Annotated in this window: 49 protein-coding genes (1 of these 49 running past the window's edge); 29 read left to right on the top strand and 20 right to left on the bottom strand. The window is 39.0% G+C overall.

Annotated features, from left to right (window positions below; translation table 11 throughout):
• Positions 1–174 precede the first annotated feature (174 nt).
• A complete protein-coding gene (locus TEL01S_RS10630; protein WP_012004089.1) occupies positions 175–357 on the bottom strand; it encodes a ferredoxin in 183 nt (60 codons plus the stop codon).
• Positions 358–406: 49 nt separating this feature from the next.
• Positions 407–1,738 (bottom strand): type I glutamate--ammonia ligase, encoded by a 1,332-nt coding sequence (gene glnA / locus TEL01S_RS10625; protein ID WP_012004088.1) that lies wholly within the window; start codon positions 1,736–1,738, stop codon positions 407–409.
• A 59-nt stretch (positions 1,739–1,797) separates the two neighbouring features.
• On the opposite strand from glnA, the gene TEL01S_RS10620 reads away from it, so the two are divergent.
• Positions 1,798–2,469: a lipid-binding SYLF domain-containing protein gene (locus TEL01S_RS10620; RefSeq protein WP_012004087.1), complete on the top strand. Its 672-nt coding sequence runs from the start codon at positions 1,798–1,800 to the stop codon at positions 2,467–2,469.
• 5 nt (positions 2,470–2,474) lie between these two features.
• Here the strand turns inward: TEL01S_RS10620 and TEL01S_RS10615 are convergent, their stop codons facing one another.
• The 7 genes from TEL01S_RS10615 to TEL01S_RS10585 are packed head-to-tail and all read right to left on the bottom strand — an operon-like array spanning position 2,475 to position 6,429.
• On the bottom strand, positions 2,475–3,131 hold the full coding sequence (locus TEL01S_RS10615; protein WP_012004086.1) for an MnhB domain-containing protein: 657 nt from the start codon (positions 3,129–3,131) through the stop codon (positions 2,475–2,477).
• A 1-nt stretch (position 3,132) separates the two neighbouring features.
• Entirely contained in the window at positions 3,133–3,825 is a 693-nt protein-coding gene (locus TEL01S_RS10795) for a hydrogenase subunit MbhD domain-containing protein (protein ID WP_012004085.1), read from the bottom strand.
• The gene (locus TEL01S_RS11070) at positions 3,822–4,091 is read right to left on the bottom strand and encodes a cation:proton antiporter (protein WP_012004084.1); all 270 of its coding nucleotides are present in this window, start codon (positions 4,089–4,091) and stop codon (positions 3,822–3,824) included. The genes TEL01S_RS10795 and TEL01S_RS11070 overlap by 4 nt, the downstream gene beginning before the upstream one ends.
• Positions 4,088–4,336, bottom strand: a complete 249-nt coding sequence (locus tag TEL01S_RS11065) for a hypothetical protein (RefSeq protein WP_012004083.1) — start codon at positions 4,334–4,336, stop codon at positions 4,088–4,090. The genes TEL01S_RS11070 and TEL01S_RS11065 overlap by 4 nt, the downstream gene beginning before the upstream one ends.
• On the bottom strand, positions 4,333–4,710 hold the full coding sequence (locus TEL01S_RS10595; protein WP_012004082.1) for a Na+/H+ antiporter subunit E: 378 nt from the start codon (positions 4,708–4,710) through the stop codon (positions 4,333–4,335). Before TEL01S_RS10595 ends, TEL01S_RS11065 begins: the two co-directional genes overlap by 4 nt.
• Positions 4,703–6,094, bottom strand: coding sequence for a cation:proton antiporter (locus TEL01S_RS10590; protein ID WP_012004081.1), 1,392 nt, complete (start codon positions 6,092–6,094; stop codon positions 4,703–4,705). The genes TEL01S_RS10595 and TEL01S_RS10590 overlap by 8 nt, the downstream gene beginning before the upstream one ends.
• Positions 6,091–6,429 carry a Na+/H+ antiporter subunit C gene (locus TEL01S_RS10585; protein ID WP_012004080.1) on the bottom strand — a complete coding sequence of 113 codons (339 nt, stop codon included), beginning with the start codon at positions 6,427–6,429 and terminating at the stop codon, positions 6,091–6,093. Before TEL01S_RS10585 ends, TEL01S_RS10590 begins: the two co-directional genes overlap by 4 nt.
• Positions 6,430–6,477: 48 nt before the next feature.
• Between TEL01S_RS10585 and uvrB the strand changes: the two genes are divergently transcribed.
• Genes uvrB through rny form a run of 12 tightly spaced genes read left to right on the top strand, consistent with a single transcriptional unit; the run spans position 6,478 to position 17,067 of the window.
• Positions 6,478–8,448: an excinuclease ABC subunit UvrB gene (gene uvrB, locus TEL01S_RS10580; protein WP_012004079.1), complete on the top strand. Its 1,971-nt coding sequence runs from the start codon at positions 6,478–6,480 to the stop codon at positions 8,446–8,448.
• The gene (locus TEL01S_RS10575; RefSeq protein WP_012004078.1) at positions 8,432–9,199 is read left to right on the top strand and encodes an inositol monophosphatase family protein; all 768 of its coding nucleotides are present in this window, start codon (positions 8,432–8,434) and stop codon (positions 9,197–9,199) included. The genes uvrB and TEL01S_RS10575 overlap by 17 nt, the downstream gene beginning before the upstream one ends.
• On the top strand, positions 9,196–9,858 hold the full coding sequence (locus TEL01S_RS10570; protein ID WP_012004077.1) for a deoxynucleoside kinase: 663 nt from the start codon (positions 9,196–9,198) through the stop codon (positions 9,856–9,858). The genes TEL01S_RS10575 and TEL01S_RS10570 overlap by 4 nt, the downstream gene beginning before the upstream one ends.
• Positions 9,851–10,510, top strand: coding sequence for a deoxynucleoside kinase (locus TEL01S_RS10565; RefSeq protein ID WP_012004076.1), 660 nt, complete (start codon positions 9,851–9,853; stop codon positions 10,508–10,510). Before TEL01S_RS10570 ends, TEL01S_RS10565 begins: the two co-directional genes overlap by 8 nt.
• Before the next feature lie 59 nt (positions 10,511–10,569).
• A complete protein-coding gene (locus TEL01S_RS10560) occupies positions 10,570–11,139 on the top strand; it encodes a helix-turn-helix domain-containing protein (protein ID WP_012004075.1) in 570 nt (189 codons plus the stop codon).
• On the top strand, positions 11,127–11,756 hold the full coding sequence (locus tag TEL01S_RS10555) for a DUF4416 family protein (RefSeq protein ID WP_012004074.1): 630 nt from the start codon (positions 11,127–11,129) through the stop codon (positions 11,754–11,756). The genes TEL01S_RS10560 and TEL01S_RS10555 overlap by 13 nt, the downstream gene beginning before the upstream one ends.
• Complete coding sequence (rimO, locus tag TEL01S_RS10550; protein WP_012004073.1) at positions 11,677–12,969, top strand: 30S ribosomal protein S12 methylthiotransferase RimO; 1,293 nt, start codon at positions 11,677–11,679, stop codon at positions 12,967–12,969. The genes TEL01S_RS10555 and rimO overlap by 80 nt, the downstream gene beginning before the upstream one ends.
• Entirely contained in the window at positions 12,966–13,484 is a 519-nt protein-coding gene (gene pgsA / locus TEL01S_RS10545; RefSeq protein ID WP_012004072.1) for a CDP-diacylglycerol--glycerol-3-phosphate 3-phosphatidyltransferase, read from the top strand. The genes rimO and pgsA overlap by 4 nt, the downstream gene beginning before the upstream one ends.
• 3 nt (positions 13,485–13,487) lie before the next feature.
• The gene (gene thpR, locus TEL01S_RS10540) at positions 13,488–14,051 is read left to right on the top strand and encodes an RNA 2',3'-cyclic phosphodiesterase (RefSeq protein ID WP_012004071.1); all 564 of its coding nucleotides are present in this window, start codon (positions 13,488–13,490) and stop codon (positions 14,049–14,051) included.
• Entirely contained in the window at positions 14,044–15,105 is a 1,062-nt protein-coding gene (gene recA / locus TEL01S_RS10535; protein ID WP_012004070.1) for a recombinase RecA, read from the top strand. The genes thpR and recA overlap by 8 nt, the downstream gene beginning before the upstream one ends.
• The gene (locus TEL01S_RS10530; RefSeq protein WP_012004069.1) at positions 15,089–15,541 is read left to right on the top strand and encodes a regulatory protein RecX; all 453 of its coding nucleotides are present in this window, start codon (positions 15,089–15,091) and stop codon (positions 15,539–15,541) included. The genes recA and TEL01S_RS10530 overlap by 17 nt, the downstream gene beginning before the upstream one ends.
• The gene (gene rny / locus TEL01S_RS10525; RefSeq protein WP_012004068.1) at positions 15,538–17,067 is read left to right on the top strand and encodes a ribonuclease Y; all 1,530 of its coding nucleotides are present in this window, start codon (positions 15,538–15,540) and stop codon (positions 17,065–17,067) included. The genes TEL01S_RS10530 and rny overlap by 4 nt, the downstream gene beginning before the upstream one ends.
• Positions 17,068–17,116: 49 nt before the next feature.
• Here rny and TEL01S_RS10520 read toward each other — a convergent pair whose 3' ends face one another.
• From TEL01S_RS10520 to TEL01S_RS10470, 11 genes are all read right to left on the bottom strand, one after another.
• Complete coding sequence (locus TEL01S_RS10520; protein WP_012004067.1) at positions 17,117–18,793, bottom strand: S8 family serine peptidase; 1,677 nt, start codon at positions 18,791–18,793, stop codon at positions 17,117–17,119.
• Between the two features lie 17 nt (positions 18,794–18,810).
• Positions 18,811–20,667, bottom strand: coding sequence for a fibronectin type III domain-containing protein (locus TEL01S_RS10515; protein WP_028843602.1), 1,857 nt, complete (start codon positions 20,665–20,667; stop codon positions 18,811–18,813).
• Between the two features lie 537 nt (positions 20,668–21,204).
• Positions 21,205–22,035 (bottom strand): carbohydrate ABC transporter permease, encoded by an 831-nt coding sequence (locus TEL01S_RS10510; protein ID WP_012004065.1) that lies wholly within the window; start codon positions 22,033–22,035, stop codon positions 21,205–21,207.
• A gap of 10 nt (positions 22,036–22,045) precedes the next feature.
• Positions 22,046–22,933 carry a carbohydrate ABC transporter permease gene (locus tag TEL01S_RS10505; protein WP_038051440.1) on the bottom strand — a complete coding sequence of 296 codons (888 nt, stop codon included), beginning with the start codon at positions 22,931–22,933 and terminating at the stop codon, positions 22,046–22,048.
• 37 nt (positions 22,934–22,970) lie between these two features.
• Positions 22,971–24,314 carry an ABC transporter substrate-binding protein gene (locus TEL01S_RS10500; RefSeq protein ID WP_012004063.1) on the bottom strand — a complete coding sequence of 448 codons (1,344 nt, stop codon included), beginning with the start codon at positions 24,312–24,314 and terminating at the stop codon, positions 22,971–22,973.
• A 16-nt stretch (positions 24,315–24,330) separates the two neighbouring features.
• On the bottom strand, positions 24,331–24,903 hold the full coding sequence (locus TEL01S_RS10495; protein ID WP_012004062.1) for an HAD family hydrolase: 573 nt from the start codon (positions 24,901–24,903) through the stop codon (positions 24,331–24,333).
• A gap of 65 nt (positions 24,904–24,968) precedes the next feature.
• Positions 24,969–26,543 carry a CTP synthase gene (locus TEL01S_RS10490; protein WP_028843603.1) on the bottom strand — a complete coding sequence of 525 codons (1,575 nt, stop codon included), beginning with the start codon at positions 26,541–26,543 and terminating at the stop codon, positions 24,969–24,971.
• Between the two features lie 17 nt (positions 26,544–26,560).
• Positions 26,561–27,484, bottom strand: a complete 924-nt coding sequence (locus TEL01S_RS10485) for a carbohydrate kinase family protein (protein ID WP_028843604.1) — start codon at positions 27,482–27,484, stop codon at positions 26,561–26,563.
• A 135-nt stretch (positions 27,485–27,619) separates the two neighbouring features.
• The gene (locus TEL01S_RS10480) at positions 27,620–28,354 is read right to left on the bottom strand and encodes an NAD-dependent protein deacylase (protein ID WP_028843605.1); all 735 of its coding nucleotides are present in this window, start codon (positions 28,352–28,354) and stop codon (positions 27,620–27,622) included.
• Positions 28,351–28,938, bottom strand: coding sequence for a DUF4897 domain-containing protein (locus TEL01S_RS10475; RefSeq protein WP_028843606.1), 588 nt, complete (start codon positions 28,936–28,938; stop codon positions 28,351–28,353). Before TEL01S_RS10475 ends, TEL01S_RS10480 begins: the two co-directional genes overlap by 4 nt.
• A 46-nt stretch (positions 28,939–28,984) precedes the next feature.
• Positions 28,985–29,359, bottom strand: a complete 375-nt coding sequence (locus tag TEL01S_RS10470; RefSeq protein ID WP_012004057.1) for a cyclophilin-like fold protein — start codon at positions 29,357–29,359, stop codon at positions 28,985–28,987.
• A gap of 132 nt (positions 29,360–29,491) precedes the next feature.
• Between TEL01S_RS10470 and TEL01S_RS10465 the strand changes: the two genes are divergently transcribed.
• The 16 genes from TEL01S_RS10465 to TEL01S_RS10390 form a co-directional block, all read left to right on the top strand.
• Entirely contained in the window at positions 29,492–31,069 is a 1,578-nt protein-coding gene (locus TEL01S_RS10465) for an ABC transporter substrate-binding protein (protein ID WP_012004056.1), read from the top strand.
• A 44-nt stretch (positions 31,070–31,113) separates the two neighbouring features.
• Positions 31,114–32,088, top strand: a complete 975-nt coding sequence (locus tag TEL01S_RS10460; protein ID WP_012004055.1) for an ABC transporter permease — start codon at positions 31,114–31,116, stop codon at positions 32,086–32,088.
• 4 nt (positions 32,089–32,092) lie between these two features.
• Positions 32,093–32,905: an ABC transporter permease gene (locus tag TEL01S_RS10455; RefSeq protein WP_012004054.1), complete on the top strand. Its 813-nt coding sequence runs from the start codon at positions 32,093–32,095 to the stop codon at positions 32,903–32,905.
• 11 nt (positions 32,906–32,916) lie between these two features.
• Entirely contained in the window at positions 32,917–33,861 is a 945-nt protein-coding gene (locus TEL01S_RS10450) for an ABC transporter ATP-binding protein (protein WP_012004053.1), read from the top strand.
• A complete protein-coding gene (locus tag TEL01S_RS10445; RefSeq protein ID WP_012004052.1) occupies positions 33,837–34,784 on the top strand; it encodes an ABC transporter ATP-binding protein in 948 nt (315 codons plus the stop codon). Before TEL01S_RS10450 ends, TEL01S_RS10445 begins: the two co-directional genes overlap by 25 nt.
• An 85-nt stretch (positions 34,785–34,869) precedes the next feature.
• Positions 34,870–36,093, top strand: a complete 1,224-nt coding sequence (locus TEL01S_RS10440; protein ID WP_012004051.1) for an ArsB/NhaD family transporter — start codon at positions 34,870–34,872, stop codon at positions 36,091–36,093.
• Between the two features lie 57 nt (positions 36,094–36,150).
• Complete coding sequence (locus TEL01S_RS10435; protein WP_012004050.1) at positions 36,151–36,792, top strand: winged helix-turn-helix transcriptional regulator; 642 nt, start codon at positions 36,151–36,153, stop codon at positions 36,790–36,792.
• 4 nt (positions 36,793–36,796) lie between these two features.
• Complete coding sequence (locus TEL01S_RS10430; RefSeq protein ID WP_012004049.1) at positions 36,797–37,951, top strand: DegT/DnrJ/EryC1/StrS family aminotransferase; 1,155 nt, start codon at positions 36,797–36,799, stop codon at positions 37,949–37,951.
• Positions 37,945–39,249: a nucleotide sugar dehydrogenase gene (locus TEL01S_RS10425; protein WP_012004048.1), complete on the top strand. Its 1,305-nt coding sequence runs from the start codon at positions 37,945–37,947 to the stop codon at positions 39,247–39,249. The genes TEL01S_RS10430 and TEL01S_RS10425 overlap by 7 nt, the downstream gene beginning before the upstream one ends.
• A gap of 27 nt (positions 39,250–39,276) precedes the next feature.
• The gene (locus TEL01S_RS10420; protein WP_028843608.1) at positions 39,277–41,325 is read left to right on the top strand and encodes a sodium-translocating pyrophosphatase; all 2,049 of its coding nucleotides are present in this window, start codon (positions 39,277–39,279) and stop codon (positions 41,323–41,325) included.
• An 81-nt stretch (positions 41,326–41,406) separates the two neighbouring features.
• Positions 41,407–42,912, top strand: coding sequence for a MutS-related protein (locus TEL01S_RS10415; protein ID WP_028843609.1), 1,506 nt, complete (start codon positions 41,407–41,409; stop codon positions 42,910–42,912).
• Positions 42,896–44,074 carry an exodeoxyribonuclease VII large subunit gene (xseA, locus tag TEL01S_RS10410; protein WP_232504363.1) on the top strand — a complete coding sequence of 393 codons (1,179 nt, stop codon included), beginning with the start codon at positions 42,896–42,898 and terminating at the stop codon, positions 44,072–44,074. Before TEL01S_RS10415 ends, xseA begins: the two co-directional genes overlap by 17 nt.
• The gene (gene xseB / locus TEL01S_RS10405) at positions 44,071–44,280 is read left to right on the top strand and encodes an exodeoxyribonuclease VII small subunit (protein ID WP_012004044.1); all 210 of its coding nucleotides are present in this window, start codon (positions 44,071–44,073) and stop codon (positions 44,278–44,280) included. Before xseA ends, xseB begins: the two co-directional genes overlap by 4 nt.
• Positions 44,270–46,126, top strand: coding sequence for a 1-deoxy-D-xylulose-5-phosphate synthase (dxs, locus tag TEL01S_RS10400; RefSeq protein WP_028843611.1), 1,857 nt, complete (start codon positions 44,270–44,272; stop codon positions 46,124–46,126). The genes xseB and dxs overlap by 11 nt, the downstream gene beginning before the upstream one ends.
• Positions 46,120–46,452: an Asp23/Gls24 family envelope stress response protein gene (locus TEL01S_RS10395; protein ID WP_012004042.1), complete on the top strand. Its 333-nt coding sequence runs from the start codon at positions 46,120–46,122 to the stop codon at positions 46,450–46,452. Before dxs ends, TEL01S_RS10395 begins: the two co-directional genes overlap by 7 nt.
• A 4-nt stretch (positions 46,453–46,456) precedes the next feature.
• On the top strand, positions 46,457–47,081 hold the beginning of the coding sequence (locus TEL01S_RS10390) for a DAK2 domain-containing protein (RefSeq protein WP_012004041.1). It continues 998 nt past the right edge of the window; the window shows 625 of its 1,623 coding nt (coding positions 1–625); it begins with the start codon at positions 46,457–46,459; its stop codon lies beyond the right edge, outside the window.

Below are 47,081 nucleotides of genomic sequence, written 5' to 3'. Positions count from 1 at the left end.
AAGAGTAACTACTCCTCATAAAATAGATAGAAAATAAGGTAGGTACAAATACTATTATGAACACGACCGGGGAAAAGTTCAAGGAACAGAATTGTTTATCTTCTAAAAACTTTCCTATTTGTTGATGATTTTCCTGTTAAATAAAGAAAAAGAGGCGGTCGCCCGCCTCTTTTTTTACTCTTCAACACTGATTGCGCCAGTTGGACAACTATCAGCAGCATCTTTTGCGCAATCGAGTTCCGTTTCAGGTTGAAGAACTTTCGCTTTACCATCATCAGCAAGTTTGAAAACTTCCGGACACAGACTTTCGCAGACGCCGCAACCAATGCATGCAGCTTCGTCAACTCTAACCTTCATGAAAGCACCTCCCTGAGAATGTGGAAAAACCTAAAGCTATTATAAAACTTCAAACGTCGAAGTACAAGTCATATTCTGCCGGATGTGGAATAGAAGAAATATATCTATATTCTTCTCTTTTTGTTTGAACCCAGTGCTGGATCAGTGAATCTGGGAAAATTTCTTTTAAGAATTCTCTATCTTCTTCCAGGGCATCACATGCTTTTGAAAGGTCTATTGGCAAAGATAATTCAGATGATTCTTCCGCTTTCATTTTTTTCTTTATACCGTCTACTCCAGCCAGTATCATAGCGGATATTGCAAGGTATGGATTGCAGGAAGCGTCAATTGTGCGAAATTCTATTCTTTTTTCAGAATGGTCTTTTACATAACCTGGGATTCTTACAGCGGCATTTCTGTTGGCAAGTCCAAAGGACGCATTTGTGGGCGCTTCAAAGCCCGGTACGAGTCTTCTGTAAGAGTTTGTTGTTGGATTGGAGAAAGCCATAACAGCCGGGCAATGTTTTAACAATCCTGTCATGTATTGATGACAGGTTTTTGACAACCCATGTAACTCGTCGCCAGAAAAGATGTTTTTTCCGTCTTTAATCATGTATTGATGAATGTGCATGCCGTTTCCTGCTTCATTGTACAGTGGTTTAGGCATGAATGTCACCAGAAATCCAGATTGTTTAGCTATTTTTCTAACGACATGTTTGACTAACATAACCCAATCAGCAGCTTTTAGTGCACTTTCAAAATTTGTTTCTATCTCAAGTTGCGAAGACCCTACTTCGTGATGGTGGTATTTCACCGAAACTCCCACGTTTTCAAGTTCCGAAACTATGGCATTTCTCAGGTGCATGAAGTTATCAAATGGGATTTCTCTGTGATATCCTTTTTTACGGCCGACGAAATACTCTCCGGATTGAGAGGAATTCCAAAAACCTTCTGGGCTATCGGTTTCCAGAAAAATGAGATTAGGTTGGATTGAGTATCGAACTCTGCTAAAAACATGAAACTCATACTCTATAGAAAGCTTTATATCGTCAGCTATTGGTGAGATGTATTCAATGGCTTTCTTAAAGATAAATCTTGGATCATGTTCACTTGGTTTAAAATTTTCTGAACTATACACATCACATATAAAGCTCGCGATTTCCTCATTTTCGATTTTTTCAAAAAACAGTGTTCTGGCATCCGGAATGAGAATCATATCGCTTTTAGTCACAGACGCATAACCAAGATTTGATGCGTCGAACCCAACACCCTTTTCAAAAATTTCTTCTGAGAAACTTTCCCTGTGAAGAGTTACATGCCTCCATCTTCCGTAGAGATCAACAACTTTTAAATCAACAAACTTACAACCTCTTCTGTCTATCTCCTCGATGACCTGCCTCACACATATCACCTCCGTTTGTTTTTGCATATTTATGATAAACTAAAAACGGAGGTGTAAGAATGAAAAAAATTCTGCCTGTTTTATTGTTAGTCCCGATTTTTGGCATCGCTGCCACTCCCATGGAAAGATTGACAAGCTCACTTTCTATACTCAAAGAACTTTCCAATATACCTGATAGTGGAGCATTTGTAGAATTGCTTCGCCAGTCAGAAGGAATAGCTATATACCCCTCGCTGTTCAAAGTCGGTTTTGTCATAGGTGGCCAGTATGGAGAAGGAGTCGTTTTTAAAAGAGATATCGCAACAGGAAAGTGGTATGGTCCTGTATTTGTCAAATTAACTGGGCTTAGCCTTGGTGCGCAAATAGGTGTGCAGAATGTTGGACTTGTTCTTGTTTTGATGAACGAAAAGGCTGTAAACAGTTTTATTTCCAGTAGTGTGACTCTTGGCGGTAACGTCAGTGTATCAGCGGGACCGCTTGGAAGATCTCTTTCAGCTGATACGGATTATAAACTTCAGGCATCAATTTATTCCTATTCTGTCAGTAAGGGGTTTTTTGCCGGTCTATCACTTCAGGGCTCGATTGTGCAAGTTGATACTGATGCAAATAAGCAGTACTACGAAAGTGATATTTCTCCAACCGAGGCACTGAAAAATGAGCCCAGATCAAAAGAAGCAGTTGAAATTGTAGATTATCTGAACAGCCTGATCTATCTCCAGCCTTCTCAATAAAGATTTCACAGAACTCCTCGGTGGCGAATAAAATTGTAAACTATTATCCAGCCACCGAGAGATACTTTCGCAAATATCAAGACATTGTAAATGGGTATGTACTGGCCTTCAAGTACTTTGCCATTTATTTTAGGAAAATGAATCATTAAAAGATCAATTGTTGCTACTAAGAGAAAAGCAACAATCAGAAGTGTTTCTATGCTTTCTGCTTTTTTCTTTTTCAGGTAATTTTCCAGGTCTTCAAAGCCTGAGGTTGTAGCAATCAAAAGCAATCCGGTTGCTCCAGCCACACCGGCTGCAAAACCCCCTCCTGGGGAGAGGTGCCCAAATATAGCAAGATAGAAACCTGCGAGGATTGAAAGAAATGCGAGTAATTTAATTCCGACAATGGCAGACCTATCTGATATATGTGACCTTTCAGGGGCTATCTTGAGCGATTTCGATTTGATTTTAACCCCTATTGATGCCACTGAAAAAACGAGTACTTCAAAAAGAGTATCATACAATCTGGTATTGAGATATACACCCGAAACTGTGTTGGGTGAAACTGTCTGCTCATAAATTGTTTTCACGACGTTTTCGTTCAACTGTGGCTCTGGTTTAAAGCTTAAAGAAAGAATAAAGATTGCTGCAACGCACCCAATTACAAAAACAGTCTTCACATTAATCACCCACATATTTTTTTCTCAGCAATTCCAATTTTCCAGAGTTTTTCGCTGCCTCGTAAAAATCTTTGAATTTCAACGAAAGATCCGTCTTTTTTTCTATGCTTATCACGTACTCGTCAATTTCTTGCGAAAAAACAACTGTTTCACGTATGGACTGCTTCAGAATGTATTCTTTAAATGTAAGAAGATCAACTGTTCTTCTGTCTGGTAATATAGCAAATTTTGTTTGCAGTATTTCGTAACAATCAGTATGATCCGGGCACATTTTGCGAGTTACAGCCCCGCATATCATATCTACCTGACCTTCCACAAAAGATGATATCAATTCTTTTTGATCAGCGTATTCAGTAATTTCGATTTCGTAGCCATTTTGCCTTGCATAGGTAGAAACCAGTTCATACTCCAATCCCCGGTATGTGTTTCCCAATTTCTCGAACAGAGAATGAACTGGAACGACCCCTATCCTGATTTTGCCCATTCTTCTGAAGAGTGTTATATAAACAAAAGTTGATAATACGACACCCAAAAGAGCCTCTGCAAGTGCAACATCTGGAGCGGCAGATATCGCGTAAAGTAAAACCGCAACCATGCTTAGAATAGTTCTACCGAAAATAGCTTCAAGCGGTTTTTTCCTCGTCACTGTGTACAGTGCAAGGATTAAAATCAGAATAGCAGTTAGGATTTTCACTTCCTATCTTCCTTTTGGATGATAGATCTGGCAATGATATGCGAGATGAGTGGTCCGGTGATCAGTGTGATTAAACTGACCATGATTATTTTCGCTAACACTTCATACCAGTTGATTACAATGCCAGTAAATATTAAAACAGAGCCAATCGTGTCGCTGACACCAAGAAAATGCAGTTTTTGAGCTGTATTTTTTGCTCGTAGCAGCCCGACCGTACCGTAAAAGGTCAGCAACAAACCGGCAGATACCAGTATTATCGAAATCACCCCAGATCCTCCTTTGAGAGAAAATAAGAGAGAAATATAATTCCAGAAGCGTTCAGCAATGTATAAAAAAAGAACACGTCGAACAAATTCGAATCGGTTTTCATATAGGCAAACAAAAGCAGTATCAAAGAAATCTTTGTTGAGAAACTGGCGAGACTTATGAGCTTTTGCCATCTATCTTTTGTTGATATAAACATATAGAGAACTATTATCAAATTTACAGAATAAATGGCAAGCAATATCATCTTTTTTCCTCCTCAACAAGTTCGTGCACGATTAGATGGCCGTGCTGGTCTTCTATGACAAGTGTGTACGGAGTAAGCGTTATCAAAATTGTTTTTTCGAAAAGTTCTTCGTCAGTTATTACTTTGGTGGATTGTATTTTTGAATTGAAAAAATAGCCCTTGGTTATTAATTTAAATGATTGCAAAATTGCCAGTAAGAAGCTGTAGACAAGTTTTATTAGGAAAATTATCAATCTCCTCGGTTTAAAATCTATGTTTATAGCATTTTGTACGATGAAGATTAAACCAGCGATAAAAACAGTCAGGATATCAAGCTTTGGATGTAATACTAACCAGAAACATAAACCTATAAGAAAAGAGGACAAATTACGCATTTACACTCACCACCACGCAAATCAAAACAAGTATGATATATAGAAAAGCAGAGTTATTTATATTTTCGAGTGTTCTTGGAAGCGGTCTGAGAAATCTTTTTACTATAAAATAAAACAAAATTCCTGTTAGGATCAGCAAGATCGGACTTAGAAATTTTCGATCATGATTGACGAAAGGTGTTAAACAATAAAATGAAAGCAGCAGATATGAAGGAAGATTCTTTATTTTTTCATACCTTGCAGATGGTAAAAAAAGAAATTTAGCGAAACTTGCAACTGTGCCAATACAGGCGATATACATGAGAGGTTTTTGCCAGGTTAAAGTACTCAAAACCATATCCTTAGCAGCTGCTCCTATAGTTAATGGCATGCCACTTATCGTTAAAGATGCCAATGCGAGAAATAACCATTTGTTCACCGCTAAACGTTTTTGCAGCAACTCTTCAATATCCAGGGATGGCAATTCATCAGAAAAAAGAAAGAGAAAACTCTTAAACACACCATGGGCGAGTGCGTAAATAGCCCCCGAGGATGGCGATACGAGTATGTAACCAACCTGTGAAAGTGTGTGCTGTGCCAGGATTCTCTTGTAATTTTTTTCATTCATAGCGAAAAACACGCCTGTTATAGCAGATACGACTCCAAAGATAACAACAATTCTGTAACTGCCTGAAATTATCGGTTGCAGCCTCATCAATGCATAAACAGCTCCCTTGATACTTATTCCTGATAGGAGTGCTGAGATTTCTGGCTCAGCATTTGAATGAAGATCTATCAACCACATACTGTAAAAGAAAACTCCGGCTTTCGCCAGTAAACCGGCAATTATTAATCCTGCTGGCAGGTTTGATATTTCTTTTGACAGATCGAAAGTACCGCTCTCCAGAAAATGCATCCCGACTCCCAATAAATATAGATTCATAGCTGCTGTACACAAAATGATATACTTCATCGCAGCCCAAAATTGTTTTGTTTTAGAAGTTGTCGAGGAAAGTAAAAAAGTGATCAATGTTATCAGTTCAAGAACTACATAAATATTGAACAAATCACCGGACACAAAAGCTAAATTGCACACGGGAAGAAACAGTGCTAAAAAGAAGTAGTAAACCGTATTTCGCTTCTTTTTTATACCAACCATAGTTGAGGCAAGCCAGACCACAGCGTTCATCAAAAGGAAATTCCTTGATAGACCATCTATAACAAGGTGAACCCCGAAAGCTCCGCGCAAAGTGGCCTCACCCGCAAATTGATTTATGTATATCAAGTTTGCCACCAGGAAATTCACTCCCCCCATTGTTAGGAGAGTTATTCTGGATAGACTTTTATTGAAGCATAAGAAAGCAATTATCAGCAAAATCAAATTGTAGATCACATAATTATTCACTCATGTGTTCTCCTTTCAATTTTTTCCGTATCAGTTGTATGGAGTCTTTGAATCAAAATCATAATCACCGTGAAAGATAGAGAAAGAGTTGCAAAACCTATAACAATAGCTGTTACTATTACTGCCTGTGGAACAGGATGAGCATATGCTTCAGCTGTTTCCGAGACAATAGGAACTTTTTCACCAAAACGTGATGAGACAACAACAAAGAAACTTACCACTCCTGTACTCATAATATCAAGGCAAACAATTTTCATAACCAGGTTCTTCCTGAGAATTATTCCAGATAAAGCCACTAAGATAACTATTAAGCAAATGTATTCAACGAAATTCAAAGAGAAAACCTCCCCTTGATTTATAATATACAGCATGGGGGCATTCATATGTTTAAACTTGTGAGTGATTACGAACCTACTGGTGATCAACCCCAGGCAATAGATAGACTTGTTGAGGGCATTAAAAAAGGCTATCGGTTCCAGACCCTTATAGGAGTGACAGGCAGCGGTAAAACTTTCACAATGGCAAACGTCATATCCCGTTTGAACAGACCTGCTCTTGTTATCTCTCCAAATAAAACACTTGCCGCACAGCTTTATGGTGAATTCAAAACATTCTTTCCCCACAATAGAGTCGAGTACTTTATCAGCTATTATGATTACTATCAACCTGAAGCTTATGTTCCAACAAAAGATCTTTACATAGAAAAAAATGCCGATATAAACGATGTGCTCGTTCGTATGAGAATGTCTGCATTGAAATCCGTTAGAACCAGGCGAGATGTTGTTGTTGTGGCGAGTGTTTCGAGTATATATGCCTCCGGAGATCCATCTGATTTTGACAGGATGAATATCCAGCTTTCCACGGGATTAAAGATCTCTCCCCACGCAGTTGCTCAGCATCTTGCAAAAATTGGTTATGAGAGAAGCAATGAAATAACAGTCAAGGGTTGTTTCAGGTTGAGAGGAGATGTTCTTGAAATATATCCCACATATCAGGATGAAGGTATAAGAATAGAGTTTTTTGGTTCAGTTGTGGATAGAATAGAGACTTTCGACAAACTCAACAGATCTCCGCTGGAAGAGTTACAGAAAATTATCATCTATCCAGCAATAGAATTTGTGACCACTGAGGAAAAATTAAAGAGAGCTGTAGAATCCATTAAAAATGAATTAGATCAGAGGTTGACAGAATTGAAAAACCAGGGAAAAATTTTAGAAGCCCAACGGCTGCAACAACGAACAATGCATGATCTGGAGCTTCTATCTGCCCTCGGATATTGCCCAGGAATAGAAAATTACTCGAGACATTTTGATGGTAGGAAACCCGGAGAACCTCCATATACTCTTCTGGATTATTTCGATGACGATGTGCTTGTTTTTCTCGATGAATCTCACATAGCTGTACCACAGTTGCGAGCTATGTGGCGCGGGGAACATTCAAGAAAGAAGAGCCTTGTTGAATATGGCTTCAGACTTCCTTCAGCATTTGACAACAGACCTCTCACCTTCGAGGAATTCTTAAAAAAGGTGCCACAGATAATATTTGTCTCAGCCACACCGGGGCCATTCGAATATCAGGTGAGTGAGCAGATAGTTGAGCAAATAATCCGTCCAACAGGCCTGATTGATCCCGAGGTTGAAGTCAGGCCAACGAAATATCAGGTAGATGATTTGATTAGCGAAATAAAAAAGGTTGTCGAGAGGGGCGAGAGAGCTTTAATAACTGTTTTGACCAAAAAGACTGCTGAGAAACTCAGCGAGTATCTTGTTGAAATGGGCATCAAATCTCTGTACATTCACTCTGAACTTGATGCAATTGAGAGAATCGAAGTTCTGAAAAAACTTCGCCGGGGAGATGTCGATGCAGTTGTTGGAATAAATCTTCTTAGAGAAGGACTTGATCTTCCAGAAGTTTCGCTTGTTGCTATACTTGATTCAGATAAAGAAGGGTTTCTCAGATCGGAAACAACTCTGATACAGATAATAGGACGTGTAGCAAGAAACTTAAATGGGAAAGTTTTGATGTATGCTGATAGAGTTACGCCAGCTATGCAAAGGGCTATTGATGAAACAAATCGCAGAAGAAAAATTCAAATGGAATACAATGAAAAATACGGCATAACACCAAAAACCATTGTAAAACCGCTTCAAATTGAGATATTTGAAAAATTCATGGAAAAACCCGAGATAGATTATCATCAACTCGCGAAAGATTTGAGCAAAGAGGAATATCTGTCTCTTCTTGAGGAAGAAATGTACCGGGCTGCCAGTGAGCTTCGTTATGAAGATGCTGCGAAGCTCAGAGACGAAATTTTTAGACTCAGGGAGGAACTTAAGGATGAAAATTATCTGTGAGGCTGCTAAAATTGCGGGAATTTTTGCAAAAGAAAGGTTTTTTCAAGAACATGTTGTGAATGTAAAGGGTAGATCTTCTGATGTTGTAACGGAGGTTGATTTTGCATGCCAGAAAATGATAGTAGATTTTATCTCCACTCATTTGCCTGAAGCGCGTTTTATTTTAGAGGAAGGCGACGGATGTAAAGAGATACCAGATGCAGAATGTGTTTTTATTATTGATCCCATTGATGGTACGCTGAATTATTCACATTCCTTACCGTTTTTTGCAGTGAGCATAGCAAGATTGGATTACCGTGAGATTACAGAATCAGCTGTATATTTACCGGCAAGCGATGAACTTTTCTATGCAAAAAAAGGCAAGGGGGCTTTTTTAAACGGCAGGCAGATTTTCAACAAAAACAGCCCATCTCTTGAAAAGGCTCTTCTTGTTACCGGATGGCCATACGAAGAGAAACTTTTTGAATGGACACTCAAAAGCATAGAAAAAATGACCTTTCTTTCTCAGGAAATAAGAATATTTGGTTCAGCGGCTGCAGAACTCTGTTATCTTGCTTGTGGAAGATTTGATGGTTATTGGGAGATCGGCCTGAAACCTTGGGATACAGCTGGTGGAGTTTTAATAGCAAGGGAATCGGGAATCTTTGTTGAAAGTATTAATGGAAAATTTGATTTCAAAACAGGCGAAATAATTGCCGCTGTGCCGTCAATCTTTGAAAAACTCAGGGATATTTTGAGGAGTATATCATGAAGCCAAAGATAATTGTTGAAGGAACTGTTGGGGCTGGCAAAACCACCTTCATAAATTACATTTCAGAGCGACTTTGTCTGGAACCAATTTATGAATTAACTGATTCAAAACTGATCCAGATTCTGGAGAATTTCTACATTGACCCATCAAAATGGGGTTTTCAGTTACAGATATATTTTCTGACAAAAAGGTTCAAACAGATGAAAATCGGTTGTGAAAAAGGCAATGTAGTCATGGATCGCTCTATTTTTTGTGATCATATATTTCCATCTGTATTACTGAAAAGAGGTGAAATGACAAAGCTTGAATATGACATTTACAAAGAATTGCACAGTAATTTAATTGAATTTTCTACACCACCTGAACTGATGATCTACCTAAAATGCTCAACAAAAACGGCAATAGATCGGATCAAGAAGCGTGGCAGATTGTGGGAACTCAGCATAGATGAAAATTACTGGGAAATACTGAATCGGGAATATGAGGACTTTTTCGGCCAATATAGCCTTTCTTCCCTGCTCATAATAAATACTGATTCGGTGGATGAAAGATTTTCGAACATAGTGCAGATTGTTGAGGAAATCTTTCGGGAGCCGGAAAAGGTTATCTATGAATATAATGGTAATGTTGTGAATAAAAGGAGTGTGGCCAATGCTTGAGATAGTTGTTGAAGGAACCGTTGGGGCTGGCAAAACAGCACTCGTTGAAATTCTTGAAAAAGAGAAGGGCATGACAGGATTCTACGAAATGAGCGATGATCTGGCAGATGCTATTCTGGAAAGGTATTATGCAGACAAGTCAAGATGGTGCTTAACTATGGAACTTTATTTTCTTCATAAACGATTCCTTCAGGTTAGAAGTGCTAATCAGACTCATAAAGCGGTCATGGATCGTTCGATGATGGGTGATCTCGTTTTTGTCAGAATGCAGAAACAACTTGGTTTTCTCCAGCCAATTGAATATAAAGTGTATGAGAGTTTTTTCAGGACAATGTCTGAGATATCCCCAACACCAAGACTTTTAATTTATATAAAATGCTCTGTAAAAACAGCTCTTGAACGAATCGAGAAAAGAGGAAGGGCGTATGAGATAAATGTTGAAAAGTCCTATTGGGAACAATTGTGCCAGTTCTACGACGAAGCCTTTATGGAATTCCACAATGGAAACGTTTTGATCATAAATGGAGATGAGATAGATTTTGTCGAAAACGAATCAGATAGAGCATTGGTCCTCGATGCAATTGATCGATGCGTTAATCTCAAAGGGGTTCACGTACTCAATTCAGGTAGTCTTGTATGCAAGCTGGACTAAAATTAACGCCTGTCAAATGGTGTGATAAGGTATAATAATGTGTAGGTTGAGGTGTGTTTATGGAAAAATGGGTAAAAATTGGTGAAATTTTGAAAAACTCGAGAGAATCGAAGCAACTTACGATAGATCAGGTTGCACAGAGTATAGGTATACCGGCATGGAAGATAAGACTAATAGAGGAAGGTCAATTTGACAGGGTCGATGCTCCATTTTATGTTAAACATTATATAAGAAGTTATTCAGAATTTTTGGAAATAGACCCTGAAGAATTGCTTTCAGAAATTGAACAACCAGTAAGCAAACAAGCTGAGGTGAAAAAGGTATCTGGGAATGGAGCTTTGATTTCTTTTTTACTTATAGCAATGCTAATAGCGTCGGTGTGCTTTTTTGCCTATTCAGCTTTGAAATTTTTTGATGTTGCGAGTAGTCCTGAGGCTCAGTTTGTAAACAATTCTGGGCAGACTGTTTATTTTAACGAGCGACCGGTTGAACCAGGAGAAATCATCGAGCTTGAGATTGGAAATCGATATAGAGTAAATGGCAATAAAGGCATCTGTTCAATAATAACTTTGAAAAAGGAATGGAATATACATGTGAGTGATTTTGAGGTGATTCTGTGGGAGAGGTGAAGAAAACAGAGTTCGTGAATCTGGTGATTTTCGCTTTTTCCCAGTACATTGATTACTGGCTTTCAGAAATAAAACCTCATTTGGAAGGCATGTTTGGAAAAATAGATTATATTTCAGAGCAGCTGCCTTTTGGCACGTACACAACTTATTATGATTATGAAATGGGAAGTGATTTGAAAGGAAGGCTTATAAGTTTTGAAAAATTGATACATCCTTCACTTCTTGTCGATGCGAAGGTTTTTACCAATGAATTGGAAAAAAATTATTCTGTGGAGGGAAAGAGAAAGTTCAATCTTGACCCGGGTTATGTACACCATTTGAATTTTGTTCTGGCGTCAACAAAGCCATGGGCCAACAGAATTTACCTTGGCAAAGGTATTTATGCAGAGGTAACATTACTTTATCTGTCTGGTGAATTCAGATACTGGGAATTTACTTATCCAAATTACAGAAGCGATGAATACAAAAAAGAGCTCGAGCATGTGCGAAAACTGTATTTAGAAAAGCGTAGAAATTTTTTAAAGGGTGAGGAAATCAATGAAGATAGGAATAAAAGTTCTGGGTTGTCCGAAAAACGAAGCCGACTGCGATGTATTGGAGGCGATCCTGAAGGATAGAGGGCATGAGATTGTAAGTGATATCGAAGAAGCGGAAGCGGTTATTATAGACACATGCGGGTTTATAGAGTCGGCTAAAAAGGAATCAATAGATGAGATAATCACTTTTGCCAATTATAAGAAATATCGTCCCTTTTTCCTCTGTGTAAAAGGTTGTCTCGTTCAACGATATTCAAAGGAACTCTCAAAAGAGATTCCTGAGGTTGATTCGTGGCTGGGAGTTCTGAGTCCTCATCAAATTGCTGAGGCTATTGAGAAAGCCACGCCCTATCTTGTTGAAAAACCTACCGTGGTTTATGAAGAAGCACCAAGATCGTGTAATAATTCGTTTGCTTATGTGAAGATAGCAGATGGGTGCGACAGATCGTGTACATTTTGCTCAATTCCCCTTTTCAAAGGTAGGTTCAAAAGTCGAAGTATCGAAAGTATATACAGTGAAGTCGAGAGGCTCGTTGAAATTGGTGTGAAAGAAATCATTTTAGTGGCTCAGGACACCACTGCTTACGGCGTAGACCTCTACAATAAAGCAGTGCTTGATCAGCTTCTGAAAAAACTCAATTCTATAGAGGGAAATTTTCGAATAAGAGTGATGTATTTGCACCCGGATCATCTTACTGATAAAATGATTGATGCCATTTGTTCTCTTGATAAGTTGTTGCCATATTTTGACATACCTGTTCAGCATGGAAGCGATAGAATTCTTAAGCAAATGGGAAGAATTAAAAACAGCGAACAATTGCTCGAATTGATTGCGTATATAAGGAGTCATAATCCTGATGCAGCGATAAGGACCAGTGTTATGGTTGGTTTTCCCGGTGAAACCAATGATGATTTTCAGAAATTGCTCGATTTTCTTGAAAAGGCAAAATTTGACAGATTGGGATGTTTTATATACTCAGACGAAGAAGGAACAGTTTCAAGTTCTATGAAACGAAAAGTTTCTGAGAGGATTGCCCGGGAAAGATATGAAAATTTACTCATTTTTCAGAGTCAAATTGCTTACGAACGTCTGAAAAGATTTGTCGGTAAAAATTTAAATGTCCTTATAGAACAGGAAAATGAGTTGTTTTATGTGGCGAGGAGTCATCTTGATGCTCCAGAGGTAGATGGTGAGGTTACCGTGAAGAAAACTCGAGAGGTTGATATACCTGGATATTACACTGTTAGAATAACAGATTCAGATGAGTATGATTTGAAAGGAGAGCTGATATGAATCTACCAAATACTATAAGTGTTGCGAGAATTTTTCTAACAATACCGGTTTTCATGCTTATATCAGCCGGAATGTGGAAATGGGCGATGGTCATCTTTCTAACAGGTGCACTGTCTGATTATTTAGATGGTTTTTTGGCAAGAAAGCTTAATCAAATAACCAGCAGCGGGAAAGTTCTTGATCAAATTTCCGATAAAGTTTTTGTGAGTTCAACAATGATAGCCCTGATACCTCAAATCCCAGCGTGGCTGGTCGCTTTGATTGTGGCAAGAGACAGTGTAGTCAGTGCAGTTAGAATTCTCGCAGCTAATAGCGGTGTAGTTATTCAGGCTAATAGATGGGGCAAGGTGAAAACCGTTTTACAGATGCTGTTGGTTATATTGCTGCTTTTTGAAAATAGTTTCAGATTTCAGCTTGGAATTGTCAATCAATTGGTGATTTACTCATGCGCATTTTTTACTGTTGTTTCGGCTTTGATTTATCTGATCCAGAATAGAAAGGTACTGGGGGGATGAAAATTGAGGACATTCATTGCTGTTGATGTTAATGAGAACGTGCGCGGTGTTTCTCAGCAGATAGTGGAGAAACTTATGAAGAGAGGTTTTAAAGCCAACTGGGTCAGTAAAGAAAATATTCACCTTACACTCTTTTTTCTCGGGGAAGTTCAATCTCATAAAGTTGATGAAATAGCCAGACATCTTTGCCACAGGATTATGGGATTCCCATCATTTTCTTATATAGTTGAAAAACTTGGTTACTTTTCCAAGCAAAGCAAACCTCGAGTGATATGGTTGGGAATTAAATCGAATCAGGCGCTTCAAAAATTGTATGAAGAAATGAAATCTGAACTTGTCAAACACAATTTTTCTTTTGAAGAGAGGTTCTCTCCACATATAACTGTGGGGAGAATAAAAGATTTTCCAGGTGCCTGGCAGCCTTTAATTGAGGATATCACATTTGAACCGATTACCGTTGCCGTTGATCGATTTAGTATTTATTTCTCAAGATTAACGCCAGCCGGACCCATTTACAAAAAGGTCTATGAATGCAGGTTTGAAGGAGGACTGATCAAACATGAGTGAAAAAGAGCAAAAAGCAAAGGCTGAAGTGCTCGAAAAAGCAATCAAGAAAATCGAGAATAGTTTTGGAAAAGGGTCGATAATGATTCTTGGTGAGGAAAATCAGGTAGCGCCAGTTGAAGTTGTTCCAACTGGGTCGCTTTCTCTGGATGTAGCAACCGGCGTTGGAGGTTACCCGAGAGGCAGGATAATCGAGATTTATGGTCCCGAAGCAAGTGGGAAAACCACTATATCGCTTCATGCCATTGCGGAAGTTCAAAAGAAAGGGGGTATAGCAGCTATAGTAGATGCTGAACACGCACTTGACCCGGTTTACGCGAAGGCACTCGGCGTGGATCTGAAAACACTTTTAATTTCACAACCTGACTATGGTGAACAGGCGCTCGAAATTGTTGATGAGTTAGTTAGAAGTAATGCTGTGGATCTCGTAATAATTGATTCTGTTGCAGCACTTGTACCAAGAGTGGAAATTGAAGGAAATATGGGAGATCTTCAGGTTGGGCTTCAGGCTCGTCTGATGTCGCAGGCATTGAGAAAGATAGCAGGAAATGTCAACAGGTCCAAAGCTATAGTCATATTCACCAATCAGATAAGAATGAAAATAGGTGTGATGTTTGGTAACCCTGAAACTACTACAGGTGGGCTTGCACTTAAATTTTATGCGACGATGAGGATAGAGGTTCGCAGGGGGGAATCAATAAAAGAAGGTACTGAGATCATAGGAAACGCAGTTACTGCAAAGGTTGTCAAGAACAAAGTTGCTCCACCTTTCAGAAAAGCTGAGTTTGACATAATCTACGGCAAAGGAATTGTGAAAGAAAACGAATTGTTCAACATGGGCGTCAGCGAAGGACTGATACAGAGGAAAGGAAGCTGGTTTTTCTATATGGCGGATGATGGAAAAGAATATTCACTTGGTCAGGGAAAAAACAATGTGGTGAACTACTTTGTGGAAAATCCACAGATTGCAAATGAAATAGAAAGAAAGATACGCCTGAAATACAATCTCCCTGTTGAAATTTTGGAAGAGAAGAAGCAAAATGGAAAAGAAAAATGATGATTTTCAGAAAGCTTTGAATTACGCTAAAAGGTTGATTCGATTCAGATCGAGATCAAGAAAAGAAATGGAGGAAAAGTTGATTCTCAAGGGTTTTCATCAAGACATTATCCAGCGGATTTTGGAGTTGCTCGAAAAATCTGGGTATGTTGATGATGAGAAATTCGCCTATCTTTATGCGTATGATATGCTGACTGTACATGGATACGGACCTTACAGAATAAAGTCGAAGTTGAAAGAGTTGAAAGTGGAAGACTACATCATCGATGATGCGCTCGAGAGAATTATGAAAGAGGTTGATCTTTTTCAGATTATGGAGAAAACAGTTAAATTGCACAGGATTGACAGGAAAAAAATTGGGGATTTTCTCTACAGAAGAGGATTTCCCGGTGAATTAATACGTATGTTTGACATAGAAGGAGGTGCAAATAGATGATAATCCTGGTAGCTGTGGTAACAGCTGTAATCAGTTTTGGTTTGGGATATGTGGTGGCAAAATCGCGAATTGAACAGAAAAATAGAAAAGCTCAGCAAGATGCTGTTTCTTTATTAAAAAAGGCTGAGCAGGAAGCTCAGGAGATAAAAAGAAAAGCAATAATAGAGGCAAGGGAAGAGGTCCACAAAATCAAAGAAGAAATCGAAGAAGAAAAGAAAAGGAGGGACCTCGAGCACAGGAGCCTGGAAGAAAGATTGTTGAAGCGCGAAGAGATTATTTCGAAGCGTGAGGAGTTAGTTGATAAAAAAGAAACTGCTCTTGAGCAATTGAGGGTTCAGTTGGAAGCGGCAAAGAAAAAAATTGAGCAACGTGAGAAAGAACTGGATGAAAGGTTTACAAAACTTGCAGGCATGACTGTAGAAGAAGCGAGACAGATAGTTATAGATGAAGCAAGGCAAAAATACGAACATGATTTAGCCATCCTTTATAAGAAAATAAAAGAAAATTATGAAGAAGAAGCTGAAAAAGAGGCAAAGAAGATAATTGCAACAGCAGTCCAGAGATATGCGCCTGAATATATAGGTGAAATAACTGTATCTACTGTAAGTTTGCCATCAGATGATATGAAAGGAAGGATAATAGGAAGAGAAGGAAGAAACATAAGAACCTTTGAAAAAATAACAGGTGTTGATTTAATAATTGATGATACGCCTGAAGTTGTCGTGCTTTCAAGCTTCAACCCTATTCGTCGCGAGATAGCCAGGCTCACTCTGGAAAAACTCGTAACCGATGGAAGAATTCATCCAGCGAGAATAGAAGAAATGTATGAAAAATCGAAACAAGAAATGGAAAAAATGATAAAAGAAGCCGGTCAGGAAGCAACTTTTGTTACAGGCGTAACTGGATTGCATCCAGAGCTTATCAAATTACTTGGAAAACTAAAATTCAGGACAAGTTATGGACAAAATGTGTTAGATCATTCAATAGAAGTGGCACAACTTGCCGCACTTATGGCTGAAGAGCTTGGTCTGGATGTTGATCGAACAAGAAGAGGAGGCCTTTTGCACGACATTGGAAAGGCACTCGACCACGAGGTAGAAGGTTCTCATACCGAGATAGGAGCAGAGATTGCAAGGCGATATGGTGAATCTGACCATATCATTAATATGATAATGAGCCACCATGGAGAGCAGGAACCTGTTTGCCCGGAATCTGTTTTAGTAGCTGCAGCTGATGCTTTATCCGCAGCAAGACCGGGTGCAAGAAGGGAGAGTTTGGAAACCTATATAAGAAGACTCGTTAAAATGGAAAAAATAGCTATGAGTTTCAAAAATGTTGAAAAAGCTTACGCAATACAGGCAGGTAGAGAAGTCAGAGTTATTGTTGAACCAGAGAAAATTGATGATGTGGAAGCAGACAAAATGGCTTATGAAATAGCAAAGAAGATTGAAGAAGAGGTAGAGTATCCTGGAGTATTAAAAGTAGTTGTGATAAGAGAAAAACGATCTATCGCCTATGCCAAATGATAATAAAAAGAGGGGCAAAAGCCCCTCTTTTTGTTTAAAAATTTAAATTTTACATACCAGATTCAAAAACGTGCACATAAGGATTGTCCCCATTTTCAATAGTTATTGACTCATGATAAGTTAATTGCTCGCTGGTAGATATTCCCAAATATGCAGCATCTCCATAAGCCATGTATACATCGTAAACTCCTGGTTCAATGCCAACAATTGGCAGAGAACCATTTTCATCTGATTTTCCATAGTAAACAGGTATGGTATCATCTTGTGGATAGAGAGTTACATAGACATAAGAAGCTGGATCTGTATCTACATAGAACTCGAAATAAACATTTGCACCTTCATCAGATGGAAGATCTTGTGTGAGAGCCATTTCTGCATTGACTCTACCCCAACCACTGTCATGATCAAACCCCGGAGCCATGATATCATCTGCCGTTGCTGCAATGTGCTTTCTGATTTGATAAGGTGTAGCTTCAGTGGACCCAAGTTTTTCTAACAGCAAAGCAATCACACCAGAAACGTGTGGTGTTGCCATCGATGTGCCACCATACAGCGCATATGGATTTTCTTGATCGAAGAATTCATAAGTATCCCAGAGTGGTACGGTGGAAAGGATTGTGAAATCACCGGGTGCTGCAACTGTTACCCATCTGCCGCGTGTTGAAAAGTTGGTTATTCCATCTTGCGCAGTGCTTGCTGCAACATTTATAACTCCAGGATAACATGATGGGTAATGAATTTCATCTGTATGGCTGTTACCTGCTGAAGCAACGAAAATACCTCCATAACTCATGATTTGCGCAATAGTGTGGGCTAATGTAATTGAATAGCCTTTTCCACCCCAGCTGTTTGAAAAAATCATCGCACCATTCTCAAAAGCCCACATAAAACCTTGTGCTACATAATCGTCGCCAATATAACTTCCATCTCCACCTGTTTCAGGACTACCTGTGTCGAATATCACTATCGGCATGATCTTTGCATTCGGCGCAACTCCAATAACACCTATGGAATTATCACTTGCAGCTATGGTCCCAGCGACATGAGTTCCATGAGCACCGCCAAAAGAACTGTCTGAAGCTGCTGGTAAAGTTTCACCTGTCAGAGGCCTGTAGCCTTCGACAAGCTGGCCTTGTAAATCTGGATGAGTTCCATCGACACCAGTATCGACAACGGCCACAATGACTCCTTCGCCGGTATACCCCATCTGCCATGCTTCGGGGGCCTTTACCTTTCTGATACCCCACATGTATTTTTCAAAAAATTCCTCCTGCTGATCTGCATAGATCTGTTTTGTTTTTGTCAATAACTCTGTATCTTTCAGGTTATCGTTGGTGATTGGTTCGATTAGGTATCTTTTATAACTTGGTTCTACATAATTAATCTTTTCTTTTAAACTTTCATCGGCTTTGAGCTTGCTGATGATCTTTTCTCTCATTGTACTGTAATCTATCGATGTAGAAAAGCTAATGACATTTGTCTGGTCGAGTTTGAAATCAACTCGAACTGTCGCATTTTCGTCTATTGATTTGATCAAATTTACAATATCTTGCTTGTATTCATCTTTGTATCCGACAATTACCACATTGCTCATTACTTCTGCGCCTTTATCTATAGCTGCAACTATGCCTTCAGGTTGTTGAGAATTCTGAACGCTGTTGTTCATACACCCTGCAAGCAACAAAATTACGCTTAAGAATAATACAATAATCAATCTTTTCATCATCTTCACCCCCTTCTATCTCAGTTATCGCCTGTCGTAAATCGATTGTAATAGTCAGCTTCATTCGTCCATCTATCCCAATCGTATCCAAGATCAATTGTTGAAGAAATCCAGTATCCATCAACTGTCTCATAATAAGCAACTGCGCAGTCCAGGCCCCATTCGTATGTTTTGAATTTTTCAAGAGGTTCTGTCTGCTGTATCTGGCTTTCATTAGGAAGAATTCTAACCCAGTCTGAATCAGAAATTGGATCAAATGGAAGAATTACTTCCTGTGGACCAAAGGTTAAGATCATTGAATCATAGAAAATATGCTGCTCACTTAAAGTTGTGTCATAGATCCATGGACTACCTTGGTAAACAAAATAAATTTCTTCATCGCCTATAAATTCTCCACCTATGTGAGGTTCTGATGTTTGATCTATCCAATTAACTGGTTTCCACCTGAAGGTTGGAGTTCTTGAAACATTTGTTTGGTTATCTGCAGGTGAAATCAATTTGACTTTGAATAGATCGAGTGGTATTACTTCAACAACGTTGCTGTTTTCTGATTCAGTTCCATCTACATAAACTGTTCTCACTGTATAATAGTACTTTTTGCCCGGTTCAAGATCAAAGCCTTTGTCAAATCTGTAGTAAGATGTGGTAAACGCTACCTTTTCCCAGTTTTCACCATCGGTTGATCTGTAAATATTGTACCCGGCTCTGTTGGTGTTTGGTGCATGCGTCCAGGCGAGTTGAACAAAGATGTTTGTTTCAGGTATATTATGTTCTGGCTTATAACCTTTAAGTTCTTTGATCATTTCTTTTGGCAGTTTTTCTTCAAGTATTTGTTTTATAGGACTTGGCAGGCTGTAGTATTCCACATCGGCATCACTTGTCCAACCAGCGTACCAGAGTCCTGTAGGAGCAATTCTTTCGGTAACTTCTGGTGGAGTTCTATCAATTGTAAGATAAACAATCTTGTCAACTCTTGTGTCATTCACTGTGTAAACAACAACGTGCATTGGCACTGTAACGCCATCAAATCTGGAAAGAGAAATCGTGGCTGTGTATTCTTCTGTATTAAAGGCAGAAATATCTCTTGCAACAGCACTTGGTACGTAATCTAAGCCGATGTACATTACGTACATCAATTCCGAGCTTGTGACTTTAACCTGCACAGAATCAAATGTCAGTGTTGTGGCCTCCGGGTCAGTTATAGGAGTTCCTTCTGGAGTGAACAGTTCTACGGTTACATCTGGAACAACATTATAATCTGTCATAGCTCTTCTGGATAATGTTTCGATCGTTTCTAAAATACCTGGATCGTAATTTTGAACCACACTCGTGGCTTTTCCTTCACCAGTGATCTTGATATCATATCTGCCATCTGGCAGATAAAATTCAGCATGACCGTTTTCGTCTGTTGTGGTTGAAATAACTACGTTTGAATTTTGAAGAATATCGACAGTTGCCCCAACAGTTGCACTTCCAGTTGTAAAATCAAGTACTTTTACCAATGAATGATTGCCCCCAACAGTAAAACTCCAGATGGGACTTTCGACAGAGCTAATGCCATCAGAGACAATAACTTTCCAGTAGTAGGTTTGCCCGGGTGTCAGGTTGTTAACTGTGTACTCTGGTTCATTAACGGTTGCGATCTTTGAAAGATTTGTCGAACTTGTTCCCATGTAGACATCGAAAGTCAAACTTCGTCCTTCTGGATCAGTCGCAGTGGACTTCAACGTTACAGCTTTGTCAGAAGCTAAAACGGCAACTTCCTGTCCATCGTAAGGAGAAATCAAAGAAACTGTCGGCAATCCATTAACGGGGCCAAGACAACCGTAAAGTAGCAGGACAAAAACACCAGCAAGCAAAATCCACTTGAATCTCATTTCTCCACCTCCCCTTAATTAGAAGATCTATCTCGTTTTTGGTGATAAAAAGTAATTTAGAAAGATAGAACATAAAATAATTTGAATAAAATGTCCTGGGCATACCTCTTTCTTTACCATGAGTATACTCATGGTAGAATGACAAGTCAAGAACTTTGTTAATATAAGTTATAACCTTATTTTTATACTATTCTCTATGAAAAAAATAGATCCTTTTATGTCAGAGCTTTCAAAAACATCTTTTCAGAATTAAAAATAAATACATCGTCTGAGCGTATGCATTTGGAAAATAGTTATTAATCTGTAACAAAGCGCTGAACGGCTTCAATAAAAAATTTGAAAACGGTTATTTTTGCAAAAATCTCTTTTCAGCTTTTTGAAAGGAAAAAGATATGTTTTTCTCGAGAACGATCTTCACAAGTGATTTTTTGTGATTTTAGACTTTGATGGATTTCGTATATATATTATGGAAGGCGCCGACCAGGATCCTGGTAAAGTTAAAACGTAAGTTGCCCTTATTCTAAATTTTTTCCGGTATTATTTTATTGCTCCAACAGTTATTCCCTTTAGAAAATATTTTTGAAAAGCAAAGAACACTACAAGCATTGGTATAGCAGCAAATGTAGCACTTGCCATATGCAGGGCATATTCCATAGGAATTTCTTCTCGTATCATCACAAGGCCCGCCTGTAATGTTTTCATCGCTGTAGTGTTGGTTATAATCAACGGCCAGAGAAAGTCGTTCCATTCGTTTACGAAGGTGAAAATACCCAGCACAGCTACAGCAGGTTTAGCTATAGGAAACACTATTTTCCAAAAAGTGTAGAATTCACCAGCTCCATCTATTTTTGCGGCTTCTATTATCTCATCTGGCAGTGTAACCATAAACTGCCTCATGAGGAATACGCCGAAGGGAGCAGCGATTGAAGGAATAATCAACCCCCAGTAAGTGTTTATCATTTTCAGGTTGGATACTATTATATACAAAGGTATTAACGTAACCTGACTTGGAACCATCATTGAAGCTATGTAAATCCAGAAAAAAAGTTTTGATCCGGGAAAAGATTTTTTGGCAATAGCATATCCTGCCATCGCACATAATATTATCCTTGCTATGGTTACAGACCCTGCCACGATGGCACTGTTCAATGTCCAGCGAAAAATATATGGCCTGGCAAAGAAGATCTTGAAATTCACTAAAGTGGGATTTTTCGGCAAAATCTCTGGAGGGAACTTGAGCACAAGTGTTGGTGGCTTTAGAGCAGTTACAACCATCCAATATAATGGTAAAAATGCAGCAAAGCCCAGTATGAAAAGTATAAATAATGATATGAAATTTTTCCAGAATTTTTTTTGGTTCATCTTCATGCACAACACCTCAATATTGAACATTTGATCCAAGCCATTTAAATTGAAGCACTCCCAGCCCTACCAGGATAACGAACATGACCATTGACATTGCAGAAGCCAGACCTAAATTGTAGTCTCGAAAAGCAGTTGTATAGATAAGGTAAGCAACTGTAATTGTTGAAAATTCTGGTCCACCTTGCGTCATGACGTATATATTTGAAAATGTCTGAAAATTAGCGATTATCCCCATAATGAGCGCATACAGAATAGTCGGTTTTAAGAGTGGTACGGTGATCTTCGAGAAGATTTTCCATGAGCTGGCACCTTCAAGTTTGGCAGATTCAAAATAATACTCGGGTATGGAAGCCATAGCCGCAGAAAGCAAGACTATAGTTGACCCACCCCCCATTATTACCTGCATCATCACCAGAGAGGGCATAGCTGTTAATTTGTTTCCAAGCCAGATGACAGGATTCAATCCAATCGATTTTATGAAATAGTTCAGCAAACCAAAAGTTGGGTTGAATATCCAGAGCCAGATCAAAGATATTATTACCGAAGATGTCACATGCGGAAGGTAAAAAATTGATTTGAAAAAAGTTTGAACAGGTTTTCTAAAAGGATATATAAGAACCGTGACAAGTAAAGCTTTACCAAGCCATAACGGTACCACTCCAAATGTATATATGAACGTGTTAAGCAGTGCCTTTTTAAAGAGCCAATCACCAAAAATTGATGTGTAATTTTCAAATCCAACAAATTCTTTTGAAAAGACATTATAATCAAACAAACTCAAATATATCCCGCTTCCTACGGGTATCAGGAAAAATATTAAAAAAAGCAAAAAATGCGGCAAAAGGAAAAAATAGGCATATCTGTTTTTGTATATTTTTCTTAGCAGATTCAATAAGATCACCTCTGAGAAAACAGGCGACCGGGAGGTCGCCTTGATTCTATTTTGCTTTTTTCAAAATTTTGTTTGCCTCTGAAACAAATTCGTTTAATGCTTGCTGCGGTGTTTTTGTTTTTGCAAAGATAGCTTCAAGTGCTGCCACAAAATGTGCATTCATTTGAGACCATGGGAATTCCTCGCTACCGAAAAATTCTATGCCATAGTTATCCATTATGTGGGCGTATCTCTTGACCTGCTCATTCATGTATTGATCGTTTTGATAAAGAGTTTCATTTACCGATTTTCTTGCAGTCAGGTAATTGAGAGTTTCCAGGAGTGCTATATTTTCATGGTTAGTTATAAATTTCAGAAATTCAAAAATCATCTCACGCTTCTTTGGATCACTTTGTTTGAAAACTACAAAGCCACTACCTCTTGCATATGCTACAGGATCTCTACCTGATAGGTGTGGAAATGGTGCTATTACAGGATAAAAGGCTTCTGCTAACCTGCCTTCGTTTACATAACGTGTGATTCTTCCTATTTCGTAAGGCCCTCCAAAACCAATGCTGGCTTTGTGCGTATGGAAGTATCCTATAACGTCGTATATTCCCAGTGCCTCCGCACCCTTTGGTGCAACACCGTGTTTTTCTATGAGATCCAGAACAAATTGAAGTGCAGCGATGGCTTCAGGACTGTTCAGTATGACTTCGCTTTCAGCTTCGTTTGCCAGTCTTCCTCCAAATGCGTAGACAAAATTCAAAATATTGTGTACCATATCACCTTTTGCACCGAATGCAATCGCGTAATGATCAGCTTTCCCGTCTCCATCTTCATCCCACGTAAGCTTCTTGCATGCTTCTAAGAATTCTTCCATCGTCCAGCCTTCATTCACAATTTTTTTCCAATCTATACCGGCTCTTTCAAAATCTGGTGTGTACAGCAACATTGTGGACCCCATTCCATTTGTTCCATAAACCCATGGCCATACATAGTGCTTACCGTTTATGTAACCTGCTTTCAAGCACTGAGTGTAAAAATCGTTCCAATCTTCTTGGCTGAGATATTCGTCGATTGGTTCGAGTAATCCGTTCTTTGCCCATCTGCTATCCCAGACAGGTCCCTTAAAGAAATCTGGCTGGGTTTTCGTCGCGATTGCTGCGGCAAGTTTTTGGGCGTATTCTTGGTTTGTAACAAGTACATATTTAACTTCTACATCCGGATGGAGTTTCATGAATTCTTCAGAAATCCATTTTGGAAATTCTTCTCCTGTAAGGGGTTTGTCAGATGGATGCCCTGGAGGGGATATACGCCATGGGTTGATCCACCACGTAATAGTTGTCTTTGCACCAAGGATGATACCTGCTAAAGCAAGCAAAGACAGTAAGAGTAAACCTTTTTTCATTTTCGTTCTCCCCTTTCTATAAAATAAGCGGCAATTGCCGCCTGAGTTCTTGAGCTGATGTGAATAAAATTGATTTTATACCAAGTTTTGCTGCTGATTCTACGTTTTCAGAAGTATCGTCTATAAAAACAGTATCTTCCGGTTTTACCTTCTCTTTTTCAAGAATGTGGTTGAAAAACCTCGTATCTGGTTTAGAAATTCCTATTATATGCGAAGCGTAGATACTATCGAAGAATCTATAGTCATTCCGCGCCGTATGGATTTTGTAATGAGATTCGATTGTGTTTGTCCCTGCAACAATTCTATGTTTTTTCTTGAGTTCTAAGATGATCTCCACAGTCTCGACAATCAAATCTGGTTTGAAAAACTTTGCCCATAGATCTTCTTCAATTGTTTTTCCATAGAGCTCTGAGAATTTCTCCCAGAAATCTTTTACACAAACCTTTCCTTCCTGCAATTTGTGTAAACCACTCTGGTAGGCAAAATCAAGGAATTGCTTTCTGCTCAGATTCAAGTAACTGCTTAAATGATCTACAACCGATGTATTTGAACATACCACTCCACCCACATCAAATATGATCAATTTCACATAATTAGCTCCTTTGTTATTTCGTTAAGATTATGTACATTAAATTAGTATAATTGTATTATATATTATTTTGAAAGATCTTCAATAGTTTTTATAAACTCTGTGAACAGTGGGTGTGGTTTTCCAACTTTTGTCTTAAGTTCTGGGTGAAATTGTATGCCGATAAAATATGGATGGTCTTGAAGCTCTATCGCTTCCACAAAATTTGATTTTGCACTTATGGTGAGCTTTTCTCCTTTTTCGTCTGGAAATTTGAACAACTCTGGAAATTGATCGTAGTTTACTTCGTATCGATGCCTGTGCCTTTCACTGACTTTGGCAATGCCATATATTTGCCAGAGTTTAGTGTTTTCGAGGATTTCCATTAATTGAGCTCCAAGCCTCATTGTTCCACCAAGTTGAAGTACTTTTTTCTGTTCTTCCATCATTGTTATGACAGGATATGGTGTATCCGGGTCAAATTCTGTGGAGTTTGCTTCTTTATATCCCATAACATTTCTTGCAAATTCTATAACCATCAGTTGCATACCAAGACAGATCCCAAGCAGGGGTTTTTTGTACATTCTTGCAAACTGTATAGCTCTTATCTTCCCTTCAATACCTCTTTTGCCAAACCCACCTGGTATTATCAAGCCATCGTATTCGGAGAGCGTTGCACAGAGATGTTGCCAGCTCATTTCCTCCAGAGATTGCGCGTCCACGGTAACGGGTTTTGAACACCCTGAGAGAAACACTGACTCTATGATACTTTTATATGCATCGTCTGTACCAAGATATTTGGCTATAAGAGCTATTTTAAATGGTTTGAAGGTTTTTGGGTAATTCCAGCTGAATGTTGATTCGTTAATATTTATTCTCAACCTGTCTGCAATTTTTTTATGCAATTCGTAATTTTTTAATATTTCGACGATTGAGTACACATTTGGTACATCCGGAAGGTTTATTACCATATTCAGCGGAACGCCTCCAAAAAGTGCAACTTTTTTCAAACTGTCTGCGTTAACGGGAGTTTCGCTGCGGATGACTATCATGTCTGGATTTATACCAGACCTTCTGAGAAGCTGGACTGATTGCTGAGTGGGCTTCGTTTTAAATTCATTTGATGCTTTCAAATACGGTACATAGGTGACATGAATAAAAAGAAAATCCTCGAGAGGTTTTTCTAAAGCAAGCTCACGAACACTTTCCAGAAAAACTTCACTTTCTATATCGCCAACTGTACCGCCTATCTCTATGACGTTGACTTCTCCTTCAAGCGACTCGATTCTTTTTCTGATTTCTCCCGTCACGTGTGGAACGATCTGCACTGTGGAGCCAAGATATCCTCCTTCTCTTTCTTTCTCGACAATCGCCGAATAAATTTGACCGGCTGTAATGTTGTTTTTTCGACTCATGTTTTCTCCTAGAAATCTTTCATAGTGCCCCAGATCCAGATCTGCTTCATAACCATCCTCAGTGACAAACACTTCACCATGTTGATTGGGATTCATGGTACCGGCATCCACATTTAAGTAAGGATCTATCTTCAGTACATTGACGCGAATGCCACATTCTTTAAGTAATCTTGCCAAAGAAGCAGAAAAAATGCCCTTCCCAACTCCACTCAAAACTCCGCCTGTTACGACAATGTATTTTTTCACGCTGACCACCCTCTTTTTCACAAAGACTTTACGAGTTCTTTTTCGCCTATGGAATTTAGGAAACTGGTTAATTCATCTCTGGTGGGGCTTGCACTTGAGGTACCCTGTTTTGAAACACAAATCGAAGAAGCCGCCACTGCGAGTTTTAAGGTTTCACGCCTGCCGAATTTTTTCATTTTTCCTGCTATATAGGCTGCGTTGAAAGCATCTCCTGCGCCTGTTGTGTCAATTACATTAACTTCATAGGCGTTGATGTGAAATGACGTTTTCTCGGTGAACAAACTTGCTCCTTTGCTACCAAGCTTGACCACAACTTCTTCCACACCCGTTGATAAAAGTTTTTTGACCGCCTTTTCCAGGTTTGTTTCTTTTGTTAATTTCAATATCTCAGTTTCATTTGGAGCAACTGTGTCCGCATAAGCAATGATTTCAAAAACTGATTCATCTGGGAATCCTGCTGGATCTATATAAACATATTTTCCGTTACGTTTTGACATAGTCACAACTTCTCTGACAGTTTCGAATGGTATACCAAATTGGACAAAAACAGCGGAAGATTTTTCCAGGAAAGTCCAATCTATAATTTCTGGAGTGAGGTGATCATTCGCACCGAGCAAATGAAACATTGTGTTTCTACCTTTTGATTCGACAACTACGAATGTTTTACCCGTTTGAGCGTTACAAGATCTTATAAATGACGTATCTACACCATATTTCTCTATTTTCTTCAAAACACTTTGAGAGATACTATCACTACCAATGCAGGCAATTAGGTGGCACGGTATGCCGAGCTTTGCAAGGGCTATAGCGGTATTTGCACCTTTGCCTCCAATATCAACAAATGTTTGCTGGCAAAGATGATTTTCCCCTATTAGAAGCTGATCAATGTAAAGAAAAGTATCAACATTAATTTTCCCAAAAATCGCCACTTTCTCATCCATAACAATTTAGCACAGCAAATTCCGTCTCCAACTAATAGAAGAGGAATGTTGCCGCTACCTCCTTTCTTAAATTTTTTAAATCAATATGTAATCCAATCCTGAATATCTCATTCCTTTTTGGGTTTCAAAACAAGCTCAGTTTAAAAAGTCTGAGCCAGAGGAGAAAAATTCATTTGCGAAAGTTGAAAGTTCCTTCTCGATTTTTAAATCACATATATGATCCAAACCAGTTCTTCCACTGTTCACGATTATCAATTTGCTGCCATTCATTTTCGCTATATATGGAAATTGTGCTGCTGGATAAACCAGCAATGAGCTTCCAAATACTATCATTAAATCACAGTTGACTGAGTGATATTCTGCTTCCGATAATGCTTTTTGTGGCAATTGCTCGCCAAAAAAGACTATATCAGGTCTAATCATACCAGAACAATTACACTTTGGAACAGAAGTTTTCGAAAGCATATTTTTGACATCATCTATGGTGTATCTCTTCAAACATTTTATACAGTAATAATTGTATATGCTACCATGGAGTTCGATGACATTTTGATTACCGGCTTTCTGGTGAAGTCCATCGATATTTTGAGTAATAACGGCCTTGATGTAACCTTTTTGTTCAAGTTTGGCAAGCAAATAATGAGCTACATTTGGTTTTGCATCAGCCATAGGAATCAAAGCTTCTTTGCAGAATCTGTAGAATCCTTCCGGGTTGTTGTATAGGTAATCGATGTCAAAGACATTTTCTGGGTATTTGGAATAGAGCCCCGTGGGGCTCCGAAAATCTGGTATTCCACTTGGAGTACTTATTCCTGCGCCTGTTAGAGCAACACCATATCTGCATGATTTTAGAAGTTCGATGAGATTCATTTACCTTCTTCACCTTCTTTGAAAATCACTCTTGGAAAAGACATGGATGATTCACTTGGTTGCCAGTAAATTGCGTTTTCAACTACTTTTGTCGGAGTCGGTTCTATCGTGAGTATATCTGCCCCTTCTGGCACAACAACCACTATCTGTGAGTCGTTAACTGAATAGATTGATATATCTTTCAACGATGTGTCTACAATTCCGTTTGTTACAGAAGCAGCATTTAGTAACCTCGCCGTTTCCACGACTTCGAGTATTCCAGATCTCTCGGTCATAGTTGAGTTCATGGAGATTACCTCTATGTTTCTGCCAACTTTTTCGCTAACATCGTCGAAATAACTTTTAAAAGTTGAAAGCGAAGCTTGCTGATATTGATCTATATATTGCTGTTGCTTATTTTTGTCTTTGAAAAATAAGCCAGCTGTAGCGGTAAAAGTAGCTTCACCTGTGTAGTCGTATTCCATTTTGCTTCTGTAATAGGCGATCTCATAGGGTGGTTTTCTGGTCAGAGTTGTTACAAGCTGAGTGACTATGAAGAAAACTATGAATGCTATGAGTATATAAAAGAGTGTTTTCTGATTCACTTGATTTCCTCCCTTCAAAAATATGTTACCACAGTTTGAAGGGAGATTATTCTATATGAACAGTTACCTTTGTGCCACTTTTTACCTGTTTTAGAAGATCGAGCCCATCTTTGATTTTTCCAAATACATTCACAGCGCTTGCTGGTCTTATTTTGTCATCGCTTACCGGTGTCTTACCAAAAAACAGGCATATTGCTCTTCCGGGAATCCAGAACGCAACATCTCCCTCTTCTACAACATCTTTGCTATTTTCGCCCACTGCGAGTTTTACGGGAGTCTCAAAATAAATCTCATCTCCCCATCTGTTAACTATTCCTCTGATTGGCAACTCCTTTTTGATAGCCTCGATTGTCAGAGGAGCTCTGTCTTCATCAAGCTCCGCCACGCACTCGATCTGACCAAAAACAAATTTCAGCTTCACCCTACCACCTCCCGGAAAAAATTTTAATTCAATTGCCCTGTAGATGCAATATGTAGATCATTTCATTCAATGATATTATTAAAATACTTTATTGTATAATATAATCACAAAAAGCCATTGGGAGGTGTAAATGTGAAAAAATTTTTCGTGATGATGTTGGTTTTGGTATCGTTACTGGTTTTTTCTGCAGATCTTACAATGATTATCTCGGTGACGGGGGCTCATCAAAGAAATTTCAATCCGTATTTTGCAGGTGGAACAGGATATGCAGCATGTGGTTTCATCTATGAAACATTGATTTATTCCAATAATTTTACTGGTGAAATCATACCGTGGCTTGCTGTGGATTACGAATGGAGCAACGATTACAGGAGCATAGTTTTTAATTTGAGAAAAAATGTAACATGGTCTGATGGCAAACCTTTTACAGCAGATGATGTGGTTTTTACTTTTGAAATGCTCAGAAAATTTCCTTCTCTCGATACCCAGGGGATATGGAGCTCTGGACTGGAATCTGTTGAAAAAATTGATAGCTATACAGTGAGATTGAATTTCTCAAAATTGAACACTCTGATAATCTACAACATAGCTGGTGTATATATGGTACCAAAACATCTCTGGGAAAAGTTAGACGATCCCTCAAAGTTCACCAACGAAAATCCTGTTGGCACGGGGGCCTACGTGCTTGAGAATTTCACCGATCAGGTATTCACATTGAAAAAAAGAGTTGATTACTGGCAAGCCGAGAAGGTTAAAGTGGATAGAATACGAATTCCCGCTTTCAATGGAAATGAACCAGCGCAGCTTGCGGTCGCAAATGGTGAACTTGATTGGGCAGGCATCAATTACCCAAGGATAGAGAATGTTCAAAACAAGGATATAAAATACTGGTTCCCTGAAGGTAACCCGGTTTTTCTTTTCTTCAACCTCGAGAGAGATCCTTTTAAAGATCCTGCATTTAGAAAAGCAATTGCAAGGGCTGTAAATACGGATGAACTCGTGAAGATAGGCATGACAAACTATGCGGTAAAAGCGAATCCTGTGCTGATCAAATCAGGATATTCATACCTGATTGACGAGAATCTCAAAGATAAATGGTATTCATTCGACATCCAGCAGGCGAAGTCAGAACTGGCCTCCTTGGGATTCAGAGCTGGTAAAGATGGTATTTTGGTCGGAGCAGATGGGAAAAGACTTTCGTATGAACTCATAGTTCCGGCTGGATGGACAGACTGGATAGCTGTTTCGCAGCTTCTTTCACAGCAGCTAAAGAAAATAGGTGTAGAGCTGAATGTTACACCCATAGATTTTGGTGCATACCTGGCAAAAATCAGGCAGAAAGATTTTGATGTGGCAGTTAGCTGGTCAAACTATGGCCCGAATCCATATATCTTTTTCCAGAATTATTTGCACTCTTCAAATGCGTATACTGGAAGTAACAGAGGAGGATGGATAAACAAGGAAACAGATGAATTAGTTGAAAAACTTTCTCAGACTGCCGATATGGAAGAGATAAAAACTATTGTCTCGAAGATACAGGAAATCATATTGGATAATGTTCCCGCGGTGCCTCTTTTCTACAACCCCGTGTGGTTTATATACTCAATCAAGAATTTTACTGGCTGGCCTAATGAAAATAATGCATTTGTAGAACCAAGAACGACAGGAATGGACAAAATTTATTTGATAATGCATCTTCAGCCAAAGTAATGCTTACCGGGGTGGCTACCCCGGTTTTTTCGGAGGTGTAGTTTTTGAAGTACATTTTTCAGAAAATCCTGTTTTTCTTCATAGCCCTCTGGACAGCCTTGACATTGAATTTTTTGATTCCTCGCCTTATGCCGGGTGATCCTGCCGAAAGAATTTTGTCGCGTTTTGGTTCAGAAGTAAACGAAAGTGCTGTGGAAGCACTCAGAATTGCTATTGGCCTTGAAAAAGATAAATCTCTTTTTTCACAGTACTTTGAATACATTAAAAATAGCTTTACGGGTAACTTTGGTATCTCTTACGTTTATTACCCGGTGCCAGTAAGAGATATTCTGGCATCTTCTTTACCATGGACGATAGGACTGGTGGGTATATCTACCGTAATAAGTTTTTTGATTGGCACATGGCTTGGAGCGATTGCTGGTTACAAAAGAGACAAACCAACCGGGACAACTCTTACCATTATATCTTTGATGATAAAAGCTTTTCCATATTTCTGGCTTGCAATGATGCTTCTTTACATTTTTGGATATGTTTTGAAATGGTTTCCGCTATCGAATGCATACTCAACCAAGGAGCTTCTCAGTGGCTGGAGATTTATTTCGAGTGTTATTTACCATGCAATATTGCCGGCTATAACGCTTGTTGTTGCTTCACTGGGTTCATGGATTTTGACCATGAGAAACAACATTGTTTCCGTTTTAGCCGAAGATTACATTCTTCTTGCCGAGGCCAAGGGTCTTTCGCAGGAAGAAATACTCAGAAACTATGCCATGAGGAACGCTATATTGCCAAGTATAACAGCTTTTGGATTATCCCTTGGCTTTGTTGTGAGTGGTGCACTTCTGACAGAAATTGTTTTTTCGTATCCAGGAGTGGGATATCAGCTTTACAGAGCTGCTGTCAGTCAGGACTATCCTCTGATTCAAGCTATATTCTTTTTTATCTCACTTTCGGTATTAGGCGCAAATCTATTGATGGATTTTGTCTACATTTCCCTTGATCCGAGAGCGAGGGGGTAGTATTTTGAATATTAAAACATGGATTGGCGCTGGCATAATACTATTTTTTCTAACAATAGCTTTACTTGCTCCGTATATAGCTCCTTATAATCCTAACGATATTGTTGATCTACCCTATGAAAAACCATCTAAACTGCATTTCCTTGGAACAGATAGATTGGGTAGAGATATTTTTTCACAGCTCATTCACGGAACGAGGCTTTCACTGTTGATAGGCATTTTGACAGGATTTTTAATGACGGGGATATCTACCTTTTTTGGCATGACATCAGGTTATTACGGCGGAATAGTTGATCGGATTCTTTCGACAATAACTGACGTGTTTCTGGTCATACCGGGTATTCCGTTGATGATTGTAATTTCTTCATATATAAGGGTGAGAAGTTTCTGGACAGTTATCATAGTGATTGCATTAACTGGCTGGGGTGGCGGAGCAAGAGTAATAAGATCACAGATGCTTTCAATGAAAAATAGAGAATTTGTAACGGCAGCAAAAATAATAGGCGAGAAAAACATCAGAATAGTGTTTTTCGAGATATTTCCAAACATGCTGTCATTGATAGCTTCGAACTTTTTTGGTTCTGTGCTGTACGCCATTATTGGAGAAGCGTCGTTGTCATTCCTTGGGCTTGGTGATGTAAGTAGAATCTCATGGGGTACAATGCTTTACTGGGCTCAAAGTGCTAATGCACTGTTGAACGGTATGTGGGCCTGGGTTCTTGCTCCGGGATTGTCTATAGTTCTTCTTGGAACAGCATTTGCTCTTTTGAATTTTTCACTGGACGAGATGACTAACCCAAGACTCAGAGGGCGCTGAAGGTGATCGAAATGGTGGAGGTTTTAAATCTTAAAGCAGGCTATCGATTTAGAAAAAAAGTGGTTAAGGCGGTTAATAACGTTACTTTAAGGATATACGATGAAGATTTTTTGGGTATTGCGGGTGAATCTGGTTGTGGAAAATCCACGCTTGTTTTAGCTATGTTGAGACTGTTAAAGAGTCCGGGGTATATTGAGTCTGGAAAGGTTATAATTAACGGGATTAACATATTCGAACTGTCCGATGAAGCCCTTTCTAAGGTTCGTTGGAAGGAGTTTTCTTTTGTTCCACAGAGCTCGATGAACTCACTCAATCCGGTTATGAAAATAAAGGATCAAATAGCCGATGCGGTGATTCGTCATACCAGAGTGAGTAAACACGATGCCTATAGAACAGTTGAAAAGGTTTTGCAATTAGTAGGTATTCCTGTGGATCGCATGGATAGTTACCCTCATCAACTTTCTGGGGGCATGCGACAGAGGGTTGTTATAGCGATGGCTCTATCACTTTCACCAAAATTGATAGTTTTCGATGAGCCAACCACAGCTCTCGATGTAGTTGTACAGAGAAGCATTCTGGAAAAAATCTTTGAACTTCAGAGAGAGAAGAGGTTTTCATCTATTTTTGTCACACATGATATATCGTTGCTGCTCGAAATATCCAGGCATATAGCTATAATGTATGCCGGAGAAATAGTGGAATATGGGGGTACAGCTGCGGTATACGAAAATCCCCTTCATCCATACACCAGAGGTTTGATTGTAGCTGTACCGAGTATTTCTGGACAGATAAAAGAATACAAAAGTATCCCAGGAAGACCGCCAGATCTCTCAGAACACATAACCGGATGCCCTTTTTATGAACGATGTGATTTTAGAAAGAAAATATGCTTTCATGAGCATCCTGAGTACAAAGAGGTTGACCGAGGCAGGTGGGTTTCTTGTCATCTGTACTGACAGCTAATGAGATTGTCAAAAACTTTACCGTTAGAAAAGGATTTAAGATTCATAAAGTTCACGCACTGAGGCGGGTAAATCTTAAATTAGAGCAGGGAGAAATATTATCAATTGTTGGTGAAAGCGGTTCTGGCAAGACCACTTTTTTGAGAATTGTTGCAAGGATTTATACACATGATTCTGGTAGGTTGTTTGTACTTGGCAGAGAGCTCTGCAGAAAAATGTCAAGATCTGAAGAACTTGAATATAGAAAAAATGTCCAGATGATTTTCCAAGACCCTTTTTCAGCATTGAATCCTGTTAAAAAAATAAGGCAATTTCTTAAAAGGCCACTTGAGATATTTAAAATATCAGGTGTTGAAGAGCGTTTGGGAGAAGTACTCAGAGAAGTTGAATTACCACTTGATTCTCTTGATAAATACCCGCACGAATTATCTGGTGGCCAGAGACAGAGAGTTGTAATTGCAAGGTCAATTATAACAAAGCCAAAAATAATTCTTGCCGATGAACCGACTTCGATGCTTGATGTATCAATAAAGGCATCAATTCTCAATTTATTGTTGAGATTGCGCGATGATTATGAGATCTCGATGATCCACGTCACACATGATTTGGCATCGGCGAAGTATATTTCGGATCGGATAGCCGTTATGTATGCTGGCCAGATTGTTGAAGAAGGAAATGCCCAGCAGATTGTTGACAATCCTCTTCATCCATATACAAAATTGCTGAGATCAGCAGCACCAGATCCAGATAGATCAGGTTTAAAGCTGGGAGAGACGGGCGAACCCCCGGATTTGATATCCCCCCCTGAAGGATGCTCTTTTAGAATGAGGTGTCCGTATGCCAGAAAAGAATGCTCGACTTTCACGGGGACCGTTCAAATTGATGAAAGGAAAGTAAGTTGCGTTTTGTACATGTGATTTTTCACATCAAATTAATTTTTGCACATTGAATATTAATCTTTCAAAAAAGATCAAAATATAGAATTCATTTGGTGCTGATTTGATGAATATATCTTTGGTTGTGCTTATAACAGTTTTTACACTCATAGCAATGAGAAAATTTAGAAATGTGACTTTGAAGATATGGCAAATAATGTCCGTAGCAGCATTGTTTTTGGTTGCCACAAACCAAATTTCGCCTGTAGACGCAGTTATGTCAATCAATTTTGATGTCGTAGTATTCCTTGTTGGTATGTTTATAATCGGGGAAGCAATGAGAGAAAGTGGATATCTGGGTTATTTGTCCTGCACCATTTTCGGTAAAGTGAAAACTGTGAACGGTTTGATCTTTATGGTTATCTTTATAAGCGGTTTTCTTTCCGCACTTTTGACAAATGATACGATAGCCGTTGTTGGAACGCCTCTTATGATACATCTTTCCAAAAGAAATGGGATTAATCCGAAGATTCTGTTACTTTCACTTGCTTTTGGTATAACTACCGGTAGTGTAATGAGTCCAATAGGAAATCCTCAAAATCTCCTTATCGCACTTGGTAGTTCCATGAAAAGTCCGTTTATTGCTTTCGCAAAATATCTTTTTCTGCCAACGATTTTGAATATGCTGTTTGTTTATTTGGTTATCAGATTAATTTATGGAAAATTTTTCAAAAATTTAGACTTAGACCATGCTGCAGATGGACTTAAAGATGTTGACCTGGCATATCTTTCCAGAATTTCTATGCTAATTCTTATCGGGATGATATTTGCCAGGATTATTGGAACTCTTCTCGGAAAGGAATTTTTAGAACTGAGTTATACTTCTCTCATAGCAGCTACACCAGTTATTCTGTTCAGCAAGAAAAGATTTAAGATCATTCGCTCTCTCGATTGGGAAACAATTATGTTTTTTGTTTCGATGTTTGTGGTTATGAAATCTGTCTGGAACAGTGGTTTTTTCCAGAGATATATTTCTCTGATTAATCTTTCCAGCATACCTCACATACTTTCTGTTAGTGTGATCATCAGCCAGTTCATATCTAATGTCCCGTTTGTGGTTCTTTTCTTAACATTCTTCAAAAACTCAAATGATCTGATTTTGAGCGCACTTGCTGCCGGAAGTACGGTTGCTGGAAATCTAACTATTCTTGGTGCCGCGAGCAACGTTATAATTGTCCAAAATGCTGAGAAGAATGGTATTCATATAACATTCGGCGAGTTTTTTAAGCCAGGAATAATAATAACTGCCCTCAATGTGGTTGTTTACTGGATTTACCTGAATCTGATTTGATGATTTTCAGGAATTTTGTGAATATATATAGTATAATTCATTCAGTGAGTGATTGATATGGACAAATTTTCTTTTTTTGAACCCGGTATTCTTTTCAGGGAATATGTTCTGCTGAAAGAGATTTTTTCGAAAAGCGACATTACTCAGCAAGAACTGGCTAAAATTGCCGGTATAGCACCATCTATGGTCAATAAATATCTGATGCTTTTTGAAAAAAAGGGTCTTATAGACAAAATTGGTCCCAACAGAAGAAAAATGAATTATTTCATCACACAAAATGGAATATACAGATTGCAATATCTTGCAGTTTCATATCTAAGGGAGGTAGCAAAGCTTTATTCGAATTCAAGGCTTGTTTTTATGAGCGTAGCAGAAGAACTTTTTAAAAATGGGATTCAAAAGATTGTTCTTTATGGTGCTGGTGTTGTGGGTGAAACATTACTTGACATTTTGAAGACAGAGAGAATCCAAATAGTTTGTTTTGTGGATGATGATAATTCAAAGCATGGGACAGTTCTGAATGGAATTAAGATTATTTCCCCGGATAAACTCGCTGCCGATATATATGATGCGGTTCTAATAGCATCTTTCAGGCATGCCGGGAAAATATCGGCAAAGGCGAGAAGTCATGGGATGAAAAATATCTACATTTTCAGTGTTCAAACAGATGGGCGAGTTTCTTTGAAAAGAGAGGAGTGAAAAAATGCATGTGCCACTTTTTGATATGACGAGACAGTATGATACTTTGAAAAGTGAAATTTTGCAGGCGATAGATGGCGTTTTTAGATCTGGAAAATTGATCATGGGAGAGAATGTGAAACAGTTTGAGAGAGAAGTATGTGATTATCTTAATGTGAAACATGCTATAGGTGTTGGAAACGGCTCTGATGCGTTATATATTGCAGCGAAAGCAATAGGAATAGGTGATGGTGATTACGTTATCACGACACCTTTTACATTTTTTGCAACAGTGAGTTGCATAACAAGAAATGGAGCTGTTCCTGTTTTTGCAGATATTGATAGAAAAAGCTTTAACATTGACCTTGATAGGGTAGAAGAAATCCTGACGACTCATCCAAATCGAGAAAAAATAAAGGCAGTTATACCTGTTCATCTTTTTGGAAGAACTGTCGATTTGGAAAGACTGGAAAAGATTAAACGTAATTATGGTGTAAAAATACTTGAAGATTGCGCACAATCAATCGGCTCTAAATGGGTATATTCAGATGGCACGATCAGGAAAAGTGGCACTGTTGGGGATGCGTCTATTCTCTCTTTTTTCCCCACCAAAAATCTTGGTGCATACGGCGACGGTGGAATGATTTTAACAAACAATGATGATACAAATGATTTTTGTCGAGTTTTTAGAGTTCATGGGGCAAAGGTCAAGTATTTTCATGAAATGGAGGGAATAAATAGCAGACTTGATGAAATTCAAGCTGCTGTATTGAGGATAAAATTAAAGTATCTTGATGAATATCATGAAAAGAGAATTAAGATAGCCAGGAATTATACCGAGATGATAAATTCTTTGAGCATAGAATTTTTAGAGACGCCCCGTGTTACTGGTGATTTCACGTGTATATTTCATCAATACGTTGTCAAGGTTAAAGCAGGACACAGAGATAGATTAAGAGAATATTTGAAAACCAGGGGTGTTGAAACAGCTGTTTATTATCCACTTGGTATGCACAGGCAAAAATGTTTCTCGAGATTTGGTTCGAAGATACTTGAAAATACAGATCAGGCATGTCAAGAAGTGCTCGCATTGCCAATTTTCCCGGAGATCAGCATCACTGAAGTGGAATATGTTGTTAAATGCATCGGTGAGTATTTCAAGGAGGCGAGAAAATGCTAAAAGAAAAGATTCTCAACAGGACAGCTGTTATTGGTGTGATAGGCCTCGGATATGTAGGTCTTCCACTTGCTGTTGAAAAGGCCAAAGCAGGTTTCAAAGTGATAGGTTTTGATATTCAACAAAAGAGAGTTAACATGGTGAATCAAGGTCAGAATTACATTGGCGATGTGGTGACAGAGGACCTTCAAATTCTTGCAAAGAGTGGAAAATTAACCGCAACCACCAATTTTGATGAACTCCACAATTGCGATATCGCGACCATATGTGTTCCAACACCACTTGATAAATTCAAGCAGCCAGACTTAACATATGTTATTAACACTGCAAAAGAGATATCAAAAAGATTACATAAAGAGATGTTAATAGTTTTAGAATCGACTACTTATCCCGGGACAACAGAAGAAGTTTTGAAACCTATTTTGGAGGAAACCGGATTGAAATGCGGAGAAGATTTTTATCTTGCCTTTAGCCCGGAGAGAGTGGATCCAGGTAATCTCATTTACAAGACGAAGAACACGCCGAAAGTTGTCGGGGGTGTTGGTTCTGCATCAACAGAAATCGCAAGGATTTTGTACGAAAATGTGCTCGAGGCACCCGTCTTTGTTGTCTCATCGCCGAAAGAGGCTGAGATGTCTAAGATTCTGGAAAATACTTTCAGAATAGTAAATATTGCTTTGATAAATGAGATGGCAATTGTTGCTGAAAAAATGGGAATAAATATCTGGGAAGTGATAGAAGCTGCTTCAACAAAACCATTTGGTTTTATGCCTTTTTATCCTGGTCCGGGAGTAGGTGGGCACTGTATACCCATTGATCCGTTTTACCTGACCTACAAAGCAAGAGAATATGATTATCACACAAGGTTAATTGAATTAGCTGGTGAAATAAATGATTATATGCCACAGTATGTTGTTCAGAGGGCTATGCAACTTTTAAATGAAAAAAGGAAATGTATGAATGGTGCGAAAGTACTTCTGCTTGGCATAGCTTACAAAGGAGACATAGATGATGTAAGAGAATCACCTGCTCTTAAAGTTCTGGAGCACCTTGAAAAAAATAAAGCCAGCACGATAGTTGTAGATCCATATGTGGAAAGATTTCTCTTTAATAATGTAGAAATAAGTACACATGAGTTGACGGAGGACCTCTGCAAATGGGCAGACATAGCCATTATCACAACAGCTCATAAAAACAAAATTGATTACAGGATGCTTGTAGAAAATTGTAGATTAGTATTTGATACAAAAAATATTCTAAAAAATTTTGGATTGAAGGGGGAAAATGTGTTCGTACTTTGATGTATATTTAAAATGGGGGGTGGTTGAATGAGCTGGTTTTTTTTAAGTTTGGCGGCTGGGATTGGTTCCATTTTACTTGCGCTCGGGCTTTTCGGATATATCATGAAAAAAGATTCCGGAACAGAGAAAATGAGAAAGATATCCTTTTCTATTAAAGAGGGGGCTCTCGCTTATCTTAGAAGACAAAACAGGACTCTTGCTGTTTTTGTTGTGATAATGGCTTTCATTATAGGAATGGTCAGTGGTTTTTTGAAAAATCCGATCATGGGTGTGAGTATGGCTATCTCTTATGTACTGGGTTCTGTATGCACCACAATAGCTGCTTATGTTGGTATGAGAGCCGCAGTTGAAACAAATGTAAGAGTAGCGGCGGCAGCACAAAGAGGCTTAAAAGCAGCTTTCCCGATTGCGTTTTATGGAGGGGCTGTTATGGGATTGTTTGTAGTAGGCGTGTCGCTGCTGGGTATTGTGGTGTTGTTTTTCATTTTCAAAATGGGGTTTGGCTGGAGTGATTCCGATGCGGCAAGTGTGATCTTGGGTTTCAGTTTTGGAGCGAGTGCTCTTGCGCTGTTTGCGAAAGCTGGTGGAGGTATTTATACCAAGACTGCTGACATAAGTGCTGATCTTGTTGGAAAAATTGAACTTGGAATACCCGAAGATGATCCAAGAAACCCGGCTGTAATAGCAGATAATGTGGGGGACAATGTAGGAGATGTTGCCGGTATGGGTGCGGATTTGACAGATTCGTATATTGCCAGCATTATTGCAACGATGATAATTGGTTCAGAGCTTGGAGGAGGTATTCTCACCACTCTGCCTCTTTTGATAGCTTCTGTGGGCCTCTTTTCATCCATTATAGGACTTGTTTTTGTAACCAGAAGTATTAAAAAAAGTCCGGGCAGAGCGCTGAATATGGGAACTTTTTCAACCTGCTTTATTTTTGTAGTTCTTTTATTCTTAATTACCCGTTTTTCTGGCCTGGAAGGTTCAAGATGGCTTGGTGTTTTTCTTCCAACAGTTTCTGGTCTTGCTGCTGGTGTAATCATAGGATTAACCTCTGATTATTTCACTTCTATTGAAAAAAAACCAACAAAGCAGGTTGCTGAGGCCTCCACCACTGGAGCTGCTATAAACATACTTACTGGATTTTCTTATGGGCTTGTGAGTGTGGCGCCACCTGTCCTGTGCATCTCTGCAGCTACAATTGTTGCCTGGTATATAGCGAAAATTTTTTCTGTGGACCCATTCTACGGTGTTGCAAATGCTGCGCTTGGAATGCTTTCAATAGTTGGCATGATAATCTCTGCTGATGCATATGGCCCCATATCTGACAATGCAAAAGGAGTGGCAGAACAGTCTGGTTTGGGTGATGATGTCGTAGCAATAACAGATATGCTTGATGCAGCAGGAAACACCTCTAAGGCTATAACAAAAGGTTTTGCAATTGGTTCAGCGGCTTTGACTGTTCTGGCTCTTTTTGCAGCCTATACGCATCTGGTAGATATTCAAAGTCTTGATTTGATTTCCCCAAAAGTTATCGCGGGCATCTTCATAGGTGCTGTGATGCCACCATTACTTTCTGCTCTTTTGATTTTATCTGTAGGGAGAAATTCTGAAAGAATGATTGAAGAGATCAGGAGGCAATTTCGAGAAATACCGGGTTTGATGGAAGGTAAAGCAAATCCAGATTATGCAAAATGTGTTGATATAGCAACAGCTGGCGCACTGAAAGAATTGATATTACCGGGTGTTCTCTCAATAATTGCACCAGTTCTAACTTTAGCTGTGTTTGGTAAAGAGGCTCTTGCAGGATTTTTGGCCGGAAGCATAGTTACTGGAATCATATTTGCACTTTTCATGGCAAATTCCGGTGGATCATGGGATAATGCAAAGAAGTACATTGAAGAAGGTCACCATGGAGGAAAAGGATCAGATGCACACAAGGCGGCTGTCGTCGGAGACACCGTAGGTGATCCGTTTAAAGATACGGCTGGTCCTTCACTAAACACAATGATAACAGTTATGTCACTTGTAGCGGAAGTCCTTGCCCCACTTATTTTGCTCATAATTGCCTGACTTTTTGGGCATTTTTGGATACCAGGAGCATGTCTCCCAGTTTTCTGCTGGTATAATGTTTTTACCTGGGAGGTAGTTCATTTGTTTGTTGATCGTGATACGTTGAGGTTTGTAATGCTGGATCAATTGCTTTCTAAGGTGAATCCTTTGACTGAGTATGGGAAAAAATCTTTGGACGGTATGAAATGTCTGATTAAAAATGGAGAGGATTTTCAAAAGCACTGGGAAAGATTGGTCAAAGTTTTTAATATGGATAGTCGTAAGGTTCAGATAATTAAACAGCACCTGTTGCGCATGGGCAGTATAGATCAGCAGATGAACTATGGTTTCAAAACCGTGGGTGATTTTGCTCGACTAAAGAGATTTGTTTACCACTGTAGAGAGCTTGCAGATCTTGGAAGAGATATATGGTTTTTTCCCGATCTGAGTGATTTGTGGGTAAAATTGTCTGATTTGACAGGGGATCAAGAAGGGTTCAATCTAAGATCTGAAAAGATGCTGAGTTTAAGAAAAGATCATCTTTTAATTTCAAAAGAATTGGAAAACGCGAAATCCAGATTGATTCAAGAGATCGAGAGTGAGTTCTCGATAAAATTACCGGATGATGAATTTACTTGCGACGAGAATGTGGCAAAAGATATTATCGAAAAGGATTTTGCAGAGGTGGTAAGAAGGTCTGCAGGGAGATATCATCTGAAACTTAAGCCAACCGGAGAGATGCTAAAATTGGCTGATAGATTGAACAAAATAGAAGAGTTTATGACAAGCGAAGAACAACACCTTCTCAGCGAGCTTGAAAAAATTGCTGGAGAATTTTTTGAGGTTCTGAAAGTATGTGAAATGACTGTTGAACAAATTGATCTTGATTTGTGCAGATACGACTTTTTCTTTTTGTACAAATGTTGCCAGCCAGAAATTAGTGAAAAAATAATTGTAAAATCAGGAAGATATCCACCGGTAAAGGAATTTTGTGAGAAGAATGATTATCAGTATTATCCGGTGGATATAGAGATAAACAGAGGAATAACAGTTTTGTATGGACCAAACATGGGCGGCAAAACAACTGTGCTTAGAACCATAGGGTGTTTCGTGATTCTCTTTCATATGGGTTTCCCAATTCCTGCAGATACTTTCAGCTGCCCTGTTCTTGGTTTTGTAAGATATGTTTCAAGAGGCGATGGAGTGGGACTCAGTTCTTTTGCATCGGAGATAGTTTCATTTAACAACATTCTATCACTACCAGGAAAGAAGTTTGTGTTGATAGATGAATTTGGTTCAACGACTAACCCTGTTGAGGGAGAAGCTCTTGCGGTTGCCGCTGTAAAATGCTTGAATGACTCTGATGATTACTTTCTTTTCACCTCGCATTATCCGGAGGTTGTGAAAATTGCTTCCAGAGTTTATATGTGTGGAAAAATTAAGAATTTCGATGCAGATGACCCGCATAGAATGATAGACTACTCTATAGAAAAAGATATTAAATCTAACCAGAAAATGGCACTTCTTCTTGCAAAAAAGCTGGGATTAAGTGAAAAGATTGTAGAAGCCGCCGAGAATTTTTTGAGGAAAGGTGAAGATAGTGGATAAAATTTATACTGTCAGTGAGGTTACATATTATATAGAGGCTCTTATAGACCAGGATCAGTATCTCAGTGATATCCAGGTAGTTGGGGAAATAGCCGATTTAAAAGAAAGAAATGGGCATCTGTTCTTTTATTTAAAAGATGAGTTCACAACTATTGGATGTGTATTTTTCGGGGGAGCTTATAGAAGTTTCGGGTTAAGTGACGGACGAATAGCTCAGGTTGCGGGCCAGATTAAAGTTTACGCTCCTCGTGGTCAGTATAGATTAATATGCAGGCAGGCGAAGATTCTTCCCGAGCGAGGCACCCTTTTTCTGAGAATGAAAGAGAGCTATGAAAGACTTGTTGCTGAGGGTATTTTTGATAAACCAAAGCGTCCCCTGCCGGAATATCCGTCGAAAATAGGCTTGATAACCTCGAGAAATTCAGCAGCATATCAGGATGTTTTGCGAACGATAAGTGACAGATACCCGCTTGTTGAAATCTTTTTATATCACACAGGTGTTCAGGGCGAAGATGCTAAAGGCAGTTTATTGAGAGCTTTGAATGATGTAAATGAATCAGATGTAGATGTTGTTATAATAACAAGAGGCGGTGGATCCAGAGATGATTTATGGCTTTTCAACGACGAAGATATTGTAAGAGCTGTATACAAACTTCGTCATCCAGTTATTACAGGGGTTGGCCATCAAATAGACACAGTTTTCATTGATCTGGTTGCTGATTATTCGGCTCATACCCCTACTGCTGCTGCTCAAGCTGCTGTACCGAATCTTTCGGAAATCAGAATGCATTTTTTGGAATTGATGCAGAGAATGAATCTGTCAATAAGGAAAAAAATTGAGTCTTTTTCGCAGCAAATTGAAAGCTCAAATAAATCTCTTTTTCAGTCCATGATGAGTCAAATTTTGAGGACGCATAGTTCAATTGACAGCATGAAAGAAAAGGCATTCGCTTTAATGCAAAGGCAAATGTTTTCTTATGAGAAAAAATTGAGTTCTGCTGGTACTAAACTTTTTTCACTGAACCCAGTCGAACTTTTGAAGAAGGGATACGTAATAGTTGAAAAAGACGGAAAGTGGGTCAAAAGTTCTTCTATTTTAAGGGAAAAAGACGAGATTTCCATGAGATTTTTTGATGGAGTTGTAAAGGTGGTTGTAAAGTGAAAATAGATGAGATGATCAGAGAGCTTGAGTCTATAGTAATTAGATTGGAATCAGAAGATCTTTCTTTTGATGAAGCTTTTATGCTATACGAGAAGGGTGCAGAAATATACAGAAAGTTGCATCAAGCGCTTGAAGATGCTAAACTCAAGGTTCAAGACATTTATTTGAAAATGCAGAATAGGGAAGACGAAAATGTTGAATATTGATGATGTTGTTGGAGCAGATGCAACAAAACTTGAAGAAATGGCCCGGCAGATCAGGCGTCGTATAATCGAGGTCGTTTCAAAAAATGGAGGTCATCTGGCATCCAATCTGGGTGTAGTAGACCTCACGCTTGCGCTTTACAGTGTTTTCGACCCGAGAGAAAACGTTATTATATGGGATACATCCCACCAGTGCTACACCCATAAATTACTGCTGGATAGGTGGGAAAGTTTCTCATCACTAAGACAATTGGGTGGAATCAGTGGATATACAACACTGAAAGAATCTATTTTTGACAGATTTGGTGCAGGTCATGCTGGTACATCAATAGCCGCAGCTCTTGGGATAGAAAGGGCACTCAGATTAAAAAAAGAAATGAAAAATGTTCTGGTTGTTATAGGAGATGGAGCCTTAACGAATGGAGAAGCTTTAGAAAGCTTGAATCAGATAAAGGGCCAGAATTCCAGATTGAAAATAATCCTTAACGACAATGGCATGTCCATTGCCCAGAACGTTGGAGCCCTGTCAGAAACTTTTGCAAAAATAAGGACAAATCCTGCATATGTAAAATTTAAAGGTCTTGTGAAAAAAATGCTTGAAGGTACTGAGGTTGGAAAAAACCTTGAAGATGAATTGAGAAGGCTGCGTGAGGGTGTTAAATTATTTATCTCTGGATTCGATTTTTTTGAGTCTCTGGGCATAAAGCACATAGGGCCAATAGATGGTCATGATATAGAGCTGATGAAAAAGCTTTTTGAAAGGATAAAAAACTATGATTATCCAGTTGTGGTTCACTTGATTACTCAAAAAGGCAGAGGCTATGAACCAGCAGAAAATAACTGTATAGTTTTTCACAGCGCGCCGAAGTTTAATTTGAATACTGGCGAGCCTTTGGCAAAGAAAAATCATATGTCTTACAGCGAAGTTTTCGGAGAAACGTTAGTTAGGATTTCGCAGAAAAACGACAAAATATTCGCCATAACTGCTGCAATGCCAGATGGTACTGGCTTAAGAAAATTTTCGCAGATTTTTCCGGAAAGATTTGCTGATCTTGGCATAACAGAACAATCTTGCGTTACTTTCGCGGCTGGTCTTGCTACAATGGGATATAGGCCCTTTGTTGCGATTTATTCCTCTTTTCTTCAAAGAGCCTACGATCAGATTTTCCACGATGTTGCCCTGCAAAATTTGAATGTAGTGTTTGCCGTTGACAGATCGGGATTAGTTGGCGAAGATGGCCCTACGCATCACGGACTTAACGACATTTGTTTATTCAGGACGATACCAGGATCAAAAATTTTCACCCCATCAAACTTAGTAGAGCTGATTTCCATACTGCGTTCTATCGTTGAAAAAGATGTATCAGGTGTTGTTTCGGTAAGATATCCAAGAGATTCCAGAGAAGCAAATTTTGAGAAACTCTGGGATGAATCAACGGTTCTCGATATATTTAATTGGGAAACTGTCAGAACCGGGAACGGAAAAATAGCTGTTCTTGCGGCCGGGACTTTACTTGAAAATACACGAAAACTTGCCTCTCTTGACCCAACGATTGTTTACGTCAGGTGCGTAAAACCTCTTGATGAAAAATCTCTCATGAAAATTGCCGATGCCCATGACGCCATAGTCACATTAGAAGAAGGATATATAAACGGTGGTTTCGGGGAGAGTGTGATTTCATTTCTCATTAAACACGGCTACAAAAGATCTGTTCTTACTATGGGGGTGGCGGAAAAATTTGTTTCGCATGGGTCGAGAGAAGAATTGTTGAAACTCTGCAAACTCGATTCTGAAGGCATTTTCGAAAGTGTGATATCATTTTTAAAGAAGGAGGTTTATGCATGGTAATAAGACTTGATTATGGTGAACTGGAGATAAGCCTTAAAGCATTAAAAAAACTTGCTTATATAGCAACCGTTCAGACTTACGGCCCCGTTAACATATCTTCAGATAGTTTCTTTGGAAAGCTTTTTGGTGAAAAAGAGGAAGAGAGAATCAAAGTGGAGGAACTTGACACTGGCAAGGTGCTTGTTGACCTTTATATTGAGCTTGAATATGGTGTAAAAGTTTCAGAAGTGGCCAAAAACATAATTGAAAATGTTACACATGTTTTGAAAACAATTGGCGGCTGTGAAGATATCGAAGTCAACGTACACGTGACGGGGATCCGCTGAGGAGGTGCGGATCTTGGAAAAAGTGAATGGGAAATTTATGAGGCTTGCGTTTCAAAAGGCCACCGAGCAACTTGCCATTCATGTTGATGAGCTCAATGCACTGAATGTTTTTCCCGTGCCTGACGGAGATACTGGCTCGAACATGCTTGCGACAATGAAAGAAGGTTGCAAGTACCTTGACCAGCTGGGGAAGAACGAGCATAGTTTGCAGACAATAATGGAATCAATAAGAAATGGAACACTTATGGGAGCCCGTGGAAATTCCGGGGTTATACTGTCGCAGATATTCAGAGGATTCGCTGAATACTGTGGTAAAAAAAGAACTCTTCAGCCAAAAGACATTTTACGAATGATCTCATCTGCACGTGCCGTTGCTTACAAAGCTGTGATGAGACCAGTTGAAGGCACCATTCTAACAGTTTTAAGGAGACTTGATGAAAAGTCCGAAGAAATTGTCGATGCGGAAAGTATAGAACAGGTTCTCAAATGGGTAGTTAAAGTGAGCGAACAAACAGTCAGGGATACACCGAATTTGCTTCCTGCCCTCAAAGAAGCTGGTGTTGTTGATGCTGGGGCAAAAGGCCTTTATTATATCTTTAAAGGCTTTCTGGCTATCGCTGAGGGAGAAA

The organism is Pseudothermotoga elfii DSM 9442 = NBRC 107921 (genome assembly GCF_000504085.1).
GTDB lineage: Bacteria > Thermotogota > Thermotogae > Thermotogales > DSM-5069 > Pseudothermotoga_B > Pseudothermotoga_B elfii.
The sequence above is the reverse complement of the archived record's forward strand: the minus strand, read 5'-3'. Positions and strand labels throughout refer to the sequence as shown.

What these genes read in the sequence shown, in the direction of transcription:
- TEL01S_RS10565 (WP_012004076.1), top strand. Translation starts at nt 9,851, where the DNA reads ATGCTTGAGATAGTTGTTGAAGGAACCGTTGGGGCTGGCAAAACAGCA.
- pgsA (WP_012004072.1), top strand. Translation starts at nt 12,966, where the DNA reads ATGAATCTACCAAATACTATAAGTGTTGCGAGAATTTTTCTAACAATA.
- TEL01S_RS10430 (WP_012004049.1), top strand. Translation starts at nt 36,797, where the DNA reads ATGCATGTGCCACTTTTTGATATGACGAGACAGTATGATACTTTGAAA.
- recA (WP_012004070.1), top strand. Translation starts at nt 14,044, where the DNA reads ATGAGTGAAAAAGAGCAAAAAGCAAAGGCTGAAGTGCTCGAAAAAGCA.
- TEL01S_RS10520 (WP_012004067.1), bottom strand. Translation starts at nt 18,793, where the DNA reads ATGATGAAAAGATTGATTATTGTATTATTCTTAAGCGTAATTTTGTTG.
- TEL01S_RS10450 (WP_012004053.1), top strand. Translation starts at nt 32,917, where the DNA reads ATGGTGGAGGTTTTAAATCTTAAAGCAGGCTATCGATTTAGAAAAAAA.
- TEL01S_RS10560 (WP_012004075.1), top strand. Translation starts at nt 10,570, where the DNA reads ATGGAAAAATGGGTAAAAATTGGTGAAATTTTGAAAAACTCGAGAGAA.
- TEL01S_RS10630 (WP_012004089.1), bottom strand. Translation starts at nt 357, where the DNA reads ATGAAGGTTAGAGTTGACGAAGCTGCATGCATTGGTTGCGGCGTCTGC.
- TEL01S_RS11065 (WP_012004083.1), bottom strand. Translation starts at nt 4,336, where the DNA reads ATGATATTGCTTGCCATTTATTCTGTAAATTTGATAATAGTTCTCTAT.
- TEL01S_RS10530 (WP_012004069.1), top strand. Translation starts at nt 15,089, where the DNA reads ATGGAAAAGAAAAATGATGATTTTCAGAAAGCTTTGAATTACGCTAAA.
- TEL01S_RS10620 (WP_012004087.1), top strand. Translation starts at nt 1,798, where the DNA reads ATGAAAAAAATTCTGCCTGTTTTATTGTTAGTCCCGATTTTTGGCATC.
- rny (WP_012004068.1), top strand. Translation starts at nt 15,538, where the DNA reads ATGATAATCCTGGTAGCTGTGGTAACAGCTGTAATCAGTTTTGGTTTG.
- TEL01S_RS10435 (WP_012004050.1), top strand. Translation starts at nt 36,151, where the DNA reads ATGGACAAATTTTCTTTTTTTGAACCCGGTATTCTTTTCAGGGAATAT.
- TEL01S_RS10510 (WP_012004065.1), bottom strand. Translation starts at nt 22,035, where the DNA reads ATGAAGATGAACCAAAAAAAATTCTGGAAAAATTTCATATCATTATTT.
- TEL01S_RS10480 (WP_028843605.1), bottom strand. Translation starts at nt 28,354, where the DNA reads ATGAATCTCATCGAACTTCTAAAATCATGCAGATATGGTGTTGCTCTA.
- rimO (WP_012004073.1), top strand. Translation starts at nt 11,677, where the DNA reads ATGAAGATAGGAATAAAAGTTCTGGGTTGTCCGAAAAACGAAGCCGAC.
- TEL01S_RS10575 (WP_012004078.1), top strand. Translation starts at nt 8,432, where the DNA reads ATGAAAATTATCTGTGAGGCTGCTAAAATTGCGGGAATTTTTGCAAAA.
- TEL01S_RS10425 (WP_012004048.1), top strand. Translation starts at nt 37,945, where the DNA reads ATGCTAAAAGAAAAGATTCTCAACAGGACAGCTGTTATTGGTGTGATA.
- TEL01S_RS10570 (WP_012004077.1), top strand. Translation starts at nt 9,196, where the DNA reads ATGAAGCCAAAGATAATTGTTGAAGGAACTGTTGGGGCTGGCAAAACC.
- uvrB (WP_012004079.1), top strand. Translation starts at nt 6,478, where the DNA reads ATGTTTAAACTTGTGAGTGATTACGAACCTACTGGTGATCAACCCCAG.
- TEL01S_RS10420 (WP_028843608.1), top strand. Translation starts at nt 39,277, where the DNA reads ATGAGCTGGTTTTTTTTAAGTTTGGCGGCTGGGATTGGTTCCATTTTA.
- TEL01S_RS10595 (WP_012004082.1), bottom strand. Translation starts at nt 4,710, where the DNA reads ATGCGTAATTTGTCCTCTTTTCTTATAGGTTTATGTTTCTGGTTAGTA.
- TEL01S_RS10485 (WP_028843604.1), bottom strand. Translation starts at nt 27,484, where the DNA reads ATGGATGAGAAAGTGGCGATTTTTGGGAAAATTAATGTTGATACTTTT.
- TEL01S_RS10440 (WP_012004051.1), top strand. Translation starts at nt 34,870, where the DNA reads ATGAATATATCTTTGGTTGTGCTTATAACAGTTTTTACACTCATAGCA.
- TEL01S_RS10395 (WP_012004042.1), top strand. Translation starts at nt 46,120, where the DNA reads ATGGTAATAAGACTTGATTATGGTGAACTGGAGATAAGCCTTAAAGCA.
- TEL01S_RS10500 (WP_012004063.1), bottom strand. Translation starts at nt 24,314, where the DNA reads ATGAAAAAAGGTTTACTCTTACTGTCTTTGCTTGCTTTAGCAGGTATC.
- TEL01S_RS10515 (WP_028843602.1), bottom strand. Translation starts at nt 20,667, where the DNA reads ATGAGATTCAAGTGGATTTTGCTTGCTGGTGTTTTTGTCCTGCTACTT.